Origin of the sequence: Bacillus sp. V33-4 (assembly GCF_002860225.1) — a bacterium.
Taxonomy (GTDB): domain Bacteria; phylum Bacillota; class Bacilli; order Bacillales; family Cytobacillaceae; genus Bacillus_BJ; species Bacillus_BJ canaveralius.
Map to the genome: position 1 here is coordinate 57672 of NZ_PGVC01000044.1, position 57671 is coordinate 115342.

General features: G+C 42.6%; 55 protein-coding genes, 1 other RNA gene, 2 pseudogenes and 1 riboswitch (1 of these 59 only partly in view). Of the genes and pseudogenes, 43 read left to right on the forward strand and 15 right to left on the reverse strand.

Annotated elements, in window-relative coordinates:
* Window positions 1-1259 (forward strand): annotated as a pseudogene (gene hcp, locus CVD23_RS15900) (hydroxylamine reductase); it begins 45 nt to the left of the window's first position.
* 57 nt (window positions 1260-1316) lie between these two features.
* On the opposite strand, the gene CVD23_RS15905 reads toward hcp, so the two are convergent.
* Window positions 1317-2009 carry a Crp/Fnr family transcriptional regulator gene (locus CVD23_RS15905; protein WP_101578773.1) on the reverse strand — a complete coding sequence of 231 codons (693 nt, stop codon included), beginning with the start codon at window positions 2007-2009 and terminating at the stop codon, window positions 1317-1319.
* Window positions 2010-2240: 231 nt separating this feature from the next.
* Between CVD23_RS15905 and CVD23_RS15910 the strand changes: the two genes are divergently transcribed.
* The 10 genes from CVD23_RS15910 to CVD23_RS15950 all read left to right on the forward strand — a co-directional run bounded on the left by CVD23_RS15910 (window position 2241) and on the right by CVD23_RS15950 (window position 12986).
* Entirely contained in the window at window positions 2241-4487 is a 2247-nt protein-coding gene (locus CVD23_RS15910) for a DEAD/DEAH box helicase (RefSeq protein ID WP_101666537.1), read from the forward strand.
* A gap of 45 nt (window positions 4488-4532) precedes the next feature.
* Window positions 4533-5795 carry a ribonuclease H-like domain-containing protein gene (locus CVD23_RS15915; protein ID WP_101666538.1) on the forward strand — a complete coding sequence of 421 codons (1263 nt, stop codon included), beginning with the start codon at window positions 4533-4535 and terminating at the stop codon, window positions 5793-5795.
* Window positions 5796-6140: 345 nt separating this feature from the next.
* The gene (locus CVD23_RS15920) at window positions 6141-6446 is read left to right on the forward strand and encodes a spore coat protein (protein WP_101666539.1); all 306 of its coding nucleotides are present in this window, start codon (window positions 6141-6143) and stop codon (window positions 6444-6446) included.
* Between the two features lie 131 nt (window positions 6447-6577).
* Window positions 6578-7138, forward strand: a complete 561-nt coding sequence (locus tag CVD23_RS15925; RefSeq protein ID WP_101666540.1) for a DUF1273 domain-containing protein — start codon at window positions 6578-6580, stop codon at window positions 7136-7138.
* Window positions 7139-7223: 85 nt separating this feature from the next.
* On the forward strand, window positions 7224-7529 hold the full coding sequence (gene gpsB / locus CVD23_RS15930; protein ID WP_101578768.1) for a cell division regulator GpsB: 306 nt from the start codon (window positions 7224-7226) through the stop codon (window positions 7527-7529).
* A gap of 82 nt (window positions 7530-7611) precedes the next feature.
* Window positions 7612-8013: RNase P RNA component class B (gene rnpB / locus CVD23_RS15935), an RNA gene on the forward strand.
* A 173-nt stretch (window positions 8014-8186) separates the two neighbouring features.
* Window positions 8187-9323: a THUMP domain-containing class I SAM-dependent RNA methyltransferase gene (locus CVD23_RS15940; RefSeq protein WP_101578767.1), complete on the forward strand. Its 1137-nt coding sequence runs from the start codon at window positions 8187-8189 to the stop codon at window positions 9321-9323.
* Between the two features lie 202 nt (window positions 9324-9525).
* Window positions 9526-10536, forward strand: coding sequence for an alcohol dehydrogenase AdhP (gene adhP, locus CVD23_RS15945; protein ID WP_101578805.1), 1011 nt, complete (start codon window positions 9526-9528; stop codon window positions 10534-10536).
* 90 nt (window positions 10537-10626) lie between these two features.
* Window positions 10627-10797, forward strand: coding sequence for a hypothetical protein (locus CVD23_RS22025; RefSeq protein ID WP_180955684.1), 171 nt, complete (start codon window positions 10627-10629; stop codon window positions 10795-10797).
* A 266-nt stretch (window positions 10798-11063) separates the two neighbouring features.
* A complete protein-coding gene (locus CVD23_RS15950; RefSeq protein WP_101666541.1) occupies window positions 11064-12986 on the forward strand; it encodes an ATP-dependent DNA helicase in 1923 nt (640 codons plus the stop codon).
* Window positions 12987-13060: 74 nt separating this feature from the next.
* Here the strand turns inward: CVD23_RS15950 and CVD23_RS15955 are convergent, their stop codons facing one another.
* The 5 genes from CVD23_RS15955 to CVD23_RS15975 form a co-directional block, all read right to left on the reverse strand.
* Window positions 13061-13360, reverse strand: a complete 300-nt coding sequence (locus CVD23_RS15955) for a metal-sulfur cluster assembly factor (protein WP_101579546.1) — start codon at window positions 13358-13360, stop codon at window positions 13061-13063.
* An 86-nt stretch (window positions 13361-13446) separates the two neighbouring features.
* Complete coding sequence (locus CVD23_RS15960; protein WP_308314943.1) at window positions 13447-14700, reverse strand: hypothetical protein; 1254 nt, start codon at window positions 14698-14700, stop codon at window positions 13447-13449.
* Window positions 14697-14912, reverse strand: coding sequence for a DUF2249 domain-containing protein (locus CVD23_RS15965; RefSeq protein ID WP_101666543.1), 216 nt, complete (start codon window positions 14910-14912; stop codon window positions 14697-14699). The genes CVD23_RS15960 and CVD23_RS15965 overlap by 4 nt, the downstream gene beginning before the upstream one ends.
* Window positions 14909-15151, reverse strand: coding sequence for a DUF2249 domain-containing protein (locus CVD23_RS15970; protein WP_101579548.1), 243 nt, complete (start codon window positions 15149-15151; stop codon window positions 14909-14911). The genes CVD23_RS15965 and CVD23_RS15970 overlap by 4 nt, the downstream gene beginning before the upstream one ends.
* 79 nt (window positions 15152-15230) lie before the next feature.
* A complete protein-coding gene (locus CVD23_RS15975) occupies window positions 15231-15920 on the reverse strand; it encodes a Crp/Fnr family transcriptional regulator (protein ID WP_101666544.1) in 690 nt (229 codons plus the stop codon).
* 196 nt (window positions 15921-16116) lie between these two features.
* On the opposite strand from CVD23_RS15975, the gene CVD23_RS15980 reads away from it, so the two are divergent.
* From CVD23_RS15980 to CVD23_RS15995, 4 genes are all read left to right on the forward strand, one after another.
* Window positions 16117-18477, forward strand: coding sequence for a nitric-oxide reductase large subunit (locus CVD23_RS15980; RefSeq protein ID WP_101666545.1), 2361 nt, complete (start codon window positions 16117-16119; stop codon window positions 18475-18477).
* A 383-nt stretch (window positions 18478-18860) separates the two neighbouring features.
* Window positions 18861-19097: a DUF2249 domain-containing protein gene (locus CVD23_RS15985; protein WP_101579541.1), complete on the forward strand. Its 237-nt coding sequence runs from the start codon at window positions 18861-18863 to the stop codon at window positions 19095-19097.
* 124 nt (window positions 19098-19221) lie between these two features.
* Complete coding sequence (locus tag CVD23_RS15990) at window positions 19222-20733, forward strand: carboxypeptidase M32 (RefSeq protein WP_101666546.1); 1512 nt, start codon at window positions 19222-19224, stop codon at window positions 20731-20733.
* Between the two features lie 46 nt (window positions 20734-20779).
* Window positions 20780-21694, forward strand: a complete 915-nt coding sequence (locus CVD23_RS15995; RefSeq protein WP_308314944.1) for a DMT family transporter — start codon at window positions 20780-20782, stop codon at window positions 21692-21694.
* Between the two features lie 25 nt (window positions 21695-21719).
* On the opposite strand, the gene CVD23_RS16000 is transcribed toward CVD23_RS15995, so the two are convergent.
* Genes CVD23_RS16000 through CVD23_RS16010 form a run of 3 tightly spaced genes read right to left on the reverse strand, consistent with a single transcriptional unit; the run spans window position 21720 to window position 24023 of the window.
* On the reverse strand, window positions 21720-23375 hold the full coding sequence (locus CVD23_RS16000) for a b(o/a)3-type cytochrome-c oxidase subunit 1 (protein ID WP_101579539.1): 1656 nt from the start codon (window positions 23373-23375) through the stop codon (window positions 21720-21722).
* Window positions 23375-23851, reverse strand: a complete 477-nt coding sequence (locus tag CVD23_RS16005; RefSeq protein WP_101666547.1) for a cytochrome c oxidase subunit II — start codon at window positions 23849-23851, stop codon at window positions 23375-23377. The genes CVD23_RS16000 and CVD23_RS16005 overlap by 1 nt, the downstream gene beginning before the upstream one ends.
* A 22-nt stretch (window positions 23852-23873) precedes the next feature.
* Window positions 23874-24023, reverse strand: a complete 150-nt coding sequence (locus CVD23_RS16010) for a cytochrome c oxidase subunit 2A (protein WP_101579537.1) — start codon at window positions 24021-24023, stop codon at window positions 23874-23876.
* A 535-nt stretch (window positions 24024-24558) separates the two neighbouring features.
* Here CVD23_RS16010 and CVD23_RS16020 point away from each other — a divergent pair.
* Together CVD23_RS16020 and CVD23_RS16025 are read left to right on the forward strand one after the other, a co-directional pair.
* Window positions 24559-25598, forward strand: a pseudogene (locus CVD23_RS16020) (IS1595 family transposase).
* Window positions 25599-25690: 92 nt separating this feature from the next.
* Window positions 25691-26188 carry a kinase gene (locus tag CVD23_RS16025; RefSeq protein WP_101666549.1) on the forward strand — a complete coding sequence of 166 codons (498 nt, stop codon included), beginning with the start codon at window positions 25691-25693 and terminating at the stop codon, window positions 26186-26188.
* A gap of 515 nt (window positions 26189-26703) precedes the next feature.
* Here CVD23_RS16025 and CVD23_RS16030 read toward each other — a convergent pair.
* Complete coding sequence (locus CVD23_RS16030; protein ID WP_101666550.1) at window positions 26704-27402, reverse strand: hypothetical protein; 699 nt, start codon at window positions 27400-27402, stop codon at window positions 26704-26706.
* 441 nt (window positions 27403-27843) lie between these two features.
* A riboswitch (purine riboswitch) is annotated at window positions 27844-27945 on the forward strand.
* A gap of 128 nt (window positions 27946-28073) precedes the next feature.
* Here CVD23_RS16030 and CVD23_RS16035 point away from each other — a divergent pair.
* From CVD23_RS16035 to CVD23_RS16080, 9 genes are all read left to right on the forward strand, one after another.
* Complete coding sequence (locus CVD23_RS16035; protein WP_101579535.1) at window positions 28074-28667, forward strand: xanthine phosphoribosyltransferase; 594 nt, start codon at window positions 28074-28076, stop codon at window positions 28665-28667.
* Window positions 28664-29974, forward strand: coding sequence for a nucleobase:cation symporter-2 family protein (locus CVD23_RS16040; RefSeq protein ID WP_101666551.1), 1311 nt, complete (start codon window positions 28664-28666; stop codon window positions 29972-29974). The genes CVD23_RS16035 and CVD23_RS16040 overlap by 4 nt, the downstream gene beginning before the upstream one ends.
* A 311-nt stretch (window positions 29975-30285) precedes the next feature.
* Complete coding sequence (locus CVD23_RS16045; protein WP_101579533.1) at window positions 30286-31371, forward strand: type III polyketide synthase; 1086 nt, start codon at window positions 30286-30288, stop codon at window positions 31369-31371.
* A complete protein-coding gene (locus tag CVD23_RS16050) occupies window positions 31371-31934 on the forward strand; it encodes an isoprenylcysteine carboxyl methyltransferase family protein (protein WP_101579532.1) in 564 nt (187 codons plus the stop codon). Before CVD23_RS16045 ends, CVD23_RS16050 begins: the two co-directional genes overlap by 1 nt.
* A 317-nt stretch (window positions 31935-32251) precedes the next feature.
* On the forward strand, window positions 32252-35950 hold the full coding sequence (locus CVD23_RS16055; RefSeq protein ID WP_101666552.1) for a dynamin family protein: 3699 nt from the start codon (window positions 32252-32254) through the stop codon (window positions 35948-35950).
* Window positions 35925-36674: a nucleotidyltransferase domain-containing protein gene (locus CVD23_RS16060; RefSeq protein ID WP_180955685.1), complete on the forward strand. Its 750-nt coding sequence runs from the start codon at window positions 35925-35927 to the stop codon at window positions 36672-36674. Before CVD23_RS16055 ends, CVD23_RS16060 begins: the two co-directional genes overlap by 26 nt.
* A gap of 304 nt (window positions 36675-36978) precedes the next feature.
* The gene (locus CVD23_RS16070; RefSeq protein WP_101666555.1) at window positions 36979-37863 is read left to right on the forward strand and encodes a 5'-3' exonuclease; all 885 of its coding nucleotides are present in this window, start codon (window positions 36979-36981) and stop codon (window positions 37861-37863) included.
* Between the two features lie 214 nt (window positions 37864-38077).
* Window positions 38078-38566 (forward strand): divergent PAP2 family protein, encoded by a 489-nt coding sequence (locus tag CVD23_RS16075; RefSeq protein ID WP_101666556.1) that lies wholly within the window; start codon window positions 38078-38080, stop codon window positions 38564-38566.
* 31 nt (window positions 38567-38597) lie between these two features.
* Window positions 38598-38879: a DUF6123 family protein gene (locus CVD23_RS16080; protein ID WP_180955686.1), complete on the forward strand. Its 282-nt coding sequence runs from the start codon at window positions 38598-38600 to the stop codon at window positions 38877-38879.
* A 29-nt stretch (window positions 38880-38908) separates the two neighbouring features.
* On the opposite strand, the gene CVD23_RS16085 is transcribed toward CVD23_RS16080, so the two are convergent.
* Both CVD23_RS16085 and CVD23_RS16090 read right to left on the reverse strand, forming a co-directional pair.
* On the reverse strand, window positions 38909-39862 hold the full coding sequence (locus tag CVD23_RS16085; protein WP_101666594.1) for a DMT family transporter: 954 nt from the start codon (window positions 39860-39862) through the stop codon (window positions 38909-38911).
* Window positions 39862-40263: a reverse transcriptase-like protein gene (locus tag CVD23_RS16090; protein ID WP_101578458.1), complete on the reverse strand. Its 402-nt coding sequence runs from the start codon at window positions 40261-40263 to the stop codon at window positions 39862-39864. Before CVD23_RS16090 ends, CVD23_RS16085 begins: the two co-directional genes overlap by 1 nt.
* 298 nt (window positions 40264-40561) lie before the next feature.
* On the opposite strand from CVD23_RS16090, the gene CVD23_RS16095 reads away from it, so the two are divergent.
* Window positions 40562-41218 (forward strand): ribonuclease H family protein, encoded by a 657-nt coding sequence (locus CVD23_RS16095; protein ID WP_101578457.1) that lies wholly within the window; start codon window positions 40562-40564, stop codon window positions 41216-41218.
* A gap of 31 nt (window positions 41219-41249) precedes the next feature.
* Window positions 41250-41426, forward strand: coding sequence for a zinc-finger domain-containing protein (locus CVD23_RS16100; protein WP_101578456.1), 177 nt, complete (start codon window positions 41250-41252; stop codon window positions 41424-41426).
* Window positions 41427-41481: 55 nt separating this feature from the next.
* Here CVD23_RS16100 and cspD read toward each other — a convergent pair whose 3' ends face one another.
* Window positions 41482-41682 carry a cold-shock protein CspD gene (gene cspD, locus CVD23_RS16105; protein WP_101578455.1) on the reverse strand — a complete coding sequence of 67 codons (201 nt, stop codon included), beginning with the start codon at window positions 41680-41682 and terminating at the stop codon, window positions 41482-41484.
* A gap of 281 nt (window positions 41683-41963) precedes the next feature.
* Here cspD and CVD23_RS16110 point away from each other — a divergent pair, with 281 nt between their 5' ends.
* The 4 genes from CVD23_RS16110 to mntR all read left to right on the forward strand — a co-directional run bounded on the left by CVD23_RS16110 (window position 41964) and on the right by mntR (window position 46107).
* Window positions 41964-42929, forward strand: a complete 966-nt coding sequence (locus tag CVD23_RS16110) for an HD-GYP domain-containing protein (RefSeq protein ID WP_180955687.1) — start codon at window positions 41964-41966, stop codon at window positions 42927-42929.
* Window positions 42930-43001: 72 nt separating this feature from the next.
* A complete protein-coding gene (locus CVD23_RS16115; RefSeq protein WP_101578454.1) occupies window positions 43002-43289 on the forward strand; it encodes a hypothetical protein in 288 nt (95 codons plus the stop codon).
* Window positions 43290-43434: 145 nt separating this feature from the next.
* A complete protein-coding gene (locus CVD23_RS16120) occupies window positions 43435-45600 on the forward strand; it encodes a DNA topoisomerase III (RefSeq protein ID WP_101666558.1) in 2166 nt (721 codons plus the stop codon).
* Between the two features lie 84 nt (window positions 45601-45684).
* Window positions 45685-46107, forward strand: a complete 423-nt coding sequence (gene mntR / locus CVD23_RS16125) for a transcriptional regulator MntR (protein ID WP_101578452.1) — start codon at window positions 45685-45687, stop codon at window positions 46105-46107.
* Window positions 46108-46203: 96 nt separating this feature from the next.
* Here the strand turns inward: mntR and CVD23_RS16130 are convergent, their stop codons facing one another.
* Window positions 46204-46404, reverse strand: coding sequence for a hypothetical protein (locus tag CVD23_RS16130; RefSeq protein ID WP_101666559.1), 201 nt, complete (start codon window positions 46402-46404; stop codon window positions 46204-46206).
* Window positions 46405-46708: 304 nt separating this feature from the next.
* Here CVD23_RS16130 and CVD23_RS16135 point away from each other — a divergent pair, with 304 nt between their 5' ends.
* Window positions 46709-47392: a class I SAM-dependent methyltransferase gene (locus CVD23_RS16135; RefSeq protein WP_101666560.1), complete on the forward strand. Its 684-nt coding sequence runs from the start codon at window positions 46709-46711 to the stop codon at window positions 47390-47392.
* A 14-nt stretch (window positions 47393-47406) separates the two neighbouring features.
* On the forward strand, window positions 47407-48099 hold the full coding sequence (locus tag CVD23_RS16140) for an AIM24 family protein (protein ID WP_101666561.1): 693 nt from the start codon (window positions 47407-47409) through the stop codon (window positions 48097-48099).
* Between the two features lie 47 nt (window positions 48100-48146).
* Here CVD23_RS16140 and metA read toward each other — a convergent pair whose 3' ends face one another.
* Entirely contained in the window at window positions 48147-49055 is a 909-nt protein-coding gene (gene metA, locus CVD23_RS16145; protein ID WP_101578448.1) for a homoserine O-acetyltransferase MetA, read from the reverse strand.
* A 338-nt stretch (window positions 49056-49393) separates the two neighbouring features.
* On the opposite strand from metA, the gene CVD23_RS16150 reads away from it, so the two are divergent.
* The 9 genes from CVD23_RS16150 (at window position 49394) to CVD23_RS16185 (ending at window position 57665) form a co-directional block, all read left to right on the forward strand.
* The gene (locus CVD23_RS16150) at window positions 49394-51082 is read left to right on the forward strand and encodes a formate--tetrahydrofolate ligase (protein WP_101578447.1); all 1689 of its coding nucleotides are present in this window, start codon (window positions 49394-49396) and stop codon (window positions 51080-51082) included.
* 20 nt (window positions 51083-51102) lie between these two features.
* A complete protein-coding gene (locus CVD23_RS16155) occupies window positions 51103-51570 on the forward strand; it encodes a hypothetical protein (protein ID WP_101666562.1) in 468 nt (155 codons plus the stop codon).
* 123 nt (window positions 51571-51693) lie between these two features.
* Complete coding sequence (locus CVD23_RS16160) at window positions 51694-52170, forward strand: glutathione peroxidase (protein ID WP_101578445.1); 477 nt, start codon at window positions 51694-51696, stop codon at window positions 52168-52170.
* A 226-nt stretch (window positions 52171-52396) separates the two neighbouring features.
* Window positions 52397-52618, forward strand: a complete 222-nt coding sequence (locus tag CVD23_RS16165) for a hypothetical protein (protein WP_257988568.1) — start codon at window positions 52397-52399, stop codon at window positions 52616-52618.
* On the forward strand, window positions 52611-52757 hold the full coding sequence (locus CVD23_RS22030) for a hypothetical protein (protein ID WP_180955688.1): 147 nt from the start codon (window positions 52611-52613) through the stop codon (window positions 52755-52757). The genes CVD23_RS16165 and CVD23_RS22030 overlap by 8 nt, the downstream gene beginning before the upstream one ends.
* Before the next feature lie 10 nt (window positions 52758-52767).
* Entirely contained in the window at window positions 52768-53622 is an 855-nt protein-coding gene (locus CVD23_RS16170; protein WP_101578444.1) for an amidohydrolase family protein, read from the forward strand.
* 233 nt (window positions 53623-53855) lie between these two features.
* Complete coding sequence (locus tag CVD23_RS16175; protein ID WP_180955689.1) at window positions 53856-54500, forward strand: HD domain-containing protein; 645 nt, start codon at window positions 53856-53858, stop codon at window positions 54498-54500.
* Window positions 54497-56383 (forward strand): ABC-F family ATP-binding cassette domain-containing protein, encoded by a 1887-nt coding sequence (locus tag CVD23_RS16180; RefSeq protein ID WP_101666564.1) that lies wholly within the window; start codon window positions 54497-54499, stop codon window positions 56381-56383. The genes CVD23_RS16175 and CVD23_RS16180 overlap by 4 nt, the downstream gene beginning before the upstream one ends.
* A gap of 133 nt (window positions 56384-56516) precedes the next feature.
* A complete protein-coding gene (locus CVD23_RS16185) occupies window positions 56517-57665 on the forward strand; it encodes a conserved virulence factor C family protein (RefSeq protein WP_101666565.1) in 1149 nt (382 codons plus the stop codon).
* The last annotated feature ends 6 nt before the right edge of the window (window positions 57666-57671 follow it).

Here is a 57671-nt window from a genome sequence, read left to right on the forward strand (position 1 = left end):
ATTATCGGTGTTTGCGGAAAAGATGAAACGATTGCCAGCCTCCAGGATACGATTATTTTTGGGCTGAAAGGAATTGCCGCCTATCGAACCCATGCCAACCAGCTCGGCTACACCGATTCATTTGTTGATGCTACAACACATGAAGCACTCTATATGACGCTGACAAACTCCAATTTTAATGTTCAAGAGCATATTGATATGGCCATGAAAGTCGGCCAGTCGGCAGTCAGGATCATGGAAGTGCTTGACCACGCACATACAGAACGGCTTGGAATCCCTGAGCCCATCCGCGTCTCACAAAATAAAATTGAGGGAAAATCGATTGTCGTTACCGGACATAATTTATTTGCCCTCGAGGAATTACTGCGCCAAACGGAAGGAAAAGGGATCAATATTTATACACATTCAGAAATGCTCCCTGCCCATGGCTATCCAGCTTTGAAAAAGTATTCCCATTTAAAAGGGAATATCGGGAAGGCCTGGTACGATCAGCGCCGCTTATTTGAGAAATTTCCGGGTGCGATTCTCGCTACGACAAACTGTGTGATGCCGATTAAAGGTACATATGCAGACCGGATGTTTACCTATGAAGTCGCAGGGCTCGAGAACGTTGAAAAAATTATCAACGACGATTTCTCGCCATTAATCAACAGGGCGCTCGAATTGCCTGCTGCAAATATTGATTCCGAGGAAACGTTGTTGACCGGGTTTCACCATGAAACGGTGCTAGGATTGGCACCCGAAGTAATCGCGGCTGTCAAGGAAGGGAAAATCAAACGCTTTTTCGTGATTGCCGGCTGTGACGCACCGGGAAAAGGCGGCGAATATTATCGCGAATTAGCGACTTCACTGCCGCCGGAGACGGTGATATTGACAACATCATGCGGGAAGTTCCGCTTTAATGATGTCGACTACGGGACTGTTCCGGGCACGGACATCCCGCGCTACATTGACCTTGGCCAATGCAACAACTCAGGTTCAACGGTTAAAATCGCCAAAGCACTAGCAGATGCGTTTGGATGCCCGATCAACGAGCTGCCTGTCAGCATTGTCCTCTCATGTTTGAGCAAAAGGCTGTGGCGATCCTGTTAGGTTTATTCAGCCTCGGAATTAAGGACATCCGTATCGGTCCAAAGCCGCCTGAATTTATTTCCGAAGGCGTCATGAACGTTCTCCAGGAAACATTTAATTTGAAATTGATCGGAACAGCACAGGAAGATATCGCTGATATGCTCCAGCTACCAATCCAATCAAAATAGAAAAAGCGCCGCTGCCTTTTGAAAGGAGCGGCGTTATTTTCGGAAAACAGTTTTTGATCAAAAAAATTCCTCAAGCAGCTTGTCGGGTGCCAGAATGAAATCGCCGTGGCGGTCGACTTCGATTAATCCGTCCTTTTTCATTTTAGTGAGCGTTCTGCTGACGGTTTCCCTTGTCGTTCCAATCATATTCGCAAGGTCTTTATTGGTGAATTCCCCTTTCAGGAGGATGGTGCCATCACTCCGCTCCTGACCATGGTTTTCGCCAAGGCGGACAAGCAGCTTAACTATTTGTTCATATGTATTATTCAATATTTGTTCTTCAAGGCGGTTTTGCAGATCAACAATTTTTTCACCTAGAACTCTGAACACCTTGATTGACAGCTCGGGGTTTTCAATTAATACCTTTTCAAACTGGGTGATCGGCACGACAACCAGAATTGATTTTTCCAGAGCCTCCGCATATGCGGGATAATCGCCCTTGCGAAAGAAGCCTACGTGCGGAAACATTTCTCCTTTCTTTAAAATTGCCACGATTTGCTCTTTTCCGTTTATGTCACTCTTATAAATCTTTATTTTTCCTGCATTAATAAAATATACATTGTCGAGCGGATCACCCTGCATAAATATATGGCTATGTTTTTTCCACTCCCTGGAAATCGAAATATCAGCGATTTTCGCTATTTCCTGTCTGCTCATTTCACGAAAAAGGCCAAATTCGGAAAGTATTGTTATTATTTCCTCTCTGTACATCGCCTTCACCTCATTTTCACGTGCTTACTTAATATTTTAACAAAAAAGCCCTTCGCTCACAGCTTTAATATAAGTATGATTAGTGGAGAAAAGCAGGCTTGTATAAGAAAAGTGGGGTGCCGAGTGTGGAAATGAAATCGAAACATCATTAAATCCTTTTTTTGTTAAAATCTATCTGTAGCCATGCAAACAAATATTCGCTAAACTATATCGTATAAAGAGGTGTAGCGAATGAGAAAGAAAACACTGGCAGAACTGATCGATGAATTAAGGAAAAACGAAAATATCGTAAACTGGCACGAAATCGAACCGCAGGAAGCCCGGACGAAGCCAATACCCGATGCTGTTCACGAAAGAATTAAAGCGGCCTTGTCCAAACGGGGTATCGACGAACTGTACAGCCATCAGTTTACCGCTTTTCAGGCTTTGCAAAAAGGCGAAAATATTGTCGCAGTGACCCCTACTGCTTCGGGTAAAACGCTTTGCTATAACTTGCCAGTACTGCAAGCTATCGCGGAAGACGAAACAAACCGTGCGCTTTATTTATTTCCGACAAAAGCATTGGCGCAGGATCAGAAAAGCGAGCTAAATGAAATCATAAATGAAATGGGCATGGATATAAAAAGCTATACATACGATGGTGATACATCACCGGCGATAAGGCAGACCGTAAGAAAGGCCGGGCATATCGTGATCACGAATCCGGACATGCTCCATAGCGCTATCCTTCCCCATCATACGAAATGGGTCAGTCTGTTCGAAAATCTTAAGTATATCGTTATTGATGAACTGCACACATACAGGGGCGTGTTTGGCAGTCATGTGGCGAATGTGATAAGGCGCTTAAAAAGAATCTGCAAATTTTACGGAAGCAGCCCAATTTTTATTTGTACATCGGCGACGATTGCGAATCCAAAGGAACTGGCGGAACAGCTTACAGGAAACCCAATGCGCTTAATTGACGACAACGGGGCACCAAGAGGCAGGAAGCACTTTGTTTTCTATAACCCTCCTCTTGTGAATAAGCCTTTGAATATCAGGAAAAGCGCTACGGTAGAAGTACATAGTCTCGCCAAACAATTTTTAAAAAATAGAATACAGACGATCGTCTTTGCAAGAAGCAGGGTGAGGGTTGAAATTATCTTAAGCCATATACAGGAACTGGTTAAAAAAGAAATCGGGACGAAATCGATCAGAGGATACAGGGGCGGTTACTTACCAAAGCAGCGGCGCGAGATAGAAAAGGGCCTTCGGGACGGAGAAATTCTCGGGGTTGTCAGTACGAATGCCTTAGAATTAGGAGTAGATATTGGCCAGCTGCAGGTCTGCATTATGACAGGATATCCCGGAAGCGTCGCCAGTACATGGCAGCAGGCCGGACGGGCAGGAAGAAGGCATGGGGAAGCCCTGATTTTAATGGTCGCAAGCAGTACGCCCATTGACCAGTATATAGTCCAGAATCCCGGCTATTTTTTCGATAGGTCCCCCGAAGCTGCGAGGATCAATCCGGAAAACCTGATCATTTTAGTCGATCATTTAAAATGCGCCGCCTATGAACTGCCTTTTAAAAAAGGCGAAGAATTTGGCCCATTGGATATAACGGAGATACTGGAATACCTGACGGAAGAACAAGTGTTACACCAGAATGGGGATAAATTTTACTGGGCCAATCAATCCTTTCCGGCATCGAATATCAGCCTGCGGTCCGCTTCACAGGAAAACGTCGTGATTATCGACCAATCGTCGACCGCAGATGTGAAAATCATCGGGGAAATGGATCGCTTTAGCGCAATGACCCTTTTGCACGACGAAGCGATATACTTGCATGAAGGTATACAATACCAGGTTGAAAAACTGGACTGGGATCATAAAAAAGCCTATGTAAGGGAAGTTGATGTAGATTATTATACCGATGCAAACCTTGCCGTTCAGCTTAAGGTGTTAGAAATAGACAGGACGTCAAACAGAAAGGCAACGGCGATTAACTTTGGCGATGTTTCAATCAATATCCTTCCAAGCATATTTAAAAAAATCAAGCTGACAACGTTTGAAAATGTTGGATATGGCCAGATCCATTTGCCAGAAGAAGAATTGCATACGAGCGCTGCCTGGCTTGAGCTGAAAGAACTTGATCTTCAGCTAGGTGAAAAGGCGCTGGAACAGCTGCTGATGGGAATAGCAAACGTCTTTAAACATATTGTCCCGATCCACGTCATGTGCGATCGAAACGATGTCCATGTAGTATCACAAATAAAAGCAGCCCATACACAATTGCCGACGATCTTTTTATACGATCATTACCCGGGAGGGATCGGTCTGGCAGAAGACGTCTATAAACGCTTTGATGAAATCAAGGCGGCCGCGAAAAATTTAATAGCAAAATGCCTATGCGACGACGGCTGTCCTTCCTGTATAGGAACAGAAATAGAAGGCATTAAAGCGAAGGAAAAAAGCTTGCAGCTTCTTGACCAGTTTTAACAAAGGGCAAGCTGTTTGTCCGGGAATCTCGAGGAAGTGATAGAAATGACGTTGAAAAATAAGCTAAATAGATTGAAGCCGCATTTAGCGTCTTCGGGTGAATCGGCGATGAAACGGGTGCCAATCATTGATTCTTCCAGCCAGTCAGAAATACCCTTCCTGACTGACTGGGTAAAAGAAAATACATCCCCATATTACTTTGATAACAGCTATTGCTTGATAAGGGAAGTCCGCTACCCATTATCACACCGGCATGGCAAATATGTATTTGCCGATTTTTTGGAAGCGGTCGAGCTCTGGAATCACACAAATATTGTCCACCCTCTTTCTGCAGCAGGCTGTAACGCTCAGGACTTGTTCTTTTTTGATACAGAAACGACCGGGCTGGGCGGGGGGACAGGCAATACGATTTTTTTGCTTGGACATGCAAGCTTTAGCGATGATCACATAGTCGTAAAACAGCATATTTTACCCCATCCGGGTGCAGAAATTCCCCTCTATCAAAGCTTTTTGGAAAATGTAAACTATCAGACGCTTGTTACTTACAATGGCAAGTCATTTGATTGGCCGCAGGTCAAAACGAGACACACCTTGATCAGAGAACATGTCCCAAAGCTTCCGCTTTTTGGCCATTTTGATTTATACCATGCGTCGCGAAGGCTCTGGAAGCATAAGCTGGAGCGTTTAAAGCTTTCGATCGTTGAAAAGGAAATTTTGCAGGTCGAGAGGATCGATGATATTCCCGGTTTTCTGGCACCAATCATTTATTTCGATTTTGTTGAAAGAAAAAATCCAGAAGGAATGTTTGGGATCATCAAGCATAATGAAATCGATATCCTATCGCTGATTACCCTCTATACACATCTCTCCTTCCAGCTGCTGCGTAAAGATACACAGCAAACAACGAAGGAAACGTTCGAGGTTGGCAGATGGTATGCATCGGTTGGAAACAACGAGGAAGCCGCCAACAGCTTTTTAGGAATAATTGACGGCACCGGAACGGCTGCGGTTGCAGCAAAGCTGGCGATGGCTTATCAATATAAACAGCAGCACGATTGGAGCCTGGCTCGCAAATTATTCATAGAAATAGCTGCAGAAGGAAATGAACATCAGCAAATTGAAGCATTGGTGGAAGCAGCGAAAATTGTCGAGCATCACGATAAAAATTATCGAGAGGCGCTGGGGTTTACCGATCGGGCGCTGGAATTTTATGAAAAACAAACGGAAAACGAAAAAAATCTTGGCCGCCTGCTCCATCGCAAAGCGAGGCTGATTCGAAAGATCGCCTTGAAACAGAACGAATCATGAGTTGATAGTTGTACCAAAATTTTAATAAATTCTTATGGGAAACCACTAATTTCCTTGTTGTCTGTTCATGTCGAAACCTGTAAAATAGTTAGTTGGATGGAATGTTCCAGCTAAAAAAACTATGGGGCTGATTACATGTATAAGGCAGTTTTGTTTATGTTCTTTGTGGTTATTTGTCTTACGGTATTTATTTTCACAGCTTTAAAGGACAGTTTTTATACTTTCCTATAAGAGTTTTACAACCATGGCTTTCTATGAAAAATAGGTATTTTCCTTAGTACAAGAACCTTCCTTGCTTCATAGGCTGATAATGTAACCAGACTATTTAGGAAAGGGGATATTTCTATGCATTGCAGACCGAATCATGTTTTGCCGGCAATTGTTCACCCGACAAAGTGCTGTGTGAAACATAATTTTATGAACAATGTAGTACCTCATATTCATCCGACCCATACTACAACAGTCAATCACTTAAACTATCAGCACCAGCACTACTTCCCGCAGACACAATCTTTTGTAAACGACGTTTCGAACCAGCAGTTTTATCATCCACCAGGATCGGTTCCACCTTTCGGTCCAGGAGCGGTAGCCGGGGCTGAATACATGCCAGGCCAGGCGCAAGTTCCTCCAAACTGGCGAAGACGAAGATAATTTCAACATCACAAGGGCCGTCACAGGTCCTTGTGCTTTTACATAAAATTTTCACGTTCACACATGTTTTGGGATAACCTTCAATATAATAGGGTGTACAGGCGGATATTGCAGAAAAGGGGCATTTGAATTTGGTGAAAGTAGCAGCGATATCTGGCTATAAACCATTTGAGTTAGGAATATTCGAGCAAAACAATCCTGCAGTAGCTTACATAAAAACGGCAATCAAAAAGCAGCTATACCCACTTGTCGAAGCAGGGCTGGAATGGGTGATTATCAGCGGACAGCTCGGGGTTGAATTGTGGGCAGCGGAAGCTGTTTATGAACTTCAGCTTGATTTTCCCGAGCTTAAGCTTGGTGTGATTACACCGTTTCTTAACCAGGAAGCCAAATGGAACGAAAAGAATAAAGAATGGTATGAATCTGTCGTTTCACAAGCTGATTTTGTTGATTCGATTACAAAAAAAAATTATGAGAATCAGTGGCAATTCCGCTTAAAAAATCAGTTTTTTGTGGAAAAGAGTGAGCTGCTTCTGCTTCTCTATGATCACGAAAAGGAAGGAAGTCCTAAATTTTTGTATGAAACGGCTCTTTCCTACCGTGAAAAGCATCCATATGAGATCCGTCTGATTACTTTCTATGATCTTCAACTGGCTGTCGAGCAAGAAGAAGAAGAAAAACGGCAATTTTAGCGAGATCTTTGAAAGAAAAATTGACAAAAGCAGCTATTTTTGAAAAAATATAATGTAATGATTGGCGATACTTGAGGTGAATACGATGTTATCCGATAAAGTGAAGTTAACTGCAAAAGACATTTTAGAAAAAGAGTTCAAATCCGGAATGCGCGGATACAAGCAAGAGGATGTCGACAAGTTTTTAGATTTAATCATAAAAGATTATGAAACGTTCCACCAGGAGATTGAAGACCTTCAGCAAGAAAATTTGCGCCTGAGAAAGCAGCTTGATGAGTCAACAAGGCGCCAGCCTGCTCCAGCGGCGACTGCCGGAACGACGAATTTTGATATTTTAAAGCGACTTTCCAATCTGGAAAAGCATGTATTTGGCAGCAAATTGTACGATTGACACATTTTTACTCATTTTCATGATGAATGCCATTGATTTTGATCATCGTCTTGCTTATAATAAGGAATGTAATCCTTTAGTAGCGTTCGGGTAATCGCTGCAGTTGAACAATAGTGACACTGTAGAGGAAAGTCCATGCTCGCACGGGCTGCGATGCCCGTAGTGTTCGTGCCTAGCCAATTCATAAGCTAGGGCAGCTTGAACGAGATTTAAGCTGACGGCCGGAAAAACGCCTAAGTCCTCATGGATAAGGCGTGAATACCTGTAAAAGTGCCACAGTGACGTAGCCTTTTTAGAAATAAAAAGGGTGGAACGAGGTAAACCCCACGAGCGAGAAACCCAAATAATGGTAGGGGCACTTTCTCTTAGGAATTGAACGAGGAGAAGGACAAATTGGCTTGTCAATTTGTAGATAGATGATTACCGCCCTCGTACGAGACAACTGTCGTTTGCAGTACAGGGGCACAGAACATGGCTTACAGAACGTTATTGTTGGGATGCATAACTTATAAAACTAAAAGCTCTCCTCTTATCAGGAGAGCTTTTCTTATCTATTAGCCTCATTTAACGGCTAAATTACCGGCATAAAGGCGATATTAATCATGACATACATAATCGGGACTTCATGTGTTGGATTACGGAAAAAAGGGTGAGAAAATGGCAAAGTTTAATTTAATTGCAACCGCTGCAATGGGACTCGAGGCATTAGTTGCAAAAGAAGTCCGCGCACTGGGCTATGAATGTGAAGTTGAAAACGGCAGGATCAGCTTTGAAGGAGATGAGCTGGCGATTGCCCGTACAAACCTATGGCTGCGCACGGCAGATCGAATCAAAATAAAAGTGGGAGAATTTAAAGCAGAGAGCTTTGATGAGTTATTTGAGAATACGAAAGCTCTTCCATGGGAAATGTATTTGCCGGAGGATGCCGAATTTCCCGTGAGCGGAAAGTCGGTCAAATCGAAGCTTTTTAGCGTTTCAGACTGCCAGGCAATCGTAAAAAAAGCGATTGTCGACCGGCTGCAGCGCCATTACAAAAGAAATACTTGGTTTGAAGAAACTGGTTCGCTCTTCCGCATCGAGGTCGCCCTGCAAAAGGATGTTGCCACCTTGACGATTGACGCGAGCGGTTACGGGCTCCACCGCCGTGGTTACCGGGTAGACCAGGGGGAAGCGCCATTAAAGGAAACATTGGCTGCAGCGCTCGTTATGCTAACCAACTGGACGCCGGACCGGCCTTTTATCGATCCTTTTTGCGGTTCAGGCACAATTCCAATCGAAGCTGCCCTGCTCGGCCAGAACATCGCTCCAGGGTTTAACCGGGAATTTGTCTCGGAAAAGTGGGACTGGATCCCTGAGGCCATTTGGGGGAACGCCAGAACCGAAGCAGAAGATGTTGCAAAATATGAGCAACCGCTCGATATTCTCGGCACGGATATTGACCATCGGATGGTGAAAATTGCCGAAGAGAACGCCTTTGAAGCAGGACTTGGTGATTTGGTTTCATTTAAACAAAGGCAAGTAAGCGACTTTACGGCGACAAGTGAATACGGCGTGATTGTCGCAAATCCGCCATATGGCGAAAGGCTTGGGGAAAGAGTGGAGGTCGAACAAATGTACCGGGAAATGGGCAAGGCCTTTTCCAGGCACGAGACATGGTCAGTTTATATCCTCACTTCCCATCCTGATTTTGAAAGTTTGTACGGCAAGCCGGCAACGAAAAAAAGAAAGCTGTTCAACGGTTTTATCCGGACTGATTTCTATCAATATTGGGGGAAAAGACCTCCAAAACTATAATTAAAAAAACAGCCGAGCCAGGCTGTTTTTTTAATTTCAAGATAAAAGTAAATTGTTAACAAATTTGTCGAATACAATAAACAATTTTGTGAATACATTCACAAAATTAATGACAGATAAACATGTTTGCGCAATAATAAAGTTGCTTTTCTAATTCTCCAAAGAGGTGAACGAGATGTGTGAAACATGTCATGACACAAAAATGAAAGCAGCAGTAGTTCATGAATTCAGGAAGGATTTAACAGTCGAAAATGTTCCCATTCCAGCTGTTGGGGAAACAGATGTACTTGTGAAAATCCACGCCTGTGGAGTCTGCCACACTGATTTGCATGCAGCGCATGGAGACTGGCCTGTAAAACCAAAATTGCCTTTAATTCCGGGACATGAAGGTGTAGGCGAAGTAATTAAAGTAGGAAACGGCATTAAACATTTAAAACCGGGTGACCGTGTCGGAATCCCATGGTTATATTCCGCTTGCGGCTATTGTGAATACTGTCTCTCCGGCAGGGAAACATTATGCCTTAATCAGCATAATGCCGGCTATTCTATCGACGGGGCATATGCTGAATATTGCGTGGCAGATGGCAGATATACCGTGAAAATTCCTGATAATTTAAGCTATGTTGAAGCAGCGCCGCTTTTTTGTGCCGGTGTTACCACATACAAAGCTTTAAAAGTAGGTGAAGCTAAGCCTGGAGAATGGGTAGCTATCTATGGAATAGGTGGATTAGGCCATGTTGCCGTCCAATATGCGAAAGCGATGGGAAATAAAGTAGTCGCGGTTGATACTTTTGATGATAAATTAGCGCTTGCAAAGGAATTGGGAGCTGATTTGGTTATCAATCCTAAAACAGAAGACTCTGCGGTCTTCATTCAGCGTGAAATTGGCGGAGTCCAGGCTTCTATCTGTACAGCCGTTTCAAAACGCGCATTTGATGAAGCATATCGTGCCGTGAAGCGAGGCGGAAAATGCGTTGCGGTAGGCCTTCCTCCTGAAATGATTGAAGTGCCGATTTTTGACACAGTTCTAAACGGTGTCAGCATTACCGGTTCTATCGTCGGAACAAGAAAGGACCTTGAGGAAGCACTGCAATTTGCTGCAGACGGCAAGGTGAAAACGACAATCACAACAGCCAAACTAGAGGACATTAATGAAGTGTTTAAAGACCTTGAAGAAGGTAAAGTTAACGGAAGAATGGTCTTAACTTTCTAAATTTCAAAAGATAATCAATGAGGGAAAACCGGTATAAAACATCTCCTGGCCGAATAAAATATCAGTATCTTTTTGGCCAGGAGGAATACCATGTACGATTCGACCATTGACTTTAATAAAATTTCAAAAGCCCTTGCGGCTACGATTGAAACCATTAAGCAGGAGCATAAACCTGCTGACGGTGCCCTAATGAACCTGGAAGCTGCGAGAGAACAATTGCAGCAAGCATTGTCGTTTTCATTGTCTTCCATTCATAAATAAGCAATCCGGGAGAAACGTCTCTTACAGGGCGTTTCTTTTTCGTATTCTCTACATATAACCAGAAATTTCTTCAGCGATGATTCTTGACTAAGCGGCTCTTTACGATACAATGGTTGTTAGCGTCTCGTTTAAAAGGCACTGATAATTGTAATAATGAGGAGAGCCAAATCTTAAATATAAAGGCTGGCTCCATTTAAGGTGCAAGCGCCCTGCATTAGGGCGCTTGCGTTTTTCATGGCGCTATCGTGCCGGTTCGGAGGGGTATTATGCAAGGGCGCCTGCCATTTGCCATTTCTAAAACAGATTCTTTTTTTAATGTCTTTAATGATTGGATTGGAGACGTTTTTTACGATATTTTGCCTGAAGCAGGTTTCGAGCTTAGGGATGAACAAATCTTTATGGCGTTTCAGCTTGAAAAAGCGTTTAAAGAAAAACAGGTCATGTTCGCGGAAGCCGGCGTCGGGACAGGGAAAACAATCGTCTACCTTTTGTATGCCATTTGTTACGCGCGCTACCAAAATAAGCCGGCAATTATTGCCTGCGCCGATGAAACATTGATTGAACAGCTGGTCAAAAAAGAAGGCGATATTGCCAAGCTTGAAAAAGCTTTAAATTTAAATATCGATGTCCGCCTCGCAAAATCGCGGGATCAGTATTTATGCTTGAATAAGCTTGATGAGGTTATTTTAAGGAATGACAGCGGTCCCTACGGTGCGATTTTTGACGAGCTCCCGGACTTTGTCGGCACTGGATCATCAATGCAAAAGTTCCACAAATATGGTGACCGGAAGGACTATCCCGGTATTTCGGATGAGACTTGGAAACAAGTTGGCTGGGATTCTCTTCAGGATTGCTTCAGTTGCTCAAAACGGCATCGCTGCGGACAAACCCTTCATCGGGAATTCTATCGTGGCTCAAGTGATTTAATTATTTGTTCACATGATTTCTATATGGAGCACATTTGGACACAAGAATCACGAAAAAGGGAGGGGCAGCTCCCGTTACTTCCGGAATCATCGGCAGTCATCTTTGATGAAGGGCATCTATTGGAATATGCTGCGCAAAAAGCGTTAACCTATCGCTTTGCTGAACAGACGCTGGACAAGCTCCTTACCAGACTTACAGCCAACGATGTCAGGGAAAATACCCTTTATTGCATCGAAGAATCTCTCGTCCAAAACGAACATTTTTTTGCAGTATTACAGGCTGCCTCACAAATAACTGACGGTTCAGAAAAGCAAATGGTTATAAAGACTCCGCTCCTTCTGGAGGAGGGTAAAAGATTATTTAACCTGCTTAACCAGCTCCAGGAAGAGTTGGTGTTTGACAGTGAGATGTATGTTATTAATGATTATGATTTGAAAATTGTCGAGGAATATTTAGAACAAATAACCTATTCATTATCACTTTTCTTTAAAGAAACAAAAGGGATCAACTGGTTTGAAGAAAACAAGGGAGAAAGAACGCTCGTCATTATGCCGCGGATGGTTGAAGAAATTATGAGGGAAGAGGTTTTTGCACAGAAAAAGCCATTTATCTTCTCTTCGGCAACATTATCAGATAACAAATCATTTGATTATATTGCAACAAGCCTCGGGATTGATACATTTTTATCATTTTCTGTGGAATCGCCTTTTGATTACGGGGAAAACATGAAAATCTACATCCCGGGCTTTGCAAAGGATGACCGCCAAAAACGGCTCGAATACACATTAAACCAGCTCCAACAATCGGATGGCAGGGGTCTTGTCCTGTTTACGAATGAAGACGATTTAAACCGTTTCCGGGAATATGCGGCCGAGAAAACGGGCTTTCCCATTTATTTTGAGGGGGATGCAGAGATCAGCGCACTTGTGTCCAAATTCCAAAATAATGAGCAATCCGTTTTATGCTCGGTCCATATGTGGGAGGGGCTTGACATCCCGGGCCGCGCCCTCGAAAACGTGATCATATATTCGCTTCCATATCCACCTAATGACCCGGTTTTTTCGGCAAAACGTGAGGAGTCCAAAGATCCGTTTCATGACGTCGATCTGCCGTATATGCTATTAAGGCTAAGACAGGGGATCGGCCGGCTGATCAGGACGCACGAAGATAAAGGAAGTGTCCACATCCTGATCAACAAAGAAGAGCCTGCACACGTCACCGAGTTGATCAAAAACGCTTTGCCGACAAAAGTAACTCAGTGAGAAGGATATCAAAAACAGCGGTCGAATTGACCGCTGTTTTTTTAACTTTTTCGTAGATTCAGTTGTATTGGCCATTATCTTCCAAGTGCTTTCATGCCTTCTGGAGTCATTTTTTCTGGTGACCAGGCCGGCTCCCACACCACTTTCACATCCGCCAAATTAAACTCTTCCAATTCTTCCAAACAATATTTCACCCCATTTACAATGCTGTCATGGAGCGGGCAGCCTGGCGTAGTAAGTGTCATCGTAACATTGACTTGTTTTTCAGCTGGAAAGGAAATATCATAGATCAGGCCGAGATCGACTACATTGATGTTTAATTCGGGGTCGAGCACTCTCTTTAAATTCTTTTGTACATGTTCTGTTAAATCCATTTTTATTAGCCTCCTCATGTTTGTGTAAAATAATTTAGGGGCGCCTTGCGAAAGCGCTAAGTGATGCTGAAAACTTTTCTGCATCTCTATTTCTTTAGGACCGATGCGATAGTTCCGCTGAAAACTACAGCTGCCAGGCTGAAGAGAAATTGGCCCGGATAAAACAGCACTTTCAGACCAAATAAAAGGGCAACAAAAACGATTATCCCCCCGGCTGATAAGGCGAAGAACAGCGGTAAAGCCATCTTTTCATTAATCATATCCTTTAAAACAGGAACGTCCCTTTTGCCGATTTCGCTGCTGTACTTGTGAGTCCACCATAGAAACGGGACAATTTTGAATAGATAGCCAATGATGCTAAAAGCGATCCAAAGCAGGAAATAGGCCGCGATAAACGGTCCGGCCAGCCTGGAGAATGTCCCTGTTATAACGGATCCAAATGCCACAAGATGAACTGCCAGCCCGCAACATATCGCAAAAAGCGAGAACAAAAATGGTTTGTCGAGCTTTCTTTTAATCCGTTTTTTTAAAATGAGCGCCATATGCGAGGCGAAACAGGCAAATCCGATTAATAGAAACAAAAATCCGATCATGAACAACCATTGTTCATTGCTGAAAAAAGATAAGGCCGTGCAAACCAACCCAAATACATAAAAGCAATAAACCAGCCTGGCTTGCCACATCGGGTAGCCGTGGGAAAGGGAAAACATCGGGACCATTTTGTAAGAGAAACCAAAGATAAGCAGCGTAAACCAGCCGGCCAGCCCAAGCAATAGATGGGTTTTAAAAATCGCAGGATACATTGCGGCTGCAAACCCGGTTTTGATGCTCAATATGAGAGTAATCCCGAGCATGATCGTTGCAAATAAACAAAATAATGCAGTTCCTACAAAAAGCGTTATCATACTTGCTTGCGCCTGTTTCTTTAACGTCATCATGATTTGGATGATAAACAAGATGATTCCCGTTAATGTTATTGCTCCCGGGATCATTGCTGTTTGTGGTGCGAAATACAGCGCAGCTGCAAACCAGGTGATACCTGCTGCAGTAACCGCAAATTGAAAAAAACCAAAGCGTTCGTTCCATATCGGAGTTAAAAAAACGACAGGAACAAGCTGGTACATCGAACCCATCGCAATCATCAGCGCCCAGCCCAAAACGAGTAGATGAGCTGCAGACCAGACAGCCGGAATCCGAAAGCTTCCGGAAATCATTTGCTCTCCGTTTAATAATAGAATGATTTGGGAGATCACAAAGGCAAACAAACTGTAACAGATAAAGAACAGCGGCAGTTTTATATTTGTTTCACTGCCGATACTATTTGGTATCAAACCAATCACCTGCTTAATTTCGTAATATCGATTCTGTAACTTCCGTCAGCATTTTGTACCGTACGATGCGTGTATCCCATTTCATCTAATTGCTCGTACAGGAACATGGGCCGACGATCGTTGATAATCGTTAAGACGCGCCCCTGTTGCAGGGACTCGAGGGCTTTTAACGTTCTCATCATTGGCTGCGGCGGCTCCAATCCGCGATTATCCAAGATCACTGGCGATCGCCTCTTTTCGTAAAAACCACTTTCCAGTGCTTCTTTTCAATTTGCTCACTTACTGCTTCGAATCCTTTTGCTTTCAAGACGGGAAACAGGGGAACAGGCTTAAAAGGCGCGTGGAGGATAAATACATCATGTTCATTAAGCCCCGAAATAGCTTCCATTATTTTTTGGAATGGCTCAAGCTTATTTTTCAAATCGTCGCGAACATCCAGTTCGACTATTTTCTTATCCATCATAAACAGCCCCTTATAAATGTTGATAAATTAATGATAATCATTTTCAGTTGTGAACTACGTGATTTTAATCACAAGACTAGAATAATTCCTTTTGGAGAATTTCTTGAGTGATCAAGAAATTACCCTGTTGGTCCAATTCAATGACGTTCTTCTTTTTTAAGTAGTTGATCGTCCTGCTGATCGTTTCTCTTGATGTGCCAATCATATTGGCAAGTTCACGATGTGTGTAATGGGCTGTCAGTTTATAATGGCTGCCTGTTTGTTCACCGTTTGTTTTACAAAGCCTGAGCAGCAGCATAATAATTTGTTCATAAGTATTATGGAGAATTTGTTCCTCCAATCGATTTTGCAAATCTACAATTTTTTCACCAAGGACTTTAAAGAGTTTAATACAAAGCTCAGGATGAGCGATTAAAATATTCTCAAATTTTTCAATCGGAACAACAATCAGCTTTGCTTCTTCCATAATTACTGCATGGGCAGGATATTGGCCGTGCCTGAAAAACCCAGCATGCGGAAACATTTCACCTGCTTCCAAAAACGAAACAATTTGTTCCTTGCCGGAATGGTCCGTTTTATAAATTTTTACTCTGCCTGAATGAATAAAAAATACTTTGTCCAAAGGATGTCCCTGCATAAATACATACATTTTTTGCTTGTAAATCCTTGTATGCGCAATATTAATGATTTTTTCGAGCTCATGAGAAGACAGCTCTTTAAAAAGAGGAACCTCAGCCAAACGCCGTTCAATATCGCCTGTTTTCATCTATAACCCTCCAGTATTTCCTATTAAATTCAGTGTACCAAGCCAGAAATCGATACAAAGTGACGTTCATCATACAATTGAATATTTTCGTAACAGTTGTGCTAAATATCACAATCACACGATGAACAGCTTCACTAACAATCGGTGCTGCAACGATTAAAATGAGGGTGAAATCAAATAGAAAGGATGTATTGATATGGAGGTAAATCGAGGTATTCCCACACAAAAAGTGGTGAAGAAAAATAAAAACGCTCTCTTAAAATCGATTTTGATTCTCACGATTGTATTTAGTTTTACGATTCTTATTGTAGGTGGTTTCTGGATTTTTAAAGAAATGGCTCCCCGGCCTCTTGAGGTTACCAATGAAAAAAGAGAGGTGATCTTAACTAAAAAATCGATTATAGGAGGGCAGGCCGTCTTCCAAAAATATGGTCTGATGGATTATGGAACCGTCCTTGGACATGGATCGTATATGGGCCCGGATTACACGGCGGAGGCATTAAAAATATATACGGAAGGAATGCAGGATTTTAAAGCACAGCAAATGCACGACAAAAACTTTGCTGAGTTAAACACAGATGAACAAACCGTGATTAAAAATCAAGTGATTAAGGAAATGCGTGAGAACCGCTATGAAGCTGACACTGATAAACTGGTTTTAACAGATTCTCAAGCCTTCGGTGTCGAAAAAGTAAGAGCGTTTTACAAGCAAGTGTTCACTGAAGGAGACGGTTGGGGATTAAAGCCCAATTTAATCAAGGAGGAACATTTACCAGAGAATGACCGTTTGTGGATCGCCGAGGGAGACCAGACCCGGCAAATAGCCGATTTCTTTTTCTGGACCGCCTGGCTATCCAGTACCGAGCGGATAGGTGATGATATTACTTATACAAACAACTGGCCTTATTATGAAGATGCGGGCAATACCATGTCGTTCTCAGCTATTTGGTGGAGCGGTGCCAGTGTCACGATTCTCATCTTATTTATCGGAATCATTTTATTCGTCTTCTACCGTTACCACCTTGGAATGGAGGAAGCATATACGGACGGCAATTTTCCGCGGATCGAATTGGGGAAATTACCTGTCACATCTTCACAATTGAAAACAACGAAATACTTTGTCATCGTTGCCGCTTTATTCTTTGTCCAGGCGATGTTTGGAGCATTGCTGGCCCACTACTATATAGAGCCTGACAGCTTCTTTGGGATGAAGTGGATTTATGATATTCTCCCGTTCAATATTGCGAAGGGGTACCACTTACAGCTGGCTATTCTTTGGATCGCAACAGCATGGCTTGGAATGGGGATTTACATTGCGCCGCTGGTAGGAGGGTTTGAACCAAAGAGACAGGGGCTGCTCGTCGATGTTTTATTTTGGGCGCTCGTCGTTCTTGTCGTCGGAAGTATGGTCGGGCAATGGCTCGGTGCAAACGGATATTTAGGAAACTTATGGTTCTTGCTTGGCCACCAGGGCTGGGAGTACCTTGAGCTTGGACGGATTTGGCAAATCATTCTCGTCGTCGGAATGCTCATATGGCTGTATATTGTTTACCGCGGCATCCGGAGCGGATTGAAAAGGGAGTCGGATAAGGGAGGTTTAATCCACCTGTTATTTTATTCGGCAATTGCTGTGCCGCTTTTCTATGTATTCGCATTCTTTATGAATCCGGATTCAAATTTTACGTTTGCTGATTTTTGGCGCTGGTGGATTATCCATCTATGGGTCGAAGGAATTTTTGAAGTTTTTGCTGTCGTTGTCATCGGGTTCTTGCTTGTCCAAATGAGACTTGTAACAAAAAGCTCGACCGTTAAAGCACTTTACTTTCAGTTGATCCTCCTGCTCGGAAGCGGCGTAATCGGAATCGGCCATCATTATTATTATAATGGTTCAGCCGAAGTTTGGATCGCGCTTGGTGCCGTATTTTCAGCGCTGGAAGTCATTCCGTTGACCCTATTGATTCTTGAAGCATACGAACAATATAAAATGATGCGTGCAGGGGGAATTGATTTTCCTTATAAAGGAACTTTCTGGTTCCTAATTTCAGTGGCGATTTGGAATCTAGTTGGCGCCGGTGTCCTCGGCTTCTTAATTAACCTGCCTGCTGTCAGCTTCCTTGAGCACGGCCAATTCCTCACTCCGGCACATGGACACGCGGCGATGATGGGTGTATACGGCATGTTTGCCTGTGCCGTTCTCGTTTATTCTTTAAGGAATGTTGTCAAACCGGAAAAATGGAATGATAAATGGGTGAAATTCTCCTGCATGATGTTGAATATTGGCCTTGCCGGAATGGTTTTTGTTTCGCTGCTGCCAGTCGGCGTTATCCAAATGAAAGAGGCATTTGATCATGGCTACGCTGCATCGCGCTCGGCCCAGTTTTTACAACAGGATATCATCCAGAAGCTGCTCACGTACCGATCGATTCCGGACACGATCTTCCTGATTGGAGTAGCGACGTTGCTGATCTTCTGCTTAAAAGCAATCATCAATACTCGCAAAGTCACACATAAAGAAAACGAAGCTCTTCCAGTCGATGACCTTGCGGCCGATGAGTAAACACTTTGCAAATATGCTGAATCGTTATTATAAAGGATGGCAAATTGCCATCCTTTTAACTTTCCTCATCGTTTCTGTGGATTGCTGAGTCGCACTCAAAACAAACGATTTTGTTGTCATCGGTGTGAACACCGTTAAAAAAACCATCAAGGCAATAAACATCTTTTCCGCAAATTGAACACTTTCCAACGTGCTCTTTCAAACTACCACCTCTTTTTATGACAGTCTGGTCCTACTCTTGTTTCTATTATGTTTATTATAATCGTATCAACCAAAAATCGGGGGCATAAATCATAGATAGCATGTGATGCGCTTCACTCATTCTTTACATATCACTATCTATAATAATAAGTGTAAACCAACTTATTAAGGAGGAAAAAACTATGAGAGAATTTGCTGCTGTTATTGTTGCTCCAGACTACCCGCCCCGCGAAAAGCATCCAGTTATTTTTGGTGCATTTGATGCCTTGAAGCCGGGTGAATTTATGAAGGTCGTCAACGATCATGATCCAAGGCCGCTTCAATACCAGTTTATGATTGAAAGAAAAGACCAGTTTTCTTGGGAATATCTTGAAGAAGGACCGGAAACTTGGAGAGTCGCAATTGGAAAAAATAAATAACTGGCACTAAGCGGAGTTTTCACTGAGAATTCCGCTTTTCTGCATCCTCTCAAAGCGAAGTTGGCCCCCTTTTCAGAAAAATATGATAAAATATGGAGGAAATGAACGTATAGGAGGAAAGTAGATGGTTCAGGCAACTGCACAGTTAGAACAAGATTTTTTGGATTATGTAAAAAAAATGACGGCTTATAATGAAGCCCTGTCATTAATGTTTTGGGATTTGCGCACGGGCGCTCCGAAAAAGGGTATTGAACAGCGTTCCGAAGTAATTGGGATGCTTTCTTCCGAAGTATTTAGAATGTCAACATCAGAAGAAATGGCAGCATACATAGCAAAGCTTTCTTCCACAGAACAGTTATCCGAAGTAACCGCAAAAATTCTTGAGGAAAGCAAAAAAGATTATGACCGCAATAAAAAAATCCCGGCTGGAGAATATAAAGAATATGTAATTCTTCAATCAAAAGCAGAAAGCGTGTGGGAAGAGGCAAAGGCAAAGTCGGATTTCAGCATGTTTTTGCCTTTTCTAAATAAGCTAGTTGAGACCAATAAACGTTTTATCAACTACTGGGGCTATGAAGGCAATAAATATAATACTTTGCTTGATATGTATGAACCAGGGGTCACTGTCGAAATCCTCGACAAAGTTTTCGGAGAACTGCGAGAAAAAATCGTCCCGCTCGTAAAAAGGATCAGCGATTCAGCCAATAAGCCAGCGACTGAATTTCTCTATAAAAAATTCCCGAAGGATAAACAAAAAGGGTTCAGCGAAGAAATTCTGCGGCAAATGGGCTATAACTTTGATGCAGGGCGGCTGGATGAGACGGTCCACCCGTTTGCAATCGGTTTAAATCCGGGAGATGTCCGGGTGACAACAAAATACGATGAAACAGACTTCCGCACGGCTGTGTTCGGAACAATTCATGAAGGCGGGCATGCTTTATACGAACAAAATATTTCCACAGAATTAGTGGGAACATCGTTGTGTACCGGAACCTCAATGGGGATCCATGAATCGCAGTCACTGTTTTACGAAAATTTTGTCGGCCGCAATGAATCGTTTTGGACAAAAAATTATGGGCTGCTAAAAAGCTATGCAGAAGGCCAATTTGATAATGTTGATTTGGGTGACTTTTACCGGGCAATTAATGAATCCAAACCATCCTTAATCCGGATTGAAGCAGATGAATTAACGTATCCGCTCCATGTTATCATTCGCTATGAAATTGAAAAAGGCCTTTTTAATGATGAAATCAATGTTGAAGACTTGCCGCAGGTTTGGAATGACAAATATGAAGAATATTTAGGTGTCAGACCGGAAAATGATGCGCAAGGTGTTCTACAGGATGTGCACTGGTCAGGAGGAAGCTTCGGGTACTTCCCTTCTTATGCACTTGGCTATATGTACGCAGCCCAGTTCAAGAATGCACTCCTAAAAGACATTCCAAACTATGACCAGCTTCTTGAACAAGGGAATCTGCTCCCTGTAAAAGAGTGGCTTACCGAAAAGGTTCACAAGCACGGGAAAATGAAAAAGCCTTTGGAGATATTGACCGATGTTACCGGCGAAGGGCTGAATGCTAATTATTTAATCGATTACCTTTATGAAAAATACGGTCGGGTTTACGAGTTGAACTAGTTGGGAACAGGGGATGGCGGCCGTCATCCTCTTCCTTTCGAGATAAATGATTAAAAAATTGTTGCCCTTTATGATGATTGCCGCCGGTGCATCATTATGGGGCTTAATTGCTTTTTTCGTGAAAGGTTTGACATCGTTAGGTTTTTCTGCGATGGAAATCGTGACGCTCCGTGTTGTTTTCGCTTCAATCATTCTTGTGATAATTGGAATCGCTGCATCCCGACCACAAATGAAGATCTCGCTCCGCGACATCCATTTGTTTGCTGGAACCGGAATCTTAAGCATTGTATTTTTTAATTGGTGTTATTTTACCGCGATCAACCAATTGACTATTTCAATTGCTGTCATTTTGCTGTACACTTCGCCTGCCTTTGTCGCTCTGTTATCGTTCTTTTTTTTTAAAGAGAAAATTGATTCCCGGAAAAAAACGGCGATTATCGGAACGATTGTCGGCAGTGTCTTAATCGCTGGTATGAGCGGACAAGATACAGGCTCCTTGAGCCCGATCGGGACGATTATCGGATTGGGGGCAGGACTCGGCTATGCTCTTTACAGCATCTTTGGAAAGTTTGCCTTGCAAAAATACTCTGCTTATACGGTAACATTGTATACTTTCGTGGTCGCGGCTCTTTTTCTGCTGCCGGTAACCCGCATCTGGGAAAGAGGGGAGGCGCTCTTCGATGTAGAGGTGGTGTTGCTTACAGCAGGGTTAGGCCTGCTTCCGACTGTACTGGCGTACTATCTTTATACGTGGGGACTGGAAAGAACCGAGAGCAGCACTGCGGCTGTTATTGCGACAATCGAGCCGGTTGTTGCCGTTTTGCTCGGTTTATTTTTATATGGCGAGAGCCTCGGAATCTTTCAAATACTAGGTTCTGCTTTAATCATATTGTCCGTTTGTGCCGTTAATCTCCGTGCAGATGGATCAAAAAATGTTTTCACAAAAAAATCGCTCCATTGAAGGAGCGATTTTTTTGTGAAACTGCCTACCAGAGCTTAAAGCCTTTCGATCCAGGCGGTGCATTTTGGATTATATCTATGAAAGGTATTGTATAAGCAAACAGAATTAAGGCGACAGTAAGCCCGAGCCACAGCTTCCAATTTTCCAAAAACATTGGTACTTTTTCTGTTTTATCCTCCGCTTCGCCGACCGGGAATTCTTCATCCCCTTTAGGGGCAAAGAAGGCGAGATTAATAAAAATATAGAGCATGAGAATTATCCCCAAAAATAAAATCGATCCGCCAACGGCCTGGGCAATTTGGTAAGGGATCCATTCCAATGCCTGCGCGGCATCACCGTACGTTGAGAATGAAGACCTGCGCGGCGCACCGAGAAGGCCGGCTGCATGCATCGCACCAGACATAAAGGTCATGCCAATCGACCAAATAACGGCTTGAATGATCGCCAGTTTGTTCATTTGTTTTGTCAGCTTCCGCCCGGTTAAATGCGGAACAAGCCAGTAAGTAATTCCAAAGAAGGTAAGAACAACGGCTGTTGCCAGCGTTAAATGAAAGTGGCCGGTTACCCAAATTGTATTATGTACAACCTGATTCATCTGGTTTGACGCATTGATGATTCCTCCTGCACCAGCAGGAATGAACGAGAGCATTCCGATAAATGGAACAGTGAAACGGGCATCGCCCCATGGAAGCTTTTTAAACCAGCCAAATAATCCTTTTCCGCCTTGCGCTCTGCCAAAACGTTCAAAGGTTGCGAATAACGAGAAAGCGGTCATCAGCGATGGAATGACGACTAAGAACGTTAAAACGACCTGAAGAAACTTCCAGGCAGGGTCTATACCCGGTTCAGTTAACTGATGGTGAAAACCTACAGGAATAGAAAATAGCAGGAATAGTATAAACGACATCCGCGCCAGTGAATCAGAGAAAATTTTTCCGCCGATAATTTTCGGGATAATTACATACCAAGCCATATAAGCTGGCAGCAGCCAGAAATAGACGAGTGGATGGCCGAAATACCAGAACAATGTCCGGCTCACCAAAACATCAACCGTATCAACAAGGCCTAAAGACCACGGCAGCAATTGGATAAGCACCGTCGCAGCGACACCAAGCGTTGCTACAATCCACAGCAATGTATTGACAAGGGCCATGAAAGTCAGCAATGGACTTGGCTTGCCCGGGTTGTTTTTTCTCCACTGTATATAAGCGGCAATAATCGCTGCACCGCCAACCCAGCTCCCGACTACAACAAGTGTCAGGCCTAAATAAAAGAGAGCATGGGCCTGCAAAGGGGCATAAAACGTATAAAGAACTGACGCTTTATTTAGCAGGATCATAACAGCAGCCATCGCTGTTCCGAGCGTCATTAGCCAAAAACCAATCCAGCCCAGTTTACGTTGCCCGTTCGTTAGGGTGCCGGATGTCCGGCTCACGGCAGCAATTTGAAAGCCAAGGATAAAAAATGTTGTTAACACTAATCCAAGCACAACACCGTGGACAGTTAAAACTTGATAATAGGTGATTCCCCATGGCAATTCCAATTTTCCTGAGCGTACTAAAACTTGCAATAACCCCGCAAGGCCGCCGAGTGCCAGCGCAATAAAAGCGACATGCAAGTGCGCCATTGCCAGTTTTCCATCACGGCGGTCAACCTTTATATTTGCTTCAGTGCTTAGCATTATTTAACCACCTCGATCTTCGAATTCATCATATGGTGTCCAACTCCACAGTATTCATTGCAGACGACCAAAAACTCGCCCGGTTTGTCAAAGGTAGTCACATATTCGGAAACATATCCCGGTTCAAGCATCATGTTGATGTTGGTGCCTGCAACTTCAAAACCGTGGACAACATCTTTTGTGGTTGCAATAACCTTTACTTTTGCACCTAACGGAACCTCTACCTGAACAGGATTATAGGCAAAAGCAGCCGCGACGTATACTAATTCGTAATCCCATTCTTTTCCCTCAACTTTATTCAAGCCCGGCTTATCAAATGGTTCAGTCGTATCGACTTTTTCAGGATCGACCGTTGCCAGGCAGCTTGGCGGCTGATTTCCAAGGTAGAATGCACTTACTCCTATAATCGTTAAGAACACGAGAAGTGATCCGACTCCAAAAATAAGCCAGGCTTTTTCAAACTTATGCATATGCATGGCTCTTTCCCCTTTCTATCTCTTAAAAACGATCTAAAAATAAATAATAAACGCTTACCCAGGTGATGATCAGGAAGAAACCCAATAAAAAAACGGAAGCTAACGTGCCCTTTAAAGAGGAGCTATCCTCAATTTCTGTTTTAGTTTGGTTGCGGAGTTCCGTTTTCGCCATGCTATTCCCTCCTTTCAAAAAGTTAGATAAATAGATGATTACAATCCCATAATACAAGACAATAGTGAAAGTTCCAGATGGTTTCCGGCAGTTCACAAATTGTTCATTCGTTACGTAAGTAATATGTTAATGGTGTAAACTTGTAATAGCAGTGATTAATATCACATCCGGACAGGGAGAAATGTGAAGAAAATGTGACTAAGATCACCGATGATAGTTTTGATGCGGAGGTCGTTAAGGAAAATCAACAATGAAAGTGTTTCAGGCAGTGGTGATAAAGCATATTTTTATGTACTTGTTAAAAGATTTATCCTTATATTGTTAGTTGGAAAAGAGCAACCTATAATCCAGGTTGCTCCGGATCTTTATCCCTTACATTTGGGTCAACTAACGTTTCAAATGACCATCCTGTTAGTGTAATAATACATCTAATATTTTTTATAAATTAGCTATGTTAAACAACTCTGTTGATATTTGAAAACATCGAACGATTCTTCTATAATATATAAAAAAGTACGAGAGCGGGTTGTTAAGAATGGCTTTGAAGGACATCATCCAAGAAATCAGGAAGTTAAGCACAGCCAGACCAATACCGTCTTAAAGAGTTCTTCGCTAACTCTTTGGCTTCCTATTCTGCAAGCGAACCTGTATTTAAAGAGGTTTCGGAACGGAAGCATAAAGATGGCTTTACTTGTTCTCATTGCCATTCTGGTAACGCCGTTCGTTTCGGTAAATATAATGTAAAAATGGGCAGCCGTACACTAGAACGTCAACGTTACCGCTGTAAAAATTGTGGGAAGACATTACTTATGTGACGAATACTCCTCTTTATCGTACTCACCTGCCTCACAAATGGTTGGAGTTCATTCAGTGTATGATAGAAGGTTATTCACTTCATAAATCGTCACAGCTTTTAGACGTTCATTATGTAACTTTGTTCTATTGGAGACATAAGTTACTTTCAGCCATTAAAGAGATGGACTTTGACCAGTTTAAGGGAATCGTTGAAATGGACGAGACCTACTTTTTATACTCCGAAAAAGGGAAACGTAAAGTGGAAGGTAGGAAAGCTCGAAAACGTGGTGGTTCGTCTTTACAAAGAGGCATAAGCAAAGAGCAAGTCTGTGTACTTGTGGCAAGAGACCGTCAGAAGGTAACGTACTCGAAAGTAGTTGGTCAGGGGCGGATTGTAAAAACTCGTTTAGATGAAGCTATCGGCTCTAACTGTCTGCTGCAAATGTTCTCTGTACAGATGCGTGGCGGGCGTTTATGACATATGCAAAAGAAAAAGGACTTGAGCATTATAGATTTAAATCTGATGGTAAGGAACGAGTTCGAGGAGTTTATCATATTCAGAATGTGAATAGTTATCACAGTCGTTTGAAGGGCTGGATAAATCGGTTTAATGGCGTGGCAACAAAGTACCTCGACCATTATTTGAGTTGGTTTCAATTTTTGGACCAAATCAGGCATCGAAATGACGACACAACAGTTAATAAGATGATTGTTGAAAGCTGCCTGTTCTCAACGGATGCGACCTATGATAAACTCAGGTTATCAGAATTTTCCAAATGAGTAACAAAGCTATATTCCGTTAAATGGCAGGTTTGTGGAAGAAGGGATATTAATTTTTATATCCTATATCGAATGGTTGCGTAGGGGGAAATATGGAAACTAAGCTAATTATCATACGAGGAAACTCTGGGAGTGGAAAAACAACTACTGCGAAAAGTCTTCAAAATCATTTGGGGCACGGAACACTCTTGGTTTCTCAGGATACCGTTCGCCGTGAAATGTTGAAGGTTCACGATAGAGAAGGTAACCTTTCAATTGATTTGATTCGCCAAATCGCAGAATATGGAAAAGATAGATGTGAATTCGTTATTGTGGAAGGAATCTTGTATAAACATCGTTATGGTGAAATGCTGAATAACTTAATCAAGTTCTTTAACCAAAAGACATATACTTATTATTTTGATTTATCCTTTGAGGAGACAGTCATACGTCACAACTCTAGTTCGAAAAAGATGGAATTCGGTGAAGATTCTTTGCGTGCCTGGTGGAATCCAAACGATTATCTCGGTGTGGATGGAGAAATGATATTGACTAATGATATGTCACAAACCGATGTATTTAAACTGATTTTAAATCAACTGCAAAAGTAATTATTCCGATTGGCTTGAAATAATTTTCTTATTCAACAATCTGGTGCTTTAATGGAACAAGGGAACTCCAAGACAATATGGAGTTCCCATTCTTTATTTCAAAAATCAACATTATCCTTTAACATAGCTTATAAATTAAAACAACTAATATATTTCTTACAGAATGAGTTGCCATAAAGGCAAACTACGAAAATAAAATAAAAATCCATTTTAAGAACTTAAAATGGATTTTTATTTTTTATAGCTTTGTTAATTTCATCTAACATTTCTATAATTTTTTCATTTTGATCAGTAACTTTTTTAAAGTCTTTAGCTAATATAGGTAAATAATATAAAACAAATACTGCAGCACCCATATACAATAAAAGTACAATGATATTAATAATTAATCACCCTATCTTCTAAAGTAATAGAATAGTCTTTATATAACACAAATTATCGAAGCAGGCTTTCAGATTTTTATCGTAACATAAAAACAAAAGTTAGATATATTAAAGATTATGCTAGTTATTTTATTATCCTATGAATTTAGATATAGAATAAGCTCCATTTGCTCTAATAGTATATTCAAATGTAGGATAATCATGTTGAATAGTAGCTCCACCTACATTAAGTGCAAAATGTCCTACAACATGTCTCCAATAATCAAATCCATTATAGAAATATGCAGAGTCTACATCTTTACCTTCGTAAGACCAGCCTAACTGATGAATTTGTGCAACTTCAGATGGTTTATTTGAAGTAATTCTAACACCGTCATAGTACCACAGGTTTTTTGCTTGGAAAGTATATAACTTTACTCCTATTATAGTTTTTCCAGTCAAGATAGACACAAAGGAGTTACTACCTGATGCCATAGTGGTAATATCTTGACTTCCATTATCTAATACTTCTACTTCTGTTTCTACTTCTAATATTGACGCTGTAAAAGCTAATTGTTCATTTTCACTTAATTCATCCCAAAGATTATTAAGAACAGTATTTTTTTCTTCTAAACTTGCATTTTTCGGAGAATTTTGCTCAACCTTTCTTTCGACTTTTTTTGCTAATTTTGCAAATTCTTTCACTTTTGATTTATCATCTTCACTAAATTCTTTCCATTTGTCTTTAGCATTTGAATTCTCAATAAGTTCAATTGCTAATTCTTTACCCGACTGATCTTCAGAGCTTGCATTTACTTTTCCAATATTCCCAAATGAAAAAACTAATACCAATGCACATAAAGTTAGAATCGTTTTTATACTGCGTCTTAACAGGCAATATTCCTCCTAAAATGAATTGTTTTAACAACTATACCACAGTATAGGAATATTTTTCTTATTTTTTTAGAAAATGGTTACTATTGACTATAATAATTTTAATAATATAGTTTTATCTAAATTATTTGTTCCTATAAAAATAAGGATAATGGTCTTATTTTCTTATAAATATATTTCTTATTCTCATATTGTGATTCTCACTGAAACCAGTAGTAGAAGACCTCGCAGTTGGTGATATATTTCAAAAGTTGAAGATAAACTAGATGAAGTTGATGATATACCAACAGCATCGCAATAATTTGCTATTTTCCGAATATTAAAGTAATTATCTTTTGTTAATATTCGTGTTTCCTATGGGAAACTATTGATTTATTAATTTGGGATGTTATAATATTACTAATTCAATACGGATTCACTCATATAATCGCGGGGATATGGCCTGCAAGTTTCTACCGGAATACCGTAAATGTTCCGACTATGGGTGAGCAATGGGACCGGAACCTTATTTGCTGTTCCTTCCTTTTACCTTCAAGCTGTAAGCCTGACGGTCATTGCCTCACTCATTTCCAGAGGGGGCTTTGGCCTTCAGGCTTTTTTGTTTTTTCACCATGACGAGGAGGGACAAGATGGAACTGCTTAAACAAAAAATCAGAAACGAAGGAATGGTTCTTTCGGAAACCGTTTTAAAGGTGGATTCATTTTTAAACCATCAAATTGATCCGAATCTTATGAATGAAGTCGGTCAGGAATTTGCCCACTTGTTTAAAAATGATGGAATTACGAAGGTTTTGACGATTGAATCTTCGGGGATTGCTCCTGGACTGATGGCTGCATTCCATTTAAATGTACCGGTTATTTTTGCGAGAAAAAGAAAGTCTTTAACGCTTATGAATGATTTATTGACGGCATCTGTTCATTCTTTTACAAAGCAGGAGACAACAGAAATATCTGTGTCCAAGCAATATATCGGTAAAGGTGACAGGATACTGATCATCGATGACTTTCTCGCGAATGGGCAAGCAGCATTCGGGCTTATTGACATTGTTCTTGCCACGCAAGCAGAAGTGACTGGAATTGGGATTGTCATTGAAAAAGCTTTTCAGAGTGGCGGCCAACAGCTGCGTGACAGCGGCTATCGAGTCGAATCACTGGCCAGGATAAAATCACTTAAAAACAAGCAAGTTCAATTTATTGAAGAGACGGGGGCAGCTGTAAAATGAACTCAAATATCATAAAAACCGCTTCACTTGGAATTCAGCACGTACTGGCCATGTATGCAGGGGCTGTGATCGTACCATTGATTGTTGGCGGAGCGCTTGGGCTGACAGGGGAGCAGTTAACCTATCTTGTGTCGATAGATATTTTCATGTGCGGGATTGCGACGATTCTCCAAGTTTGGCGCAATAAATTTTTTGGGATTGGTCTTCCGGTAGTGCTGGGCTGCACGTTCACGGCAGTTGGCCCAATGATTGCGATTGGCGGCCAATATGGAATTTCGGCAATTTACGGGGCAATTATTGCTTCAGGCCTGTTTGTGCTCGTGATCGGCAAATATTTTGGCAAGCTCGTCAAGTTTTTCCCGCCGGTAGTCACAGGCTCTGTCGTGACCATTATCGGAATAACTTTAATTCCTGTTGCCATGAATAACATGGCAGGGGGGCAGGGAAGTCCTGATTTCGGTTCATTATCAAACATTTCGCTGGCGTTTGGAACTTTATTATTTATTCTGTTTCTTTACCGTTTTACGAAAGGTTTTATTCGTTCGATCGCGATTCTGCTTGGATTGGGTGCGGGGACGATCGCCGCTTATTTCATGGGCAAAGTGAACTTCAGTGCAGTTGGGGATGCTTCATGGTTCCATATCGCCAAGCCATTTTATTTTGGGATGCCGACCTTTGAAGCAACCGCGATTTTAACGATGATTTTAGTGGCAGTTGTCAGCCTGGTAGAATCAACAGGCGTATACTTTGCTGTTGGTGATATTACGAATCGGCAAGTTTCTGAACAGGACCTGGGAAACGGGTACCGTGCCGAAGGACTGGCGATTCTCTTAGGCGGAATCTTTAATGCTTTTCCATATACGGCTTATTCGCAAAATGTCGGATTACTCCAATTATCGGGTGTTAAAAGCAAAAATGTCATTTATACAGCTGGTGTATTTTTGGTTGTTTTAGGCCTGATGCCTAAAATCGGCGCATTAACGACTGTTATTCCTGCAACCGTCCTTGGCGGGGCAATGGTCGCGATGTTTGGGATGGTTGTCGCCTATGGAATTAAAATGCTCAGCAAGGTCGAATTTGCTTCACAGGAAAATCTGTTAATCATCGCCTGCTCAACTGCAATGGGACTTGGCGTGACAGCCGTACCGGATTTATTCGCACAGCTCCCTGCCAGCCTGCAAATCTTAACAAGCAACGGCATTGTCGCCGGCAGTTTGACCGCGATCTTTCTAAACATAGTTTTTAATATTTTCGCAGGCAGTAAAAAAGCTGAGTTGGCGAATTTAAAGGAACAGAAGGTTTCATGATATGAAAAGAAGCTGCTTTTGCATCCAGGAAGCAGCGTTATGAATGGTTTAGTTTAAAGGAAAATATATTGCTGAAATGGTAATGATTGATGGATGTCGTTTTAACACTCTCATTATATAATAAAGAAGCACAACAACTCCTTCAAAACATATGGCTTCCTCCAGGCGGAGGAAGTTTTTTTCGTTTTTCAGAATGAGCCTTAGTTTAAAATTCACTTCACCGGGTACGGAAAAGAATCACCATGAAGTTTGCATAGTGCTGATGATAAATGGAAAAAATAACCTTATGTTGATAAAAGGAGAAGTTTGTTATGCCCACTATATTATCAGTAGCCGAAGCTATACCTCCTTATGAAATCAAGCAGGAACAGGTTTCCGAATTTGCCCGTGACCTCTTTTCCGAAACATTCAAAGATATAGGCCGGCTATTGGCCGTTTTCCAAAACGGGGAAATTGACAAACGCCACTTCGTCAAGGGTCTTGATTGGTTTAAAATCGACCGGAGCTTTGAAGAAAAAAATGACGCTTACATAGAACATGGAGTTGAGTTAGGACTTACCGCGATCAAAGGCTGCCTTCATCACTATGAATTTTTAAACCGCGCGGTCCCTTTTACAGAAATAGATGCGATCTTTACGGTTTCGAGCACGGGGCTTGCCACACCGGGCATTGAAGCAAGAATTATGAATGAACTCCCTTTTTCAGTCCATACAAAAAGGATTCCGCTCTGGGGATTGGGCTGTGCAGGAGGTGCTGCAGGATTGTCCAGGGCATATGAATATTGTCTTGCTTATCCTGAGGCAAAGGTGATTGTTCTAGCGATTGAGCTCTGCAGCCTGACTTTTCAGCGCAATGACCATTCAAAAAGCAATTTAATCGGTACCTCTCTTTTTGCTGACGGGGCAGCCTGTGCGTTAATTGCCGGTAGAAATTCGAATGCCCGCCATTATCAAAAGCGGGCGGCTGCGCCGAAAATTTTCGCAACGAGGTCCACGACAATGCCGCATTCATTGGATGTGATGGGGTGGGATGTGAAAAACGAAGGGCTATTTGTCGTATTTTCAAAGAACATTCCTTCCCTGATCGAAAATTGGCTGAGACCAAATGTCATCTCGTTTTTGCACAACTTTAATTTAAAAATAGAAGACGTTGACCACTTTATTGCCCATCCAGGCGGAAAAAAAGTGCTTGAAGCTTATGTTAAGTCGCTTAGCATACCCGCAGACATGGTTGAAGTTTCACAAGATATTTTGCGGAATTTCGGCAATATGTCATCAGCCACGATTTTTTACGTATTAAGGCAATTTCTGCAAAAAGGCGAAAGCGGGCAGCTGGGATTAGCAGCAGCGCTCGGGCCTGGATTCAGTTCTGAATTGTTACTGATGAGGTGGGAATAGTGCTGTTTTTTATATTTTTAGCAGTGGTGATCACCCAACGGATCATCGAGCTCGTCATTGCAAAAAGGAATGAACGATGGCTGAAAAAGCGCGGAGCAATTGAATTTGGCAAAGCGCATTACCGGATCATCGTGTTCATCCATGCGTTGTTTTTTATTTGTTTACTTTTTGAGGTCATTTATTTTAAGAAAGAGCTTTCTTTTTTCTGGCCGCTATTACTAGTCTTGTTTTTGATCACGCAGGCAGGGAGGATATGGGCTTTAACCTCTTTAGGGCGATATTGGAACACGAAGATCATCGTTCTTCCGGGCAGTGAAGTAGTCAAAAAGGGTCCTTACCAATTTATGAAACACCCGAATTATGTTATTGTTTCACTGGAGCTGTTGATTGTCCCTTTGTTATTCGACGCGTATATAACAGCGCTGCTTTTTTCGATGCTTAATGCATTGATATTATCAATTCGCATTCCTGCGGAAGAGAAAGCGTTAAAAGACTTGACAGAGTATGATAGGCGATTTGCCGCAACAAATCGGTTTATCCCCAAAAATGTTAATAAAGTGTGACAATTTTAAAAGTTTATTGAAAATGATTATCGTTCGTGATATTATCTAATTGAACTTGAATATTATTCTCAACTACATCATTAACAAGGATGGTGTTACATATGGTTTCAATGTTGGTTGCTTTAACAGTGGCCGTTTATGGCTTCGTCATGAAGTATGTATTAAACCATGTCTTAAAGCCTGCTCAATCTAAATAATAACTTTAAGAAGCCAGGAGTGTTCCGGGCTTCTTTTTTTGCATGCTGCTATAAAAAGTTTGAAAAATCGTTTAAAATGGGAGTTAGTTTTAACAATGCAAACAAGGGGTAGAGCATTTCATGGTACAGATTGTCAATCAGGAACAGGAATTGTTTAGCAAAATCGCTGCATTATATAGCTACTTCATAGAAAATAATGACGAAAAAACGGCTGAAAAAGCACGCCAGATAGCCTGGAAGCTTCATAAACAGGAATTTTCAATCTCCTTTTGCGGGCATTTTTCTGCCGGGAAATCGACGATGATTAACCGGCTCATCGGTGAGGAGCTGCTGCCGTCAAGCCCGATCCCGACGAGTGCTAATTTAGTAAAAATTAAAGCCGGTGAAGATTTTGCTAAAGTATACTTTAAATTCGATCATCCCCATCTTTACCCCGCACCGTATGACTACGAGCAGGTGAAAAGCTACTGTAAGGACGGAGATCAAATCGAATCGATTGAGTTCAGCTCATCAAAAGCTCCTTTCCCGCAGGAGGCTGTGATCATGGACACCCCGGGAATAGACTCTACGGATGATGCCCATCGAATTGCGACAGAATCGGCACTTCATCTTGCCGATATTGTTTTTTATGTTATGGATTATAATCACGTCCAGTCAGAAGTAAACTTCATGTTTACAAAACAATTAACTGACGCGGGTAAACAAGTGTATTTGGTTATTAATCAAATCGATAAGCACCAGGAAACCGAGCTTGCCTTTTCTGAATTTTCACAATCTGTACACACTGCCTTTGCTTCATGGGGGGTAACACCGGCGAAAATCTTTTTCACGTCGTTAAAAAATGACAGCGAGCCGCATAATCAGTTTTCAGAATTGCAGCATTTTTTATTTGAAAAAATATCCAAGCGGGACAAACTTCTTCCCGGGACAATTTTTGAGTCGTTAAAGAAGCTTGCAGAAGACCATTTTCAGTTGATGGCTGCCGAGGATGAAGAACAATTGGAGGAATTAGACCGGCTGCTCTTGTCAGTGCCGGAGGAAAATTCCGCGACGCTTTTGCAAAAGACAGCAGACCTTCTTCAGGAGATTGAGCTGCTTGATAGTTCGATCGAGCTAGCGGCCGCAAAAATAGTGAATGAAACAGAAGCGATTTTGAAAAATGCCTACCTCATGCCTTTCCAGACAAGAGAACTGGCAGAATGCTACTTACAGTCGCGGCAATCTGATTTTAAAATAGGCATTTTGTTTTCGCGGCAAAAAACGGAACAGGCGAGGGCGGAGCGGCTGTCCGCTTTCTTCAACGATCTTCAGGAAAAAGTTAAATCCCAGCTTGAATGGCATTTAAAAGAGATGCTCCTGAAAATGATCAAGGAAAAATCGATTCATGATCCAGAGCTTGAGCATGCAGCGCAAACTATTTCGATCCAATTTGACGAAAAGCTGCTTGGGGAAACAGTGAAACCGGGTGCCGGGGTTACAGGTGATTACCTTTTAAATTATACAGAAGATCTTGCCAATGCATTGAAAAAACTTGCCAGAGATCAAGTGCTGAAAATGAAAGAGCAAATCGTTCTCGTTCTACAGCAAAAATCAGCTGCCAATAAAGCCGTTTTACAGGCGGAACATAAAGAATTGGAAGCTTATCTTGAAGCCGCCACAAAGCGCGAGGCTATTTTTAAAAGCCAGACGAGTATCAAGTTTAACTTAGAAAAGCTTCTGTCTGGTGATGATTTTGACAGTCAGCCTATTTCTGCCCGGATAAAGGAGCTGCTTTCTCCTGACGCGGATATTCCAAAGATCATTCGCAACTCAGACAAGCAGGTATGTCCGGAAAAAACGAAAAGCCGAAAGGAGCGTCCGCACGGAGCCGTTTTGCTTCCTGAGAAGGACATAGCAGCAGCATCGGACCGGCGCAGCCGTCTCACATCAGCTTTAAGGCATGCCTCTGCACAAATAACCGATGTTCCGGGCTTATTAAAGCTCAGTGAAGACCTGATGGAAAAGGCCTTCCGTCTTGAAAACAAAAATTTTACTGTCGCACTTTTCGGTGCATTTAGCGCCGGTAAGTCATCGTTTGCGAACGCTTTGCTGGGGGAAAGCATCCTTCCTGTTTCTCCTAATCCGACAACAGCAGCGATCAACAAAATTAAGCCTGTTACAACAGACGAAGTGCATGGAATCGTAAATGTCAAACTCAAGGATGCTGAAGCGTTATTTGATGATGTGAACCGGTCACTACATTTCTTTGACATGAAAGCAGCCGATTTCGAAGACGCTCTTTTATTGATTGGCAGGCTGCTAACGAAGGAAACATTTAATGAGGCTGCCGAAAAAACGCATCTGGCCTTTTTAACTGCTTTTTATAAAGGCATTAACGAATATGCAGATCAGCTCGGTACTGTGATTAAGACCGATTTACACGAATTTCGCGATTTTGTCGCAATTGAACAGAAATCATGTCTCGTTGAGTGGGTAGACGTGTTTTATGATTGCCCGCTGACAAGAGCAGGCATTACACTCGTTGATACGCCAGGCGCTGATTCGATCAATGCCCGCCATACCGGAGTTGCTTTTGATTATATTAAAAACTCGGATGTCATTTTGTTCGTTACCTACTATAACCACGCGTTTTCCAAAGCGGATCGCGAATTTTTGATCCAATTGGGGCGGGTAAAGGAAACGTTCCAGCTCGATAAAATGTTTTTTGCTGTCAATGCGATCGATCTTGCAGCTAATGAAGCGGAAATGGAAGATGTGATTGGATATGTCAATGAGCAGCTGATTCAACATGGGATCAGACAGCCGAATCTGTTCGCTCTATCCAGCCTGCTTGCTTTGCGGGAAAAACAGCAGGAGGAGCCAGGCGCAAATTCTCGGATGCCCATTTTTGAACAAGCATTTTATTCTTTTATCGCCAACGATTTAACGGAAATGGCGGAAGCGGCTGCCACAGCAGATCTGACTAGAACAGCAAAGATTCTCGATAAGCTAATCTCCGCTTCTTTGGAAGACAAAGAAGCAAAAAATCAGCAGCGAATCGCGATCAGCAGCGAAAAAAGGAAGCTTCTTGACAGGATTCGGTCGCAAAGTGCTGAAGTTTTATTGAACAGGCTAAACCAGGAAACAGATGAGCTTGCCTTTTATATAAAACAGCGCGTATTTTTCCGATTCAATGATTTTTTTAAGGAAGCTTTTAACCCATCCCTTCTCAAGGATGATGGAAGGAACTTGAAAAAAGCAGTAGATACGGCGCTCGAAGACTTGCTGGACAGTCTCGGCTTTGATTTCGCCCAAGAAATGAGGGCGACCGGGTTGCGGATTGAAGCCTACATCCGCAACATCACGTCCGGGTTTTACAGCGCTTTTACAACTGAACTGGCAAGCGCTAATCGCGGTTTAAGCTATTCAACGCTCGACGCTTTCGAGTTTGAGAGCATTGAATTTCAGTCGGCATTCAAGGATATCGACCGGCAATTGTTTAAAAAGGCGACAGCTTATTTTAAAAATCCGAAAGCATTCTTTGAAAAAAATGAAAAACGGTTGATGAGCGAAGAACTGGAAAGAGCGCTGCACCAGCCAGCTGATCACTATATAAAATTGCAGGGTGCCAGATTAAAAGAACATTATTCGCGATTGCTTTCAGATCTGTTTACAACGATGTTAGCGAGCATTACGAGACAAACAGAGGATTTCTATGATGGAATTCTGGCTGCGTTAAATGATGGTTATCCTGTAGACGCACTGAAGAAAAAAGCTGAAGAAATTGAATTCTTTCGCGTAAAGGATGAAGAAAATGGAAAACTGGCTGGAGGAGCTTGAAGAACAGTATCGAATAACGGTTCTGTATGCGTGTGAGGCAGGGAGCCGGGCATGGAATACAGATTCGAAACAATCTGACTTTGATATCCGGTTTATTTTTAAATACAAAGACTTGAAAAGCTATATTGCTCTGAATCCGCGACCAGCCGTGATCGACATCACGCAACCTTTTGACGCACAGGGCTGGGATGTCAGAAAAGCATTGCAGCTGGCCGGAAAGTCAAATGCAAGCCTTTACGAATGGGCCTTCACTCTTTTAGTTTACCGGGACGCCACAGGCTTTGGACAGCGCTTAAGGAACATGGCTGAATCAGTTTTTTCTCCTTATTCGCTGTTTATGCATTATGGGAGCCTGATGGCAAGAAATTTAAAGGAGGTAACAGGGAAACAAAGAGTTGCGGCCAAGCAGGTAAAACAATTGATCCAGGCGGGCAGAAGTTTTTTTATTGCCGACTATTTAGCGACAACAAATGAAATTTCGTCGCCATACAGGATACTGGAAGCAATCTATGAAAATCCTGACACAGAACTTATAAAAAATTACATGCTTCTTATCAATTCGAAAAAAAATGGAATCTCACCGCCCGCAGAAGCGCTTCAATTTGTCTTTGTTGAACTGGAAAAGCAAAGGGCACTGTTATCAGAACGCCGGGAAAATCTCCGCCGCAGCAAAATTTCAACGGCAGAACTTAACGACTGGCTTTGGGAACTGCTGGGACTATAAGTGAAGGAAGGGTTATATGGAAAGCTCATTTCATGCCTGCGCAACATGCATTCACTTTCAGGCGGAGCGAACCGATAAAAGGATGAAATATTTTTGCCGGCGGCTCGGATATGAAACGAGGCCGGACTATCGGTTTAACTGCTGGAGCCCAAAAGAACATGTAAAAAAATTGATCGAGAAACGGGAACAGGGAAATTGAACGCTGTTTCGGCTGGCAACACCGTTAAGTAGTTTCACCTCTGTCCGTGTTATAATAGATTTTGTTGAAAAAAAACATTTGCCGGAAGGGAAGATTTTTAAGAATATGAACAAGCCCACATTTATGCTTGTCGACGGAATGGCCCTGTTGTTTCGCGCTTTTTATGCCACTGCCGTTACTGGCCAATATATGATCAATTCAAAAGGACTGCCGACAAATGCTGTTTACGGCTTTGTAAAGCATTTTTTCACTGCCGTTTCCTCCTTTAACCCTTCGCACGTCGCCGTATGCTGGGACATGGGAAGCAAAACGTTCAGGACTGAGCTTTACGATGGTTACAAAGCAAACCGGGGCGAGCCGCCGGTTGAATTGATTCCCCAATTTAATCTCGTTAAAGAAATGGTCGACGCTTTTGATGTACCGAGTATCGGGCTGGAAGGCTTTGAAGCGGATGACTGTATTGGAACGATAGCAAGGCAAAGCAGCGTTGATGCAAATGTAATGATATTAACCGGTGACCAGGATATTTTACAGTTAATTGATGATCATATTTCCGTTATTCTTTTGAAAAAAGGCTACGGCAATTACCTCGTTCATACGAGGGATACTTTTTTTGAAGAAAAGGGAATTTTGCCTGCACAGATGATCGATTTAAAAGCGTTAATGGGTGATCCAAGCGATAATTATCCAGGCGTCAAAGGGATCGGCGAAAAGACAGCTCTCAAGTTGCTGAAGGAATATGAAAATGTGGCAGGAATTGTTGCCAATCTTGATCGGCTTTCCAACGCCCATCGATTGAAGATTGAGCAGGATCTTGAAATGCTCCATTTAAGTCGGCAGCTCGCCGAAATTAAATGTGATGTCCCGATTGCCTGCACCCTTGATCAGGCGGCATATCGGGTAAACCGTGAAAAAGTGCTCGAGAAATTTGTTGACATGGAATTTAAAGGCCTGCATAAATTTCTTCAATCAGAAAAGGAATATGCGTAAAGAAGGAACTGCATTCGTGCAGTTCCTTTTTTCGCTAAAATTCAAGTTGAGCAGATACGCTAATGTTTAACGCCTTGAAAAGTGGGAATCGTTGTATATCTAAGCTGTGCAGTAAATGGAACACGGCAGCAGACTGCGGTATTACGCTTTCCTTTCATATGAAAGGAATAATCAGCCACATGCTTCCTCAAAATAACAAAAGAGGTGAACGGTTATGAATAAAGGGGTAATGATCGCATTATTAAGTATCGGAGCAGCACAGGGATTAAAGATCCCAATTCATTATGTGAGAAAAAAGGAGTGGCGCCCTGAATTGTTTTTTCAGACTGGCGGCATGCCGAGCTCCCACTCTGCAGGTGTATCGTCTTTGACGACGTATATTGCCCTAAAAAGAGGGGTACCGACGATTGATTTTGCCCTTTCCCTCGTGTATGGGTTGATCGTTATGTATGATGCACAAGGAATCCGCCGTCAGGCTGGAGAGCTGACATTGAAAGTTAACGATCTCGGAGAACTAATCGATAAAATTCATAAGGAAGAACGGGTAGAATTTGAAGAGAAAACCCCAAAAAAACTGAAAGAAATGCTCGGCCATCAACCGGAAGAAGTTCTTGGCGGAGCGGTCCTAGGGGTTTTAGCCGGTGCAGCGGGTTATATTTTGTCGAAAAATGATAGAAAAAAGACATGTACTAAGGTAAGATAAAGGAGGGAAACAATAGCAGTCAGGGAGAGGAATGGTTAAGTCAGTGCGAACAGTGGAAGAGTATTTGCACGAGTTGCAAAGCAAAGGCTTTCATTTTCGGGAAGACGCTGTAGGGTTCATCTATTTTGGGAAAAACTACACAAACGCCAATGATGAGCTCACAAACACGGCAATCGAACTAACGCTTAAAGTGCAAAAAAAGTTTGATGGAAGCTTTTTCGTTTCATTGCTTGAAACGCTATCTGTAAATAAGATTGAAACAAGGCAGGAAGCGATCCGGTTTATCAGGGAAAAACAGCTTCTTGCCATATAACGAAAGACAAGAAGCTGCCTTCTTGTCTGTTATTTTTGTTTTACGTGATTGGAAGTTGCTTCATGAACCAATTCGTGTTTCTGTTTTAACAAAGAAGCAGCAGGTTTTCGCGGAAGCTCGGCAAAAACCATTCCTGCAAATATCAGCATACAGCCGAGCACTGCACTGAAACTTAATCGTTCACCAGCCCAAACATATGCTGTTACAGCAGCAAACACCGGTTCCATCGCAAAAATTAACGCAACTCTAGTTGGCGTCGTGAACTTTTGAAAGCTCGTTTGCGCGAGAAAAGCAAGCGCAGTAGCGAATACGGCTGTGATCAACAATGCTGCTGCAACATCTCGGGATAACAAAATATCATGTTTAGCAACAGACTGCCAATCTTCAAAAAGAAAAGCAGAAATGGCTGAAAGCAACGCGACAGTTGAAACTTGAATCATGGTTAACAATAGGGCCGGAAATTGCCCGGCATATTTGCCTGTCATCAAAATGTGCATGGCAAAACCAATCGCACAAACAAACACTAATCCATCACCTGTTGTCAGTCCTGAAGTACCTGCCATTGTCAGCAAATACAACCCCGCTGTTGCACCAATAATGCCAATCACCGCGTTTCTTCCGGGCCGCTCGTTCAATAAGTAAATCGCAAAAATCGGTACCATCACAACGCTTAATCCCGTAATAAACCCCGCTTTCGATGAAGTCGTGTAGAGGAGTCCAGCTGTTTGAAAGGCGTAGCCGATAAAAAGCAAAAAGCCGAGAAACAAACCGGACATCACGATTTTTTTATTGAGATGGCGCAGCTGTTTACGCTCAAATAAAAAAAGCCAGCCGCCAAGCAAAATCGCCGCTAAAAAAAATCGGATTCCATTAAAGGAAAAAGGGTCAAGAAAAGCGATTGCGTTTTGAACAAGAACAAAAGTTGAACCCCAGACAAACGCAATAACAAGCAGGCTGAAATCAGCGAAAAGCTGCTTTTTCATCATGATTTAGCCCCGCTGTTTTTTCTTATTGCATATCGGGCAAGCTCGTCAGCCGTTTTGTTCTCGCTTCCCGGTATCCATTTCATAAAAAACAACTCCAATTGATCCGCTAAAGCAAGAGCTTTTTCGAGAAGCGGTGCATAGTCTTTATTTTTGGCAAACTCCTTTTCGACCGCCCTGTTAACCAGCTCGGAATCAGTGCGGAATGAAACCGTCTTGTACCCCTTTTCAATGCAGATTTCCAGACCTTTTATCAGGGCATGATACTCCGCTTCATGATTGGTCATAATACCGAGGGGAATCGAATATCTTTCAACAATACCATTGCCTTTAATGAAGACTCCTGCGCCGCTTGGCCCGGGATTTCCGGCACTTGCTCCGTCAATATATATTTCAAGCAAAGTTAGATCCTCCAAACGATTTTATATATAAAGTTGTTCCCTATATTCTAAACAGTTTTTAAAAGCGCTGTTTTTAATTTTATCATAATCGGCAGGACTGCTAAAGCATATAGAGTGAGCAAAGATAGGAAAAGATATAGACATCAGTAAATTGGCTGACCAAATAGGTGGTTGGGATGCAGGCCGCATTAATAAAATTGTAAAAAAACGATTATAGCCTGAATCGTATTTCCATCTTCGATCTGAAAAAAATGTTAAAATTAAAAATAATGCAAAAGCATAAAAAGGGCTGAAGAAAATGAATTATAAATTGGAGTGGAAATATAAATTAAAGGGAAAAGAAACGGTGTTATTCATTTCAGATTGGCTGAGTGGGGAGCAGGCATTGCGGGCAGGGGAAGAAATTGAAAGCTCTGGAAAGGCTGCCGCACTTGCCTTTTATGATGAAGGCGATGTATCTTGGACATTGAAAGAGCTTAAAAAGCTTCTATCTGAAGTAGAAACCGAACCCCATGATGTGATTGTTTATTTTGATGGAGGATTTCACAAGGAAACTTTCCAGGCGGGACTTGGTGCAGTAATTTATTACAAGCAAGGGAAAAAGAAATACCGGATTCGTGCGAACGAACTTGTTGATGAAATCGAGACAAATAACGAAGCGGAATATGCTGCGTTATTTTATGCTTTAAATATACTTGAGGAGCTTGGTGTCCATCATATTTCTTGCGAATTTAAAGGCGATTCCCAAGTTGTTTTAAAACAGTTGGAAGGGGAATGGTCATGCTATGAAGAAGTATTGAATAGATGGCTTGATCGAATTGAAAACAAACTGGAAGAGCTTGCAATCATGGCAAAGTATACTCCGATTTCCCGAAAAGACAATACCGAAGCTGATAAGCTCGCCAGCCAGGCTCTTGACGGAAAAATGATAACCAGTAAAATGCAACTATTATAATGCACGCTGAATTGATTAAGGAAGTGAACCAATGAAACGAAAAGACTTGCTCCATGAAATGGGAGAGTTGATGAGTCATTATTGTGACGGCTGCTTTCTGCACAAGCAACACAGAAAAGAACAAGGAAAAAAATACGCCCACCGATTCTGCATTACCCAATGTACAGTAGGAGAGAAAATAAAAGCTTATGGGAACAAGCTCACATAAGCATAAAATAAAAAGGCCGGCAATATATCGCCGGCCTTATAATATATCGAAAGGATTAAAGCTTTACTACGTTAGCAGCTTGAGGTCCACGGTTTCCTTCAACGATTTCAAAAGAAACTTCCTGGCCTTCCTCTAAACTCTTGAATCCGTCACCTTGGATCGCGCTGAAATGTACGAAAACGTCTTCTCCGCCTTCAACTTCGATAAATCCAAAGCCTTTTTCATTGTTAAACCATTTTACTTTACCATTTTGCATGAATAATTTCCTCCTAAGCCATCCACGACACTATTTATAGTGTCAAAGTTAAATATTAACCATGAAGCGAATTAATACCATAAACGGTAAACAATCCAACTTAATGATGCTTATATCATACACGATTAACCTATGTTAGTCAACCAATACGCACATTATTTTATGAAAAAAAGAGGATTTTTTATAAAATTTTAAAAATTTAGCACATATATCAATTTTCTCTTCCTAGTTGACATTTCTTTTGTTATTATTTACCTGAAAAACAGTGGGAGGCGGGAATGATGAAAAAGACTACTGTAATGGATATTGATATGGGCGGTATTTCGGAACAGGACAAGCCTCACCAAACGATAAATGGTTCCGAACCCCTAAAGGAGCCCTTGAACACCCGTTCAGAAAAGGCTGCAGAAATTAATCTGACAATAGATGCAGCAGCAAAAAGCATGGAGCAAATATTGGCGACGATAAGAGAAACCGGCACTGTACCGATTGATGAGATCAAGAGTTCGATTCTTCCTGTCATTGCGCGGGCAGCTGATTTTCCAAATGTCTATAACCTTTTACAAACGGACAATGATAATGGGGAGTATACATCCAGGCATACAATATGCGTAGGGATTCTTTCCGTACTGATTAGTAAATGGATCGGCCTTGGCCAAGCTGATTTAACATCGTTAACAATTGCAGCGACCCTTTATGATATCGGGAAAGCAAAAGTGCCCGAAGAAATCCTGAATAAGCCGGGAAAGCTGACAAATGATGAGTATCAGGTTATGAAGCAGCACACTGTTCACGGCTATAAGCTGCTTAACGATATAGACCAATTAGACCGGCGAGCTGCTCTTGTAGCTCTACAGCATCATGAACGGGAAGATGGCGGGGGGTATCCGTACGGCTTAACAGGTCCAGACATCGAATTATTTGCTAAGATCGTTGCGGTCGCCGACGTATTCCACGCCATGTCTTCTACGCGTGTTTATCAGCATGCAGAGCCACTCTACATCATTTTGGAGCAGATGCAGAAAGATACTTTTGGCAAGCTTGATGCAGGAATTATGATCGTTTTTCTAAAAAAAATCCTCGACAATCTGATCGGCAAACGGGTGCGCCTCAATGATTCTTCAGAAGCAGAAATCGTCATGATCAATCCGTATGAGCCGCTCCGGCCGTTGATCAATCAGGATGGGAAGTTAATAGATTTACAATATAACAGAAAAATAAAAATCACTAAGGTTCTCAAAGATTGATGCTTAACAAAATCATAAAAGTTTACTTTCCTCATATCCTGTAAGTAAATGCGGCTTATAGAGGGTGAGAGCATGTACCGGTTTACCATTGATAATGAAGAGTGGATTTTAAGGTTTTCTCCGGCAGTTGCAATCGAACAAGAAATAAAGGATATCATTGTTAGATCCCTCGCTCTTCTGGGGAGTAAACTTCCTGCTTTTCCGCATGGTGATGCATTTGTCATCTTCAATGAGAAGATAGGCCTGATCGTATTTAACGTTGAGAAACTCCCTTCTTTTATTTTAACTATTTCCAGCATTGTTCCAAGAGAGAAATGGTTTGAAATTAAAAGTCGCACTTTAAAGAAATATATGAATTAGAATCCGGCCGGTTTTTTTGGCCGGTTTTTTACATAGGGCCGATCACTCATTAGACAGACACGTATTCGCTTGGAAAAAAATTTCACTGAACTAAGCAATAATGTTAATATTTTAGTAGAAGGAATGATATGAGGGAGTAATCAACATGAAATTAATCATTGCCGAGAAGCCGGATCAGGGGGCGACTTTGGCCTCTGTTTTTAAAATGAAAAAGCACAGTGGCTTTATTGAAATTTTTCCAAATGACATCTTTATAAAAGGGGCTTATGTGACATGGGCAATCGGCCACCTCTGCCAGCTTTCCGCACCTGAAACATACAAACCGGAGTGGAAAAAGTGGAGTTTGCAAACATTGCCGATCGTACCTGATCAATTTAATTATGAAGTAACGAAAGACAAAGGAAAGCAATTTGCTGTCATCAAAAACCTGATCTCCAAACCGGAAGTTTCCGAAATTATTCATGCGGGCGATGCCGGGCGGGAAGGTGAGTTGATTGTCCGCAATATATTGCGGCTCACTAAGTGTAGAAAGCCAATGAAGCGATTGTGGATTTCCTCGCTGACGCCAAATTCGATCAAAGATGGATTTCATTCGCTGTTAAGTGAAGAGGACACGAGAAACCTATATTATGAGGCATATACGCGCGCTTGTGCGGACTGGGTGGTCGGAATGAACGCCTCAAGGCTGTACAGCTTGCTGCTCCAGAAAAATGGCTTTTCTGATGTGTTTTCAGTTGGCCGCGTGCAAACCCCGACGCTTGCTTTAATCGTTCAAAGAGAGCATGAAATTGACTCCTTTGTGTCTGAACCATTTTGGGAGGTTCAGGCAAAATTTAATATAGAAGGTAAAAAGTATGAAGGAAAGTGGGAAAAGGATGGCGAGACAAGGATTAAAACGAAGGAGCTTGCCGAAAAAATAGCCGCCTTCTGCCAGGAGAAGCCTGCCGAAGTTGCCGATGTGCAGTCGGAAAAGAAAGAATTTTTGCCGCCGCTCTTGTATAATCTTTCAGCTCTCCAGGCGGATGCCAACAGAAGGTTTAAATTTTCGCCTAAGAAGACATTGGACGTTCTCCAGAAGCTGTATCAAAGAGGAATCGTCTCCTATCCCCGTTCCGATTCGCGCCATGTTACGAAAGGCGAGGCAGAAACCTTCCCGGGCATCTTAAACAAGATTGAGAAACTGCCCGGATATGCAGACTTATTTCCGCTGCCCCATTCGTCAATCGCAACAAACAAGCGTTATGTGAATGATAAAAAAGTGACAGACCACTACGCGATTATTCCAACAGACCAGGTTCCGAATATCGATAAGCTGAGCGGTGATGAGCAGAAATTGTATGACCTGGTGGCGAGAAGCCTTGTCGCCGCCCATTATCCACAGGCTGTAACAGAATATACAACCGTTAAAACTGTTGTCGATGGGCGCGCTGAATTTATTTCAAAAGGAAAGGTTCAGCTTGAAGAAGGCTGGCGAAAAGTGCTGCCGCAAAAGGAAAAAGAAGAAGAGCCGCTGCTACCATCCCTGCACGCCGGGGAAAAGGGAACAGTCTTCAAGGCTGATGTAAAAGAAAGCAAAACGCAGCCGCCAAAACGGTATACAGAAGGGCAACTGATCACTTTGATGAAAACCGCCGGGAAGCATATTGAGGACAAAGAGCTCGAAAAAGTGCTGATGAAAACGGAAGGCCTTGGAACAGAGGCAACCCGCGCCGGAATCATCACGATGTTAAAGGACCGGAATTATATCGAAATCACAAAAAACCTTGTGTATGCGACCGCAAAAGCAAAAATTTTGATCGGGGCAATCGGGGAGCAAGTGCTTGCTTCACCTGAAATGACAGCGAAGTGGGAGCAAAGGCTGAAGGAGATCTCAGAAGGCAAGGCATCACCAAAGCAGTTTATGGACCAGACCGGCAAAATGGTTGCCTATCTTATTTCTGCAACGGTAGAGGAAGCGGCAAATTGGACATTCAAGAGCGAAGAAACGGAAGGCTTTATTCCGCGCAGCCCAAAGCAGAAGCGCGTAACCAAGCTTGGTAAATGCCGAAAATGCGATGGACAAGTCATCGATAAGGGCAGCTTTTTCGGCTGTACGAACTACAATAAAACAGGCTGCAAATTCACGCTGTCCAAAAAAATCGCCGGCAAAACGATCACCCAAAAGCTCGCAAAGACCCTTCTCGAACAAGGCACAACAGATACGATCGAGGGTTTTAAAGGGAAAGACAAGCTTTTTAACGCGAAGTTGACTTGGGATGCAAACAATGAAAAGATTGTTTTCTTGTTTGAGAAAAGCCCTTCAGGTGTGTAGAAGACATGGATGGCAGTGCTATCTTGCCACTGTCTTTCATGTATAGTAAACTTTTAATGTTAATGATTTTTGGGAGGGTACGGGATGCCAACACCTAGTATGGAAGATTATATTGAACAAATTTTTATATTGATTGAAGATAAAGGATATGCGCGCGTTTCCGATATAGCAGAAGCGTTGTCTGTCCATCCCTCCTCAGTAACAAAAATGGTTCAAAAGCTTGATAAGGATGAGTATCTTGTTTATGAAAAATACCGCGGTCTCATTTTAACTCCGAAAGGCAAGAAAATTGGCAAACGGCTTGTCTATCGTCACGAGCTGCTCGAGCAGCTGTTGAAAATGATCGGGGTAAAAGACGAAAATATATATGCCGACGTTGAAGGTATCGAACACCACCTCAGCTGGGATGCAATCGACCGGATCGGCGACCTCGTCCAGTTTTTTGAAGAGGATCAGAGCCGCTTGAACGCACTGAAGGAAATCCAGAATCGAAATGAAGTCGAATAGAAGAGTTCATACATAAAGCAGCAGCCTTGTCGGAACATTCCAGCAAGGCTCTTTTACTTTATTTGAAAAGTACTGAGATAAAGAGATTTTGCCACCTTAAAATAATTCCGGTAATTCATCAAAAACTGATGATCCTTGTGGAATCCCATCATCAGCAAGTTCAAACCCGGACAAAATACCGGCTTCGATTTCCAGCACTGCCTTGCGGTAAGAAATAATCCTCCCGGTCGAAGTGTGGAAGTTTATGATTTCACCGTCGCGGTTTTTATGGACACCAACAAGTTTTTCTTCAGGCATCTTCTCGCTCCTTTCTCCTCATCAGTCTGTCAGTTTTTATAAAAAAATAAACCAAATAAAGGACCTAACGACTCAAATAGCGAACAAGATTATGACCATTCCACAAGAGAGGAAACTTTTTAGTAGATACGAACGTAAATTAAGTAAATTTCACAATGTAATAAGCTCAACCGAAAAACGAATGAAGTTATCTAAAGAAACAGCAGTATGAACTACTATCTTAATTTTAAATAACTGTTCGTTTTTGAATTAAAGAATTGCTTTATGAAATTTCATTCACAAATATTTTAAAGCAGGTGATCATTTGGGTTCATTCGATTGGACAAGTGAAGCTGAAAAACAATGGGACAAGAGAGCGGGGTTTTGGAATTCGCGCAGCAGCGAGATGTGGGATCATGGCAGCCGAAAAGATATCGTCCCATTTATCGAAAAGCATCTTGAACCGGGTAGCACCGTTTGTGATCTTGGCTGTGGCGACGGTTATAGTGCAATCAAGCTTGCCAAAGCTGGTTTTACAGTGACCGGAGTAGACGTTTCCGCGGAAATGGTTGAAACCGCGGAAACTAACGCAAACGGAACATCAGCGGAATTTTTAAAAGCAGACATTTCACGCCTGCCCTATGCTGATAGCTCTTTTACAGCTGCTGTTGCGATTAATTCATTGGAGTGGACGGAAAATCCATTAGCTGTTCTTTGCGAAGCAAAACGAATCGTGAAAAGCGATGGTTTAGCGGTCATTGCAATCCTCGGGCCAACAGCAATGCCGCGGGAACACAGCTACCGCCGCCTATATGGCGAAAAAGTGATCTGCAATACGATGATGCCATGGGAATTCGAAAAGCTTGCTTTGGAAAACGGCTGGAGGAAAATCGATGAATTTGGGGTATACAAAAGAGGGACAGAAGCTTTGCAAATCAAATCATTACCGCTTGAATTAAAACAGTCGCTTGCGTTTATGTGGGTATTTATGCTGGAGAATACGAAGTAGAAAGGGAGTTTATCATGAGCAGATATTCAGTTAATGAATTTGTCAATTCAACAAAGCAGCAGGATAAAGGTGAAGGACTTTTTGAACTGGAAACACCAAGGCTTCTCGAAATAAACCTCAATGGCCAGGTGTGGGCGAAAGCAGGTGCGATGGTTTCCTACCGCGGCAATATTAAATACGAGCGGGAAGGAATTTTTGAACACGGAATCGGTAAAATGTTTAAAAAAGCTCTTTCAGGTGAAGGGGCATCCTTAATGAAGGCTACAGGAAATGGCAAGCTTTACGTTGCAGATCAGGGCAAAAAAGTGTCGATCCTGAATTTGCAAGGGGAATCCATTTTTGTGAACGGAAATGACCTGCTGGCGTTCGAACCTTCAATCGATTGGGATATCAAGCTAATGCGGAGGGTTGCCGGAATGATGGCCGGCGGGCTGTTCAACGTCAGGCTTGAAGGATCGGGAATGGTCGCGATCACCTCCCATTATGAACCGGTGACATTGCTGGTCACTCCCGATAATCCTGTCTTTTCAGATCCGAACGCTACTGTTGCGTGGGCCGGTACGCTTGAACCAGAGTTTGTAACCGACATTTCCTTGAAGACGTTTTTAGGCAGGGGGAGCGGTGAATCGATTCAAATGAAGTTTTCCGGAAACGGATTTGTCGTCGTCCAGCCGTATGAAGAAGTGTATTATTCACAGCAGTCCTAACAAAAAAAGAGGCGTCCTCCAAGGATGCCTCTTTCAATTATAAAAAATCACTTCCACTCATACGGCGTTTCTTGATATACATAATAGTTTAACCAGTTCGAAAACAACAAATGGGCGTGGGAACGCCAGCGGTTAACCGGCAGCATTTGCGGATTATCGTTAGGAAAATAGTTTTCCGGCATGTGGATGTCCAGTCCTTTTTCTCTGTCGCGCTTATATTCCTCCGCGAGTGTATTTGCATCATACTCTAAATGGCCGGTAATCATAATGCGTTTGCCGTCTCGTGAACTGATCATAAACGGTCCGGCTTCCTCCGATAGAGCCAGAAGCTTTAAGTCTTTGTTGTCCACTATCTCGTGCAGATCAATCCCCGTGTTTCGGGAGTGGGGAGCGGCAAAAACATCATCGAAGCCTTGCAGCAACTTTTCACGCCTGTCACAGATTTGATGAAGATACACCCCTGAACATTTTGCTGGCAGTTCATGCTTCCCAATCCCGTAATGGTAGAACAAAGCCGCCTGTGCTCCCCAGCATATATGCAGACATGAAGTTACATTATCCGATGTCCATTCCATGATCTCCGTGATTTCCTGCCAGTAGGAAACTTCTTCGAAAGGCAGTAATTCAATAGGTGCTCCGGTAATAATCATCCCATCGAACTTTCGCTCTTTAATGTTTGCAAATGTTGTGTAAAATTGCTCTAAATGCAACGGGCTTGTTGTTTTTGATTCGTGGGTAGCTGTTTTTAGAAAAGTGATATTAATCTGAAGCGGGCTGTTCCCGAGCAGCCTCAGCAGCTGCGTTTCTGTTTTCTCTTTTTCCGGCATCAGGTTTAAGATCAGAATATTTAGCGGGCGAATGTCCTGTCTGTTGGCACGGTCCTCATCCATAATAAATATTTTCTCAGATTCAAGAACCTCACGGGCGGGCAGGAGCTTCGGTATTTTAATCGGCAAAACAGCACCTCCAAATAAAAAAATATTGCTTACCTGAGTAAATTTCACAATGTAATAAGCTAAACCGAAAAACGAATGTAGCTGTCTTAAAGACAGAGGGATGCCGTTAGACTAACTTTAATACTATCTTAATTTAAAAAAACTCGTTTTTCACTTAATGAATTGATTTATGAAATTTATACCATTAACTACATTATAAATAGCTGATTAGCGCGAGACAATTGTTTGTTCATTGAAAAGGCTAAAAATTTTTAAATATTGTTCTTTAGAATATATCTCGCAGTGTTAAAATATAGAAGGGAGTTTTCATATTATTTCAATCAATCAGGGGGATCAACATGAACTTAAAAACAGAGGTAAAATCCGATATTGAAATTGCCAGAGAGTCACAAATGAAGCCGATTGTTGAGATTGCAGCAACTGTTGGGCTCTCGGACGATGATATCGAACTTTTCGGAAAATATAAGGCCAAGCTGTCAGCTGATACACTGAAAAAATTGCAAACGAAAGAGAGCGGGAAAATTATTCTCGTGACTTCCATCAACCCGACGCCTGCCGGAGAAGGGAAATCGACCGTTACGGTTGGATTGGCCGATGCATTTACGAGCTTAGGGAAGAAAACAATGATTGCGATGCGCGAGCCGTCACTTGGGCCAACAATGGGAATAAAGGGCGGGGCAACAGGGGGAGGATATTCCCAAGTGCTGCCGATGGAAGACATCAATCTTCATTTTACCGGTGATCTGCATGCGATCACAACAGCGAATAACGCTCTCGCTGCACTGCTTGACAATCACCTCCAGCAAGGCAATGAGCTGCAGATTGATCAAAGAAGGATTGTCTGGAAGCGGGCGCTCGACCTCAATGACCGGGCGTTAAGGAAGATTGTCATCGGCCTTGGCGGACCCGTACAGGGAGTGCCGCGTGAGGACGGTTTTGATATCACGGTTGCTTCGGAAATCATGGCAGTCCTATGCCTTGCCGCTGACCTTAACGACTTAAAAGCTCGGCTTGGCCGGATGGTAATCGCTTATAACATTAACCGGGAGCCGGTAACAGTAGCCGATTTAGATGTTGAAGGTGCTTTAACTTTGTTGTTGAAAGATGCCGTAAAACCAAATCTTGTGCAAACGATAGAACATACACCAGCGCTGATTCACGGCGGCCCATTCGCCAACATTGCCCATGGCTGCAACAGTGTGATCGCAACGACGGCGGCCGCAAAGCTGGCCGACTTTGTGATCACTGAGGCAGGGTTTGGTGCAGACTTGGGCGCAGAAAAGTTCTTGCATATTAAAGGGCGCAGTGCCGGCATCAAACCGGAAGCCGTTGTTATCGTCGCGACTGTCCGTGCCTTGAAGATGCATGGCGGCATGATTAAATCTGAGTTAAAAAACGAAAGTGTAGCCGCACTAACAGCCGGTTTCGCGAATCTTAAGAAGCACATCGAAACGATCGAGAGCTTTGGCCTGCCATTTGTAGTCGCAATTAATCGGTTTATTACGGACACAGAAGCCGAAGTGTTGGCGCTTCTTGAGCTTTGCCGGCAGGAAAACATCCCAGTCGCTTTAACGGAGGTTTGGGAAAAAGGCGGAGCAGGCGGTGTCGAGCTCGCAGAGAAAGTTTTGAAGGCTATTGACACGAACGAGACCGAATATCAGCCATTATACGATCTTTCGGATCCGCTCGATGTGAAAATACGGACAATCGTTCAAAAGGTTTATGGAGCAAGTGATGTTGAATTTTCACCAAAAGCGAAAAAACAATTAGAAGAGTTCGATGATTTTGGCTGGGGACATTTCCCGATCTGTATGGCGAAAACCCAATATTCATTGTCGGATGATCCAGCAAAGCTTGGGAGACCAGCGGATTTTACGGTGCTGGTCCGTGAGCTGAAGCCGTCGGTAGGAGCTGGTTTTATCGTCGCCCTCACCGGAGATGTCATGACAATGCCGGGCTTGCCAAAACAGCCGGCAGCTTTAAAAATGGATGTCGATGAAAACGGACAGGCAGTTGGCTTGTTTTAAAGAAATGGGGTATGCGAGCCTTGTTTGATCCGACCGCATTTGAGAATATGAAGGTAGTGATTGAAGGCGCCATTTATGATAAGGATTTAGCAGGAGAATTAAAGGTGATTGACCGCAATGATCTGATCAATACGGCAAAGCTGTCGCGGGAATACTCGGTTTCGTTCACAAATCCCGGGTCATTGCCTGGAGATCCTTCCTGCACGTTAATTTTACAGGCAAGCCTGAAAAACCTTGCTGCCGAGCTGCTTCTAGAAAGCGGGAGCGGACAGGAAGCCGGCTGTACCATTTTGATTGTCTTTAATACGACCCATAAAAAGGATTTAGCGATCTCCGGGATTATTCAGGAAAAGGTCAGAGAAATTTGGGGTATAGAGAGGATCATCACTCAAAGGTGGACCTTCGGCCATGAGTCGGAAGATAATGTTACGAACGAGACAATCGTCAGCTTCAATCGACCTATATTTGAAGAGCAGATCGATGATTAAGTCGCGATGATTGATTATATGGAAAAAACGATCAAAAGCCTGCAAACGAGTGTGCTCTGATTGATGCTTCCCACTCGCCTTTATCAGCATCTAACAGTAAGATAAGGGCAGGAGGTGGCTAATATGTCAGTTTACCAATTTAGCGCGAAAACCATTACCGGGGAAGAAATTTCTCTGGACCGTTATGCAGGGAATGTACTCCTGATCGTCAATACAGCCAGCAAATGCGGTTTCACACCCCAATATAAAGAATTGCAGGAGATGTATGACACATACAAAGATAGAGGCTTGGTTATACTTGGTTTTCCTTGCAATCAATTTATGGGCCAGGAGCCTGGCAGCGAAGAGGATATTCAATCCTTTTGTGTGTTAAATTACGGCGTCAATTTTCCAATGTTTGCGAAAATCGACGTGAATGGCCAGAATGCTCATCCACTCTTTCAATACTTAACAGAAAAAGCACCTGGGGCATTAGGAACGAAAGGTGTAAAATGGAACTTCACGAAATTCCTTGTTGACCGCTCAGGCAATCCGGTCACTCGCTATGCCCCGAGCACAAATCCCCGGGAAATGTCGGGTGACATCGAACAGCTACTATAAGCATCAAACAAAAAAGCTTCTCCTTATTGGAGGAAGCTTTTTTGTTGTCCGAAAAATTCTAAATACTCTTTACAATTGGCAGGGCAGGCAATAGGATTAAAGAAGGTATGGAAAACATTCCCGCTAATTCTATAGAAGGAGGAGACCTGAGATGCAAAGCAAAGCAAACTTAAAAATTTGTAAGAAAGAAAGAGATAAAGGATCATAGTGCTAGGAGGGCATAAAGATGAATCATTTAACGAAAGCGATCCAGATTGTCGAGTATCATGAAGGCCTTGCAGCCGGAATTGCAAAAATGTGGAATATGAGCCGTGACAGCTGGGGCGGAGATACTCGTGTGACAACAGCGGCGCAAGTCATCCAGAAGGAAGCGAACTCCGGTAATATCGCTCTATATCTTGCAGTTGAAGGAGAAGAAGTGATCGGATACTGGAGCTTACATGAATAAAGAAGCTTTACAAGTCGTCAGCAAGCAAAAGCTGAGCAGTGAATTAAAAACTGCGCCGATGTTTATCGTTTTTGATGAGCGGCAATTAACGGGCTCAGTGCTTCGTCAGCTAAACAGGATCAGGTTCCAGCTTGATTGAAGGAGTAGACATGAAGATTATTGACGCACATATGCATTTTTCGAAAATTAACTCGTTCCATGAAACAGCCCGGCGACTTTCGTTTGTTGATTACTCTTTCGATGGCATTTTAACTGAATACAAGCAAGCGAATGTCGTCCTCGGGATTGGTATGGGATTGACAGAAACAGGCGACATGGGGTTTCCCGACGATGCTGCCTCCACACCAATGGGTCTTGATTTAAGCGAAAGCCTTCCCGGAAATATTGTCTATTGCGCCGGAATCAATCCGTTTGACTGCGGGGAACAGGCGCTTAAAAGGCTGGAAGCCGAGGTGCAAAAACGAGAGGTTGTCGGTATTAAAATTTATTTGGGCTACTATCCTTTCTATGCTTATGATGAAGTATATGAACCGGTATATAAAATCGCCGCCCAATATCGTCTGCCTGTCGTATTTCATACCGGAGATACTTATTCGGAACGCGGGCTGCTCAAATACTCGCATCCGCTTGCGATTGACGAAGTAGCAGTTAAATATCGGGACGTTACTTTTATGATGGCCCATTTCGGCGATCCGTGGACATTGACAGGAGCAGAACTCATCTATAAAAACCCAAATGTGTTTGCAGATTTATCAGGGTTGATCGTTGGAACAGAGAAGGATCTGATGAAACGTCTGCAGGGGCGGTTCCTTGACCATTTGCGCCATGCCCTCGAATTTGCAGATTCGTATGATAAGCTGTTGTTCGGCACCGACTGGCCGCTTATTCCGGTTGCTCCCTATGTTGAATTCATAAAAAAACTGATACCCGAACAACACCATCAGGCAGTTTTTTATGATACGTCCATAAATGTTTTTCCGAAAATCAAGCCGTTTTTAAAATAGATGCGTCGCTATCCTTTTAAATGAAGGGTAGCTTTTTTGCATTTGTCGAGATTTGCGCGTGAATTGCGAGCTCCGCTCGTAAATCCTTCGTTTCACCAGTAAATCCTGAGCTCCGCTCGTAAATCGCAAGTTCCGCTCGTAAATGCCCTTCGCAACGGATACCAATTTCGTTTTATTCTCGAATTTTAACGGTTCGTGTTAAAATAAAAAACGGGTAGAAAGCAGGTGCATTGATGAACCAGATTATTAAATTATCTGAGCAATTTGTGAAAGAAAGCTTAAAGAATGATGTGACGGGGCATGACTGGCATCATATTGACAGGGTCCGGAAAAATGCCTTGAATATAGCAGATAGGGAGCAGCGAGGCGAACTGTTTGTCATTGAAATGGCTGCCCTGCTCCATGATATAGCGGACGAAAAGCTAAATGTAAGCAGCGAAGCAGGAAAGATAAAGCTTCTTGCTTTTATCGATACCCTTAATTTAGGAAAAGCGATTAAGGAGCATATTTTGGATATTATTTTTTCTATTTCATTTAAAGGCGGAAACAACCAGGAGTTAGCTTCAATTGAAGCGGAAATTGTCCAGGATGCAGACCGCCTTGATGCAATTGGCGCGATTGGCATTGCCCGAACCTTTGCATATGGGGGGAGTAAGGGACAGCCGATATATGATCCACATATCCAAACTAGAGAGAAAATGACTGTGGAAGAGTATCGAAATGGCAAAACTTCTTCAATCCATCATTTTTATGAGAAGTTGCTGAAATTAAAAGACCGCCTTAATACTGATGCAGCCAAACAGCTGGCTGAGTCACGTCACGAGTTTATGGAACAATTTTTAAAGGAATTTCATAGTGAATGGAATGGTGAAGCATGAAGATGATTTCAATTGAAAATGTGTCTAAAACTTACGGGGAAAAACAGCTTTTTGACGAATTATCCTTCACTATTTCAGACAAAGACCGCGTCGGGTTAATCGGCGTGAACGGAACTGGAAAATCGTCCCTCCTCAAAATTATCGCTGGAATCGATTTCCCCGATTCGGGTGAAGTTATCAAAGGAAAAGACTATACAATTTCCTACCTATCCCAGAATCCTGAACTTTTAGCCGAATTGTCCGTATTGGATCAGGTCTTTGAAGGGGAGGCACCCATTTTTGTCATACTGAGACAATATGAACAAACGCTTAGTCTATTAACGAAAAATCCAGACGATCAGCACTTGCAGGAGACACTTTTTGGCCATCAGAAGAAAATGGATGCACACAATGCCTGGGATTTAAGTACAAGTGCAAAAACAATTCTGACAAAGCTAGGCATTGACGATTTTACAAGAAAAGTTGGCGAGCTTTCCGGTGGACAGAAGAAACGGGTCGCCCTCGCACAAGTTTTAATCAAGAAGCCGGATTTATTGATTCTTGATGAACCGACAAACCATCTTGATTATGATTCTGTAAAATGGCTTGAGGATTATCTCGGAAGATATAACGGGGCGCTTTTGCTTGTAACGCATGACCGATATTTTCTTGACCGGGTTACAAATCGGATCTTTGAGCTCGATGGCGGTCGTCTTTTCAGCTATAAAGGCAATTATGCAGCATTCCTCGAAGCAAAAGCGATCCGTGAAGAAAATGAAGCGGCGACACTCGAAAAAAGAAAAAATCTTTTTCGCCGCGAGCTTGAGTGGATAAGACGAGGGGCCAAGGCGAGAACGACGAAGCAAAAGGCAAGGATTCAACGGTTTGATCAGCTTGACGAACAATTATCCTCAGTCCAGTCGGTAGACAAGCTCGATATTTTCCTCGGCGGAAGCAGGCTCGGCAAACAGGTCTTTGAACTGAAGGATGCGACAAAGTCATACGGCGATCGTATCATTTTGAGCGGTTTTGATTTGCTCGTGAAGCCTGGTGATCGAATCGGAATCATCGGCCGAAATGGAACAGGCAAATCGACATTGCTTAACCTGCTCGCCGGGACAACCGAATTGGACTCCGGACTGCTGGACATCGGCCAGACAGTGAAGGTTGCTTATTATACCCAAGAAAACGAGGATATGGATGAAAGCAAGAGGATGATCGAATATTTAAAGGAAACGGCCCAAGTCATCGAAACGTCCGACGGAAAAACCATTTCGGCAGCGCAAATGCTTGAGCGCTTCCTTTTTCCGATGAATACGCACGGTACGCCGATTCGAAAACTATCCGGGGGCGAGAAACGCCGCCTTTATTTATTGAAATTACTGATGGAAGCACCAAATGTTTTGCTTCTTGACGAGCCGACAAATGATCTCGATACCCAGACATTGACAATACTCGAGGATTATCTTGATGATTTCCCAGGAGTCGTCTTAACCGTTTCCCATGACCGCTATTTTCTCGATAAGGTCGCCAGGCAGCTGCTCATAATGGAAGGACAAGGGCGAGTCGCATCTTTTTACGGAAACTATAGCGAATTTTTAGAAAAAGAAACAGAAAAGCCGCTTCTAAAAGAAACTGCAGTTGAGGAGCAAATAACGAATCCAATCGACAAAACGAAAAAGAAGCGGTTGACGTTCAAGGAAAAAAAGGAATGGGAAGAAATTGACGGCAATATCGAAGCTGCAGAGGAAAGACTGAAAGAGATCGCAGCGGAAATGGCAACTACAGGCAGCGATTTTGAAAAAGCTCATACATTAACGCAAGAGGAAGCGGAGCTCAATGAGCGCCTTGAACATTTAATTGAACGTTGGAGCTACCTCTCAGAAATAGTCGAGAACGAGTGAATAAGGACAAACCCGGTGATTGTATTTACCGGGTTGATCTTTTTGGATCTCCAAAGGTGAATACACAGGCAAGATTATGTTAAAATTCTTGCAAGATATAAACGTAATCAAGATGCAAAGGGTGAAAATAAAAATGAAAATATTAGCGATAGAGCCGACTCCAAGCCCGAATACAATGAAGATTATTTTAGACCGGGAGCTTCCAATGGGCCAAAGCAATAACTATAAAAAAGACCATGTTGAAGGTGCACCGGATTTAATCAAATCGATCCTGAATGTCGAAGGTGTTAAAGGTGTTTATCACGTCGCTGATTTTTTGGCTGTAGAAAGAAATGCCAAGTACGATTGGAAACAGATCCTTCCGCAGGTTAGGAAAGCTTTTGGGGAAGAATCAAGCAGTGACAATGAAAAAAATCCGGTTATGAATGAGCATTATGGTGAAATAAAAGTGCAGGTGCAAATATTCAAAGGAATCCCGATGCAAGTGAAGTTAACGGATGGAGCCGAAGAAAAGCGATTTGGCCTCCCTGAAGTATTTTTAAAAGCTTTGGCAAATGTCCAGAACCCCTCCGATAATGTCGTCATGGAACGAAAATGGCATGATTTCGGGATACGCTATGGCGATTTTGATCAAGTCGGCCAGGAAGTTGTTGAAGAACTAATTGCTTCGTATCCGGAGGAACGCTTGAATGATTTGGTCAAACAGGCGGCTAATCCAGATAAAACCTGCCAGGTTGCTGCGCAGAGGCGAAAGAAATTAAAATTAACTGCAGACAGTTTAAATGATCCGGACTGGCGGAAGCGTTATCAGCTTTTTGAACAAATGGAAGACCCTGAACTGGCGGATTTACCGTTGCTTGAAAAAGCACTCGGTGATGAAAAAGCATCGATTCGCAGACTTGCTGTCGTTTATCTTGGAATGATCGAGGATCCCCAGGTTTTGCCACTGCTTTATAAAGCGCTTGAAGATAAATCGGTGACGGTGCGGCGCACGGCAGGGGACTGCTTATCGGACTTAGGTTTCGAACAGGCCATGAACAAAATGGCTGACGCATTGCAAGACAGCAGCAAGCTTGTCCGCTGGCGCGCCGCCATGTTTTTATATGAAGTTGGTGATGAAAGCGTCCTCCCTGCATTACGGGCAGCTCAAGATGATCCCGAGTTTGAAGTAAGCATGCAGATTAAGCTCGCGATTGCCCGGATCGAAGGCGGAGAAGCGGCGAAGGGATCTGTCTGGAAGCAGATGACTGAAGCAAGGAAGCAGGGAGAAGAGCACGCATAATCAGAG

Bases quoted from the DNA above. Each gene is read 5' to 3' on its own strand.
- CVD23_RS15905 (WP_101578773.1), bottom strand. From the start codon at position 2,009: ATGTACAGAGAGGAAATAATAACAATACTTTCCGAATTTGGCCTTTTT.
- CVD23_RS15910 (WP_101666537.1), top strand. From the start codon at position 2,241: ATGAGAAAGAAAACACTGGCAGAACTGATCGATGAATTAAGGAAAAAC.
- CVD23_RS15915 (WP_101666538.1), top strand. From the start codon at position 4,533: ATGACGTTGAAAAATAAGCTAAATAGATTGAAGCCGCATTTAGCGTCT.
- CVD23_RS15920 (WP_101666539.1), top strand. From the start codon at position 6,141: ATGCATTGCAGACCGAATCATGTTTTGCCGGCAATTGTTCACCCGACA.
- gpsB (WP_101578768.1), top strand. From the start codon at position 7,224: ATGTTATCCGATAAAGTGAAGTTAACTGCAAAAGACATTTTAGAAAAA.
- CVD23_RS15940 (WP_101578767.1), top strand. From the start codon at position 8,187: ATGGCAAAGTTTAATTTAATTGCAACCGCTGCAATGGGACTCGAGGCA.
- adhP (WP_101578805.1), top strand. From the start codon at position 9,526: ATGAAAGCAGCAGTAGTTCATGAATTCAGGAAGGATTTAACAGTCGAA.
- CVD23_RS22025 (WP_180955684.1), top strand. From the start codon at position 10,627: ATGTACGATTCGACCATTGACTTTAATAAAATTTCAAAAGCCCTTGCG.
- CVD23_RS15950 (WP_101666541.1), top strand. From the start codon at position 11,064: ATGCAAGGGCGCCTGCCATTTGCCATTTCTAAAACAGATTCTTTTTTT.
- CVD23_RS15955 (WP_101579546.1), bottom strand. From the start codon at position 13,360: ATGGATTTAACAGAACATGTACAAAAGAATTTAAAGAGAGTGCTCGAC.
- CVD23_RS15970 (WP_101579548.1), bottom strand. From the start codon at position 15,151: ATGGATAAGAAAATAGTCGAACTGGATGTTCGCGACGATTTGAAAAAT.
- CVD23_RS15975 (WP_101666544.1), bottom strand. From the start codon at position 15,920: ATGAAAACAGGCGATATTGAACGGCGTTTGGCTGAGGTTCCTCTTTTT.
- CVD23_RS15980 (WP_101666545.1), top strand. From the start codon at position 16,117: ATGGAGGTAAATCGAGGTATTCCCACACAAAAAGTGGTGAAGAAAAAT.
- CVD23_RS15985 (WP_101579541.1), top strand. From the start codon at position 18,861: ATGAGAGAATTTGCTGCTGTTATTGTTGCTCCAGACTACCCGCCCCGC.
- CVD23_RS15990 (WP_101666546.1), top strand. From the start codon at position 19,222: ATGGTTCAGGCAACTGCACAGTTAGAACAAGATTTTTTGGATTATGTA.
- CVD23_RS15995 (WP_308314944.1), top strand. From the start codon at position 20,780: ATGATTAAAAAATTGTTGCCCTTTATGATGATTGCCGCCGGTGCATCA.
- CVD23_RS16000 (WP_101579539.1), bottom strand. From the start codon at position 23,375: ATGCTAAGCACTGAAGCAAATATAAAGGTTGACCGCCGTGATGGAAAA.
- CVD23_RS16005 (WP_101666547.1), bottom strand. From the start codon at position 23,851: ATGCATATGCATAAGTTTGAAAAAGCCTGGCTTATTTTTGGAGTCGGA.
- CVD23_RS16010 (WP_101579537.1), bottom strand. From the start codon at position 24,023: ATGGCGAAAACGGAACTCCGCAACCAAACTAAAACAGAAATTGAGGAT.
- CVD23_RS16025 (WP_101666549.1), top strand. From the start codon at position 25,691: ATGGAAACTAAGCTAATTATCATACGAGGAAACTCTGGGAGTGGAAAA.
- CVD23_RS16035 (WP_101579535.1), top strand. From the start codon at position 28,074: ATGGAACTGCTTAAACAAAAAATCAGAAACGAAGGAATGGTTCTTTCG.
- CVD23_RS16040 (WP_101666551.1), top strand. From the start codon at position 28,664: ATGAACTCAAATATCATAAAAACCGCTTCACTTGGAATTCAGCACGTA.
- CVD23_RS16045 (WP_101579533.1), top strand. From the start codon at position 30,286: ATGCCCACTATATTATCAGTAGCCGAAGCTATACCTCCTTATGAAATC.
- CVD23_RS16055 (WP_101666552.1), top strand. From the start codon at position 32,252: ATGGTACAGATTGTCAATCAGGAACAGGAATTGTTTAGCAAAATCGCT.
- CVD23_RS16060 (WP_180955685.1), top strand. From the start codon at position 35,925: ATGGAAAACTGGCTGGAGGAGCTTGAAGAACAGTATCGAATAACGGTT.
- CVD23_RS16070 (WP_101666555.1), top strand. From the start codon at position 36,979: ATGAACAAGCCCACATTTATGCTTGTCGACGGAATGGCCCTGTTGTTT.
- CVD23_RS16075 (WP_101666556.1), top strand. From the start codon at position 38,078: ATGAATAAAGGGGTAATGATCGCATTATTAAGTATCGGAGCAGCACAG.
- CVD23_RS16080 (WP_180955686.1), top strand. From the start codon at position 38,598: ATGGTTAAGTCAGTGCGAACAGTGGAAGAGTATTTGCACGAGTTGCAA.
- CVD23_RS16085 (WP_101666594.1), bottom strand. From the start codon at position 39,862: ATGAAAAAGCAGCTTTTCGCTGATTTCAGCCTGCTTGTTATTGCGTTT.
- CVD23_RS16095 (WP_101578457.1), top strand. From the start codon at position 40,562: ATGAATTATAAATTGGAGTGGAAATATAAATTAAAGGGAAAAGAAACG.
- CVD23_RS16100 (WP_101578456.1), top strand. From the start codon at position 41,250: ATGAAACGAAAAGACTTGCTCCATGAAATGGGAGAGTTGATGAGTCAT.
- cspD (WP_101578455.1), bottom strand. From the start codon at position 41,682: ATGCAAAATGGTAAAGTAAAATGGTTTAACAATGAAAAAGGCTTTGGA.
- CVD23_RS16110 (WP_180955687.1), top strand. From the start codon at position 41,964: ATGAAAAAGACTACTGTAATGGATATTGATATGGGCGGTATTTCGGAA.
- CVD23_RS16115 (WP_101578454.1), top strand. From the start codon at position 43,002: ATGTACCGGTTTACCATTGATAATGAAGAGTGGATTTTAAGGTTTTCT.
- CVD23_RS16120 (WP_101666558.1), top strand. From the start codon at position 43,435: ATGAAATTAATCATTGCCGAGAAGCCGGATCAGGGGGCGACTTTGGCC.
- mntR (WP_101578452.1), top strand. From the start codon at position 45,685: ATGCCAACACCTAGTATGGAAGATTATATTGAACAAATTTTTATATTG.
- CVD23_RS16130 (WP_101666559.1), bottom strand. From the start codon at position 46,404: ATGCCTGAAGAAAAACTTGTTGGTGTCCATAAAAACCGCGACGGTGAA.
- CVD23_RS16140 (WP_101666561.1), top strand. From the start codon at position 47,407: ATGAGCAGATATTCAGTTAATGAATTTGTCAATTCAACAAAGCAGCAG.
- CVD23_RS16150 (WP_101578447.1), top strand. From the start codon at position 49,394: ATGAACTTAAAAACAGAGGTAAAATCCGATATTGAAATTGCCAGAGAG.
- CVD23_RS16160 (WP_101578445.1), top strand. From the start codon at position 51,694: ATGTCAGTTTACCAATTTAGCGCGAAAACCATTACCGGGGAAGAAATT.
- CVD23_RS16165 (WP_257988568.1), top strand. From the start codon at position 52,397: ATGAATCATTTAACGAAAGCGATCCAGATTGTCGAGTATCATGAAGGC.
- CVD23_RS22030 (WP_180955688.1), top strand. From the start codon at position 52,611: ATGAATAAAGAAGCTTTACAAGTCGTCAGCAAGCAAAAGCTGAGCAGT.
- CVD23_RS16170 (WP_101578444.1), top strand. From the start codon at position 52,768: ATGAAGATTATTGACGCACATATGCATTTTTCGAAAATTAACTCGTTC.
- CVD23_RS16175 (WP_180955689.1), top strand. From the start codon at position 53,856: ATGAACCAGATTATTAAATTATCTGAGCAATTTGTGAAAGAAAGCTTA.
- CVD23_RS16180 (WP_101666564.1), top strand. From the start codon at position 54,497: ATGAAGATGATTTCAATTGAAAATGTGTCTAAAACTTACGGGGAAAAA.
- CVD23_RS16185 (WP_101666565.1), top strand. From the start codon at position 56,517: ATGAAAATATTAGCGATAGAGCCGACTCCAAGCCCGAATACAATGAAG.